The organism is Amycolatopsis suaedae (genome assembly GCF_004214935.1).
Lineage (GTDB): Bacteria > Actinomycetota > Actinomycetes > Mycobacteriales > Pseudonocardiaceae > Amycolatopsis > Amycolatopsis suaedae.
The window spans coordinates 1-55,817 of the sequence record NZ_SFCC01000025.1 but is presented as its reverse complement, the minus strand read 5'-3'; the positions used below and the strand labels follow the sequence as shown (position 1 = coordinate 55,817).

The following is a 55,817-nucleotide window of genomic DNA, read 5'->3' as shown; positions in this document are numbered from 1 at the left end:
GGACATGCTCGCGGTGGGCCAGGGTGCCCGCGCCGGTGTCGGCGAGGGCGGCGACCTGGCCGCGGTGGGCCGCGATCCAGTCCAGCCAGCCGCGTGGGGCGGCCGCGCGGGCGGCCGTGGGCACGAGCGTGGCGGCGCCCGCGGCCGCTGCGGCCCCGAGCACCTGTCGGCGGGTGAGCGCCATGAAGTCCTCCCTCTGTTATTCCGGAATTCCAGAATAACAGAGGTGGTTCAGCGGTGCCCTAAAACACGTGAAGGCCACCTTCACTACGTGAGACGCAATGAAGGTGGCCTTCACGTGCTGTGAGCTACAGGCCGAGCTCGTCCTCGAAGTTGCCCTCCTCGAGGCGCTGCTTGATCGTGGTGACGAACCGGCCGGCGTCGGCACCGTCGACCAGGCGGTGGTCGTAGGTCAGCGGCAGGTACGCCATCGACCGGATGGCGATGGTGTCGTTGCCGTCGGCGTCGCTGATCACCACCGGCCGCTTGACCACGGCGCCCGTGCCGAGCATGCCAGACTGCGGCTGGACGATGATCGGCGTGTCGAACAGCGCGCCGTTGCTGCCGATGTTGGTCACGGTGAACGTGCCACCGGTCAGCTCGTCCGGCTTGATCCTGTTGCTACGGGCCCGCGCGGCCAGGTCGGCGATCTTGTGCGCCAGCCCGGCCAGGTTCAGCTCACCCGCGTCGTGGATGACCACCGACAGCAGACCCTTGTCGGTGTCCACCGCGATACCCAGGTGCACGGCACCGTGGTAGGTGATCTCCTTCGTCTCCTCGTTGTAGGAGGCGTTGACGTTCGGGTGCTGCTTGAGCGCCTCCACCGTGGCCTTGGCGAAGAACGGCAGGAACGTGAGGTTGATGCCCTCCCGCTCGCGGAACGCCGCCTTCGCCCGCTGCCGCAGCTGGGCGATCTTGGTGACGTCGACCTCGTGCACCTGGGTCAGCTGCGCCGAGACCTGCAGCGACTCCTTGGTCTTCGTCGCCGTGATCTGCCGGATGCGGTTGGCCTTCTGGACGGTGCCGCGCAGCGCCGACTTGTCGGCCGCCGGAGCCGGCGCGCTCGGCGCGGAGGCAGCCGGGGCGGACGGTGCGGCGGGGGCCGGGGCCTGCTTCTGCTTCGCCTCGACCGCGGCCAGGACGTCCTGCTTGCGGATCCGCCCGCCGACGCCGCTGCCGTTCAGCGACGCCAGGTCGATGTCGTGCTCGGAAGCCAGCTTGCGCACCAGCGGCGTGACGTACGGCGTGCTGCCGGACGACTCCTGCTTCGGCTCGGGCTTCGGCTGCGGCGGCGCCTCCTGCCGGGGCGCGGGCTGCGGCGCGGGCTCGGGCTTCGGTTCCGGCTTCGGCTCGGGCTTGGGCTCCTCGCGCGGGGCCTCCTGCTTGGGCTCCGGCTGCGGGGCAGGCGCCTGCTGCTGGGCGGGCGCCGCACCGGCGGCGCCGATCACCGCGAGCTGGCCACCGACCTCGACGGTCTCGTCCTCGCCCGCGCTGATCTCCAGGACCGTGCCGGCGACCGGCGACGGGACCTCGGTGTCGACCTTGTCGGTGGAGATCTCCAGCAGCGGCTCGTCCACCTCGACGGTGTCGCCGACCTGCTTGAGCCAGCGGGTGACCGTGCCCTCGGTGACGCTCTCACCCAGCTCCGGCAGGGTCACCGGGGTGCCCTGCGCGGACCCGCCACCCGACGGGGCGCTGGGAGCGGGCTGCTCCGCACGCTGCTCGGGCTCGGGCTCGGGTTCCGGCTGCGGCTCGGGCTGCTGCTCGGCCTGCGCCGGCTGCTCGGGCGCGGCGGCCTGCTCGCCACCGCCCGACCCGTCGTCGATCACCGCGAGTTCGCCGCCGACCTCGACGGTCTCGTCCTCCTGGGCGACGATTCGCTGCACGGTGCCGGCAACCGGGGACGGGACCTCGGTGTCGACCTTGTCGGTGGAGATCTCCAGTAGCGGCTCGTCCACTTCGACACGGTCACCCTCCTGCTTCAACCACCGGGTGACGGTGCCCTCCGTGACGCTCTCGCCGAGCTCCGGCAATGTGACGGAGTACGCCATCGTTCGCTGACTCCCTTGAAAGTGTGCTGGTTTGTCTGTTGGTGCCGTGGACGTCAGCTGTGGACGTGCAGTGGCTTGCCGGCCAGGGCAAGGTGTGCTTCGCCGAGGGCTTCGGTCTGCGTCGGGTGCGCGTGGATGAGCGGGGCGACGTCCTCCGGGAACGCCTCCCAGTTGTAGATCAGCTGTGCCTCGCCGATCAGCTCACCGACGCGGTCGCCGACGAGATGCAGGCCGACGACCGGCCCGTCCGGCGCCTTCACGAGCTTGATCGCGCCGGAAGTCTTGAGAATCTGGCTCTTGCCGTTGCCGCCGAGGTCGTAGGTGAAGGTGACCACGTCCGAACCGTACTTGTCCTTGGCCTGCGCCTCGGTGAGGCCGACCGAGGCGACCTCGGGGTGCGAGTAGGTGACCCGGGGGATGCCTGCCTCGTCGATCGCGCGCGGGGCGAGCCCGGCGATCTCCTCGGCAACGAAGATGCCCTGGGCGAACCCGCGGTGCGCGAGCTGCAGGCCGGGGACGATGTCGCCGACGGCGTAGACGTTCGGCAGGTTGGTGCGCAGCCGGTCGTCGGTCAGCACGAACCCGCGGTCCATGGTGACGCCCGCCTCCTCGTAGCCGTGGCCCGCGGTGTTGGGACCGCGGCCGACGGCGACCAGGAGCAGGTCGGCCTCCAGCGTCTCGCCGGACTCCAGCGACACGCTCACGCCGTTGTCGTCCTGCTTGGCGCCGGTGAACTTCACGCCGGTCTTGAACGCGATCTTGCGGCGGCGGAAGGCCCGCTCCAGCTGCTTGGACGCGAACTCGTCCTCGGCGGGGACCAGCCGGGGCAGCGCCTCGACGATCGTCACCTCGGTGCCGAACGAGGCCCACACGCTGGCGAACTCGACGCCGATCACGCCGCCACCGAGCACGACGGCCTTCTTCGGCACGTAGTCCAGGGCCAGTGCCTGCTCGCTGGCGATGATGCGGCCACCGAGTTCCAGCCCGGGCAGCGTCCGCGAGTACGAGCCGGTCGCCAGGATGACGTTCTTGCCGGTGTAGCGGGTGCCCTCCACCTCGACGGTGGTGCCGCCGACGAACGTGCCGCTGCCCTCGACGAGGTTGACCTTGTGCGACTTCGCCAGCCCCTGCAGGCCCTTGTACAGGCGCGAGATGATCGCGTCCTTGTACTTGTTGACCCCGGCGATGTCCACGCCGTCGAACGTGGTCTTCACGCCGAACTGCTCGCCGTCGCGCGCCGTGTCGGCGACCTCCGCCGCGTGCAGGAGGGCCTTGGTGGGGATGCAGCCGCGGTGCAGGCAGGTCCCACCGAGCTTGTCCTTCTCGATCAGGGTGACGGAGAGGCCCAGCTCGGCCGCGCGGAACGCGGCGGCGTAGCCGCCCGAGCCGCCACCAAGGATCACGAGGTCGGCGGAGGTGTCGGTCACGTTCATAACTCCTCGGGAGCTCGGTGATAGTGCTCGCTTCGCTCGCGCGCGCGAGTGTGCACACGCGCGACTCCCGCCATCTTGTCACCTCGTCTCGAACCGACGCGACCGAGGCTTCCGGGTACTCACACCGGCGAGACCGGACAACCGGAATAATGAACCCGGAACGGGGAGTGGGAAGGAGGCAGTTCGACATGGGGCTCTTCGACTCGCTGCGCGGGCGGGGCAAGGGTGGCAAGGGCAGTAAGGGCTCGGGCAGGCCGGGCACGCTGCGTAAGGCCACCTCCTCCGACACCCAGCATCTGGACTCCTGGGCAGCCGAGCGCACCGGGGTGGAGGCCTACGTCGAGCCGCGGACGACCGTGACGGAGACCACCGTGGTGTTGATCGCACACGACGGGGAGTGGACCCGCCGCCGCATCGACAGCCTGGAGGCCGCCCAGCAGTTCGGCCGCAAGCGTTCCATCCCGGTCTACGAGGTCGCCAAGGTCGGCTACCCGAAGCGGATGCGGGAGTACACCGAGCGGCAGAAGCTGCTGAAAAAACGCCAGCAGCCGGACAACTAACGTTCGAGCAACGCCAGGTGCCGTTCGAGCAGCGCACGGAAGCCCGGATGTGTGGTCGTGCCGAGTACCGGGTCGACCTCGACGACCACCCACCGCTCACCCGCCAGCGCCAGCACCGTGCCGTTCACGCGCTCGGCGATCTCGATCACCCCGCCGGGGGACGGCCGCAGCTCGGCGGCGCTCAGCAGCCGGGGGAACACCTCGTCGCCGGGCAGGCCGTCGCAGGTCCGCAGGAACGTCAAGTAGTCGGCGGGCAGCGGCCTGCCGATCCGCGCCGACGCCTCCGCGAGCGCCCGCTCGGACGCGGGCTCCGGCAGGTCCAGCTCACGCAGCTCGGCGATCCGGTGGATCAGCTCCGGCCAGTCGACGGCCGGCGCCGGATACCTGCGGTGCAGCGCCGCCACGAGGTCGCCCGTGCAGCGGGCGGCCTCGTCGGCGGACAGGTCCAGCGGGTTGGCGCCGCCGGCCAGCAGCCCGGCCAGCGGACGGCAGCCCGCGGGCAGGGTGAAGTCCGGCCGGGACCGCACGGCGGCCCAGCGGCGCAGGCAGTCGACGGCCTGCTCGGTCCGTCCGGCCACCGCGAAGCGGTCGGCCTCGGCCACCGCGGCCCGCGCGGGATCGGGCCGGGACGGCCCGGACAGCAGCCGCGCGGCCGGTGTCTCGTCGGGCGGGCGAGCCAGGTGGGCGCGGTGCCGCTCCTGCTCGGCCCGCAGGTCCAGGGGCGGCAGCGGGTCGGCCCAGCCGGGACGCTGGCCCCTGGCGTCGAACAGCATCGCCCAGGCCCTCGCGCGCAGCGGGCCGTCGGCCAGCGCCGTGACGGACCGGCCGGTCGTCGTCAGCCACGCCCGGACCAGCCGGTCGCAGTCGGCGGCGTACCCGCTGCCCGCCAGCAGCAGCGCCCAGTGCGCGATCTCGCCGTCGACCTCGGCGGGGCCGGCCGTGAGCACTGTGCGCACGGCCGGCTCCACCCACTCCATCGTCAGCCGTTCTCGGCGATGTCGGCCAGCACCGCGGCGATCGTGCGGACCGGGACGCCGGTGCCGCCCTTGCCGGTGTAGCCCCACGGCGAGCCGGTGTTGAACGACGGCCCGGCGATGTCGATGTGCGCCCACGGCAGGTCGGCAGGCACGAACTCACGCAGGAACACGCCGGCCACGAGCATGCCGCCCCAGCGCTGGCCGGTGACGTTGGCCAGGTCGGCCAGCCGCGAGTCGAGCTCGCCACGCAGTTCCTCGGGCAGCGGCATCGCCCAGCCGCCCTCGCCGGTGGCCCTGGCCAGCGTCGCGACGCGGTCGCGGAACTCGTCCGAGCCCATGATCCCGGCGGTGCGGTTGCCCAGCGCCACGACCTGCGCGCCGGTCAGCGTCGAGGTCTCGATCAGGTAGTCCGGGTCGTCCTCGCCCGCGCGCACGATTGCGTCGGCCAGCACCAGCCTGCCCTCGGCGTCGGTGTTGAGCACCTCGACGGTCTTGCCGCCGTACATGGTCAGCACGTCACCGGGACGGTAGGCGGCGCCCGAGGGCAGGTTCTCCGCCAGCGGCAGGTAGGCGATGACCTCCAGCGGGTACTTCAGTTTCGCGGCCAGCACCACCGAGGCGAGCACGCCCGCGGCCCCGGACATGTCCGAGGTCATGTGGTCCATGTTCGCGGCGGGCTTGATCGAGATGCCGCCGGAGTCGAACGTGATGCCCTTGCCGACGAGCGCGACCTTCTTCACCGGCTTGCTGCCCTTGTAAGCCAGCCGCACCAGCCTCGGCTGCCGGGAGGACCCGCCGCCGACGCCGAGGATGCCGCCGAAACCCTTGCGCTTGAGCTGCTTCTCGTCGAGCACCTCGAAGTCGAGGCCGTTCGCCTCGGCCAGCTTGCGGGCACGCTCGGCGAACGAGGCCGGGTACAGGTCGTTGGGCGGGGTGTTGATGAAGTCCCGCGCGGTGGTCACCGCCTCGGCGATGGCGGTCGCCGCCTTCAGTGTGGCCCGGTGCTGCTTGGCCGTACCCTCGGCCGGGCTCGCGACGTCCACAGTGGACACCGGGGCGTCCCCGGCCTCGGACCGGTAGGCGGTGAACGTGTAGGCACCCATGACGGTGCCCTCGACCGCGGCCTGCAGGTCCACTTCGGACAGCGTGGTGAGCGCGCGGCCGGTACCGGCCAGCGCCCGGGCCGCCGCGCCGGAGGCCCGCCGGACCCGCTCGGGCTCGATCTCGCCGTCGGGGCCGGGCTTGCCGAGACCGACGGCGAGCACGACGGCGGCCGCGGTGCGGCCCAGCGTCGGCAGCTTCACGACCTCCTCGGCCTTGCCGGTGGCGCCGAGCGAGCCGAGGATCTCGGTGAGCTTGCCGTCGAACGCGGCGTCGACAGTCTGGGCGCCGGGGGCCAGTGCCAGGCCGTCCTCACCCTGCACGGTGCCGATCACCAGGGCCTCGGCCTTGGTCTTGGCCAATGCTGCATCGGAGTTCTCGGATAGGGCCAGCTTGGGCACGCCTCACCTCTCGCTTCGTCGCGGCTGCGCCGGGCTTCGTCACCCGGTCGGATTGTGAGCCATGCTAATGACATGCTGGTCCCCGTGACCGTCTGGGCCGGACTGCTCGTGACGCTGGCCCCGATGGCCGCCGCCGCGGGGTGGTGGCTGCTCGCCGCCGGCGTCCTCGCCTGCCTGCTCGTCGCGGTGGCTCCCGCACCCGATCACCCGGTGCGGCACGGGGTGTCGCTGGCCGCGCGCTGGGCCGTCGTCCCGCTGGTGTCGGCCGCCTTCGCCGCCTACCTGGTTCCCGGCCATCAGCCGCTGGCCGAGGCCGGGTTCGTCGTGGCGGCGAGCCTGCTCGCCGTGGCCGCCGGGCGGTTGCGGCACGGCGGGCTGGTGGCCGTCGGCGTGCTGACCGCGGCCACGCTGGCGCTGGTGGCCGTCGGGCTGGCGGTGGAGCCGGTCGACTCGGTCCCTGGGCCGGTCGCCGGCCCCGCCGGGGTGCCGCTCGCCGCCGCGCTGGCCGTCCCGTTGCTGGCCGGGGCGCGACGCTGGTGGCTTGCCGTGGGCGTGCTGCTGGCCGTCGGTGCCGTGGCGCTCTACCAGCTCGGCCCGGTGCGGCTGGGCCTGTCGGTGACCGCACCCGCCGACCTGCTCGGCGCCGCCGACGCCGCGGTGCTGCGTACCGGGTTCGGTGCCGTGATCGTGCTGGCGGTGGTGGCCGCCGCCGTCGCGGCACTGCGGTCCACCGGCACCGGCCCGTCGTGGTGGCCCGTGGCGGGTGGGGCCGCGGCAGTGCCGGCGGCGTTGCTGCTCGACCCGCTCGCGTCGGTCCAGGTGGCCGCCGTGGTGGTGCTGGCCGAGATCCTCGTCGGCGCGGTGGTCGAGTTGCGCTCGGGCCTCGCGGCACGTCCGGCCGTCGCGGCCGCCGGAGCGCTGGGGCTGCTGGCGACCCTGCCGCTCGCCGCCATGGTCATCGGTGCCGCCGTGGCCCTGCTCGGAGTGGCCGCGCACCGGTACCGTATTCGGTATGCCGACACCGGATGACTGGCCGGCCGGGCACACGGTCGTCGAACGATTCCTCCGTCCGGACTCCAGCGTCGGCAGGCTGCACCCGCTGCGGGTGATCTCCGACAACGGCGGCGTGCTGCTCGGCTGGATGCCCGCGGGAACGCCCATCACCAGCAGCAAGCTCGCCGACGGCCGTTCGCTGCGCGAGGCGCCGCTGGAGCAGCGGTTCCGGCTGCCGCGGTACTCGCGGCTGGACGTCTGGCGCGGCACGTCCACGCTGCGCCGGATCCCGGACGACGAGTGGTCGTCGGTGTGGTGGTTCTTCGCCGAGACCGGGGAGTTCACCGGCTGGTACGTCAACCTGGAGGTGCCGCTGGGCCGGACGGCCAGCGGTCCGGACCGGGTGGACGGCGTGCTCGACGTGGCGATCGCGCCCGACCGGACCTGGCGGTGGAAGGACGAGGACGAGGCGGAGGCCGCCGTCGCGGCGGGCAGGCTCACCGCCAAGTGGCTGGTCCGGCTGCGGCAGGAGGGGGAGCGGCTGATCGAGCTGGCCGAGGCTGGCCGGTTCCCGTTCGACGGCAGCTGGACCGACTTCCGGCCGGACCCGGCGTGGCCGGTGCCGGAGCTGCCCGAGTCAGCTGTAGATGAGCCAGGCCAGCAGGCTGAGGCCGACGGCGGCGGCCGTCGCGCTGACCATGGCGCCGGTTGACAGGTCGCGCGGGAACATCTTGCCGTTGGCGCTGCGCCACCAGATCAGGCCGAGCACGACGCCGACGACACCGAGGAAGCCGCCGAAGAACCCGATCAGCAGGGCGCCGACCAGGATCAGCATGCCCGAGGCGAACGTGAGCAGCAGCGCGGCGAAGAACGTCTTCACGTCCGAGCCGGTGCCTGCGGTCACGCTGTTGGACTTCACGTCGTGGGTCACGAGTTCACATCGTAGTCGGAGTGGTCAGGGGGCGCGGAATACTCTGACGTCCAACTAAGAGTTATCGTTCTACCCATGACGACCATCGCGCCCTTCACCCGTGTCACCCACAGCTCGCCCGCCAGCGACGAGCGGGTAGCGCAGGTACTGGCCGCGCCCGGGTTCGGCGTGAACTTCACCGACCACATGGTCACCATGAAGTGGGACACCGAGCGGGGCTGGCACGGCGGCGAGGTCGGACCGTACCAGCCGCTGTCGCTGGACCCGGCGACGTCGGTGCTGCACTACGCGCAGGCCATCTTCGAGGGGCTGAAGGCCTACCGTCAGCCGGACGGCACCATCGCCTCGTTCCGCGCCGACGCCAACGCAGCCCGCTTCCGTCGCTCGGCCGCCCGGATGGCCATGCCGGAGCTGCCCGACGAGTACTTCCTGGAGTCGCTGCGCGCGCTGCTGGAGGTCGACGCCCGCTGGGTGCCGACCAAGCAGGGCGAGTCGCTGTACCTGCGGCCGTTCATGATCTCCACCTCGGTGGGGCTGGGCGTGAACGCCCCGGCCACGGAGTACCTGTACAGCGTCATCGCCTCCCCGGCCGGTTCGTACTTCGCCGGCGGGGTCAAGCCGGTGAGCGTGTGGCTGTCCACCGAGTACGTGCGTGCCGCGCCGGGCGGGACGGGCTTCGCCAAGTGCGCCGGTAACTACGCCGCGTCGTTCGTGGCGCAGGCCCAGGCCGTCGAGAAGGGCTGTGACCAGGTGGTCTGGCTGGACGCCGTCGAGCGCCGCTGGGTCGAGGAGATGGGCGGGATGAACCTGTTCTTCGTCTTCGGCTCGGGCGACGACGCGAAGGTGGTGACGCCGGAGCTGACCGGGTCGCTGCTGCCGGGCGTCACCAGGGACTCGCTGCTGCGGCTGGCCGCCGACCTCGGGCACCGGGTCGAGGAACGGCGGATCTCCACCGACGAGTGGGAGAAGGCTGCCCGCTCGGGTGAACTGACCGAGGTGTTCGCCTGCGGCACCGCCGCGGTCATCACGCCGGTCGGTACGGTCCGGCACGAGGGCGGCGAGTTCACCATGTCCGGTGGCGAGCCCGGCCCGCTCACGATGAAGCTGCGGTCCGAGCTGGTCGGCATCCAGGAGGGCACCCGCCCTGACCCGCACGGCTGGATGCACCGCCTGATCTGACCCGGCGTCCTCGGCCCCGGCTCAAAGCACGTGAAGGCCACCTTCAGTACGTCTCACGTAATGAAGGTGGCCTTCACGTGCTCTGCCGCTCAGGTGACGTCGTCGAAGACCGGGGCCACCGCCGCGGTCTCGGCGGCCAGCCGCGCCGCCTGCAGCAGCAGCGGCAGCGCCGTCAGCGCACCGGTGCCCTCGCCGGCCTGGATGCCCAGCTCCAGCACCGGCTCCAGGTCGAGGTGCTCCAGCAGCAGTGCGTGAGCGGGCTCGGCGCCGCGGTGGGCGGCCTTCCACCAGCCGCGTGCGCCGGGCGCCAGCTCCTCGGCCACCAGGGCGGCCGCGCCGACCACCAGGCCGTCCAGCAGCACCGGCGTCCGTCGTTTGGCGGCCTGGGCGAGGAAGCCGGCCAGCGCCGCCAGGTCGGCTCCGCCGACGGTGGCCAGCAGGCCGAGCGGGTCGTTGACCGAACCCCTGGCGCGGCGCAGGCCGTCGCGGACGGCGGCGGCCTTGCGCATCCATGCCCGGTCGTCGATACCGGAGCCGCGGCCGACGACGGCCACCGGCTCCGCACCGGTCAGCGCGGCCACGAGCACGGAGGCCGGGGTGGTGGAGCCGACGCCGAACTCGGCGGGCACGAGCAGGTCGGCGCCGCTGTCGACCTCGGCGTCGGCGACGGCCATTCCGGCCCGGACGGCGGCGCTCGCCTCGTCGGCCGTGAGCGCGTCCTCGGTGTCGATGCTGCCCGAGCCGCGGCGCACCTTGAACTCGCCGTCCCCGTCGCTGTCCACCCCGACGTCGACGACGCGCACCGTCGCCCCCGCCCCGGCCGCCAGCGTCGCGGTCGGGCCGGTGCCGTCGAGGGCAGCCTCGACCAGCCGCGCCGTCGCCTCGGGGGAGCGGGCGGACACGCCGCGGGCGGCGATCCCGTGGTCGGCGGCGAACACCACCACCCGGGCCCGGGCGACCGGCCGCGGCGGGGCCTGCCCCTGGCAGGCCGCGAGCCAGGCGCCCAGCTCCGCGAGCCTGCCGAGCGAGCGGGAGTGCGGGCCGGTGGCCGCTGCCCTGGCGACCTCGTCGGGGAAGGGCAGGTCGGAGAAGTCGTCCACGCGGTCACGCTACACCGGCGGCCGTATGCTCTTTTGTTGTGGCAGAACGACAAACCGCCGCGGCCGTCGTGCTGGCGAGCGGTTCGGGAACCAGGGTGGGCGCCGAGCTGAACAAGGTGTACCTGCCGCTGGCCGGCCGGCCGGTGCTCGCCTGGTCGCTGGCGGCGTTCGCCGGCGCCCCGGGCATCGGCACGGTGGTCCTGGTGATCCGCCCGCGGGACGCCGGGCTGGCCGCCCCGCTGGCGGGGCCCGGCGTCGAGGTGGTGCACGGCGGGGCGACCCGGCAGGAGTCGGAACTGTGTGCCCTGCGGCAGCTGGCCGGGCGGATCGGCGCCGGTGAGATCGACACGGTCCTGATCCACGACGGCGCCCGCCCGCTGGTCAGCCGCACGCTGGTGGCCGACGTCCTCGCGGCGGCCCGGCACGGCGGTGCCGTACCGGGCGTCGAGGCACACGACCTGGCCACGGCGGAGGGCAGGCCGCTGACCGGGGCGGTCCGGGTGCAGACGCCGCAGGGTTTCCCGGCCGCGCCACTGCTGGCGGCCTACCTGGCCGCGGAACGCGACGGCTTCACCGGCACCGACACGGCCTCCTGCATGCAGCAGTACGCGGACGTGCCGGTCCGCCGCGTTCCCGGTGACGAGCGCAACATCAAGATCACCTACGCCCACGACCTGCCCATCGCCGAGCGCCTGCTGGCCCGAGGCACGTGAAGGCCACCTTCATTACGTCTCACGTCAGGGCTCCGGCAAAGTCGGGTGGTCGGGAGCGCGTCATTCGCGTTCCGGCCCGGCCCGGCAGGTTAGCGCGGGCGGCCCGTTCGGCCAGGCGAGGACGGGTTCGTCCCGCGATCTGGAACCGGCGTGCCAGTCAGCGGGACCGGGGCGGCGGGAACGTGCAACTCGCGGGTCCGCAACGGTCGACTCGCGGGTCGGGAACGGAGGACTCGCGCGAACGGGCCGTTCACACACGTCCGACCGGCACCGGGTGAGAACCCGATCCACATCATGAGTTCTGCACTCACGCACGCGAGTTCTGCATTCCGGCACGCGAGTTCTACCTTCCGGTACACGAGTTCCACGCTCGAAACCAGCCACCTCGGCTGACCGCCACCCGACTTGCCGGGGCCCTGACGTCTCACGTGATGAAGGTGGCCTTCACGAGCTTCTAGGGCGTCCGCGTCAGCGAGGGGTCACGCTCGATCACGCCGTCGAGCGCCTCGTCGATCTTGGCCAGCAGCTCCGGCTCCAGGCGGACACCGGCGGCCTTGACGTTCTCGTGCACCTGCTCGGGCCGCGACGCGCCGATGATCGCCGAGGCGACGTTCGGGTTCTGCAGCACCCACGCCACCGCGAGCTGGGCCATCGACAGGCCGGCCTCGGCGGCCAGCGGCTCCAGCTTCGCCACCCGCTCCAGCACCTCGTCGCGCAGGTGGTTCGTGATCATCCGCGCGCCACCCTTCTCGTCGGTGGCCCGCGAACCCTCCGGCAGCGGCTGGCCGGGCTTGTACTTGCCGGTCAGCACCCCCTGCGCGATCGGCGAGAAGACGATCTGGCTCAGCCCCTCCCGCTCCGACGCCGGGACGACCTGGGCCTCGATCACGCGCCACAGCGCGTTGTACTCCGGCTGGTTGGACACCAGCGGGATGTTCAGCTCACGGGCCAGCGCGGCACCCCTGGTGATCTGCTCGGCGGTCCACTCCGACACGCCCACGTAGAGGACCTTGCCCTGCCGGACCAGGTCGGCGAAGGCGACCATGGTCTCGTCCAGCGGCACCGTCTCGTCCCAGCGGTGCGCCTGGTAGAGGTCGACGTAGTCGGTCTTGAGCCGCCGCAGCGACGCGTGCGCCGACTCCATGATGTGCTTGCGGGACAGGCCCTTGTCGTTGGGCCCCTTGGGGCCGGTCGGCCAGTAGACCTTGGTGAGGATCTCCAGGCTCTCCCTGCGCTGGCCGGCCAGCCCGCGGCCGAGCACCGACTCGGCGGCGGTGTTCGCGTAGACGTCGGCGGTGTCGAACGTGGTGATGCCGGCGTCCAGCGCCGCCTTGATGCAGGCCTGGGCCTGCTCCTCCTCGACCTGCGAACCGTGCGTCAGCCAGTTGCCGTACGAGATCTCACTGATGGACAGGCCGCTACGGCCGAGACGACGAAACTCCATGTCAGCAGCCTAGCCGACATCGTTCGCCTTGCTAACGACCCGTCAGACGGCGTCGCCGGGGCTGACCCGCGGCTTGGGCACCCGCAGCTTGCGGATCTGGCTCGCGCGGATGAACGCGTACCAGCCGATGGACCGGCCCTTGACCAGCTCGTCCGGGAACTTCTCCCGCACCTGCCTGGCCACCCGGCGGCCGTTGAGCACGCCCTCCAGGATCATGCCCAGCAGCATCACGGTGCACAGGATCGTCGCGTACTGCTGGACGATCGGGTACGGCACCAGGAGTGCGACGAACACCACAATCGCCAGCGGCATGAACAGCCCGAGCAGGTTGCGCTTGGAGTCGACCAGGTCGCGCACGTACGCCTTGACCGGACCGCGGTCGCGCGGCATCAGGTACTTGTCGTCGCCGGCCATCATCCGCTCACGCCGCTCCCTGGCGGCCGCGCGGCGCTCTTCCTTGCTCACCGGGTTCTGTTTGCGCAGCTCACGGTTGCGCTTGATGGCCTCGCGGGTGGTGCGAGGGGGCGGCGCGACCGGGCCGCGACGCTTGTTCTCCGCCTCCCGGCGCTTGGGTGTGGCCCTGCCCTTGCCGGGGGTGTACGCCTTCGGCTGGGGCGTGACCTCCTCGGCGACCTCGACCGAGCCCTCGGCGTCGTTGTCGGTGGCTGTGTTGCTGTTGCGGCGCAGGAACCTCACCTGTCCAGGGTATTCCAGGTCACCTGAGCGGAATCGGGCGGTACCGGACACGGTGGCGGCGGCACGCGCCGGACGTATGTCACCATGGAAGGTGCGGAACAGATCGGGCCGCGCGAGTGTTGACACCGTTGTAGCCACAGGTGCACGACATTGAGGAGAGCCATGACGACCGCTGAGCAGACGGGCGCCGCCGAGGCCACACACGGCGTCACCCTGACCGAGGCCGCCGCGGCCAAGGCGAAGGCCCTGCTCGAGCAGGAGGGCCGCGACGACATGCACCTGCGCATCGCCGTCCAGCCCGGAGGCTGCGCGGGTCTGCGCTACCAGCTGTTCTTCGACGAGCGCACCCTCGACGGGGACCTGTTCCGCGACTTCGACGGCCTTCAGGTGGCCGTGGACCGGATGAGCGCGCCGTACGTCACCGACGCCGTCATCGACTTCGTCGACAGCATCGAGAAGCAGGGTTTCACCATCGACAACCCGAACGCCACCGGCTCCTGCGCCTGCGGTGATAGTTTCCACTGAGCCTCTGACGCACGAAAGGGGCGCTGGTCAGCCGACCGGCGCCCCTTTCGTCTGCGCGAACTACACGTACTCGTCGGCGTCGGCGACCTGGGCGTGGCAGGCGTCGTCGACGGTCCACGGCCGAGGGGCTCGTGGTGCGGGCAGCGCGGCGGTGGCATGCAGGCCACCGGGGATGTCGGCGCAGTCGGCGATCAGCTCGTCGAGGGTCTCGGCCTCCGGGAAAGTGCTCACCCGGTCAGACTGGCACCGTTCAGGCCATGGGGATACCGGTACCTGCCGGTAGTGTCGGCTGGGCGTGCCCGAACTACCCGGATGGGTAATTACCGCCAGGTAGCTCCGGGCTCGATCGGCCTGACCGAGCCAACTACAGCCTTCGAGGAGACCCGGTGACAGCCAACGCGCGGATAGCGGTATGCGGAAGCATCGCGACCGACCATCTGATGCACTTCCCAGGCAAATTCACTGAACAGCTCGTCGCGGACCAGCTCCACCGCGTCTCGCTGAGCTTCCTCGCCGACGACCTGGTCGTCCGCCGCGGCGGCGTCGGCGCGAACATCGCCTTCGGCCTCGGTCAGCTGGGTGCGAAGCCGGTGCTCGTGGGCGCGGTCGGCTCCGACTTCGACGACTACCGCTCCTGGCTGGAGCGCAACGGCGTCGACACCGCGGGCGTGCACGTCTCCGAGGTCGCCTACACCGCCCGGTTCGTCTGCACGACCGACCAGGACATCAACCAGATCGCCACCTTCTACGCCGGCGCCATGGCCGAGGCCCGCAACATCGAGCTGGGCCCGATCGCCGAGCGCGTCGGCGGCTTCGAGGTCGTGCTGATCAGCCCGGACGACCCGGACGCCATGCTCCGTCACGCCGCCGAGTGCCGTCAGCGCGGCTTCGACTTCGCCGTCGACCCCTCGCAGCAGATCGCCAGGATGGACGGCGCGCAGGCGCGTGACTTCGTCACCGGCGCGAAGTACCTGTTCAGCAACGACTACGAGTGGGAGCTGCTGCTGCAGAAGACCGGCTGGACCGAGGCGGACGTGCTGTCCCGCGTCGGCATGCGGGTCACCACGCTCGGTGCCAAGGGCGTCGAGATCGTGTCCGGCGACGGGCTGTCGCTGACGGTCGGCTCGGTAGCGGAGAACACCAAGGCCGACCCCACCGGCATCGGCGACGGCTTCCGCGCCGGGTTCTTCGCCGGGCTCGGCCACGGCCTGGCCATCGAGCGGGCAGCCCAGCTCGGGTCCATGATCGCCGTGCTCGTCCTGGAGACCGTCGGCGGTCAGGAGTGGACCTTCGACCGCGACGACGCCCTCAAGCGGCTGGGCGAGACGTTCGGCCCGGACGCCGCTGAGGAGATCGGCGCCGCGCTGCCGGTCTGATTCCTGCCGGCGGAGGGGGTGTCTCGCTGGCGTGACACCCCCTCTTTCCGTTCAGAGGCGGACCGGGTACTGCGGCTCGGGCACCTCGGGCTTGATGCGGTGCTCGACGAAGATCCCGTGCCAGATCATGAACACCAGCAGTGCCCAGATGCGCCTGCTGTGGTCCAGCGTGCCGGCCTTGTGCTCCTCCAGCAGCCGCAGCACGGCGGTCTTGTCGAGCAGGTCGTCGGTCTTGGAGTCGGACACGATCCCGCGCGCCCAGTCGTACATCTCGGTGCGCAGCCACAGCCGGATCGGCACCGGGAAGCCCAGCTTGCGGCGGTTGAGCACGTGCGCGGGCACGATGCCGTCCAGCGCCCTGCGCAGGGCGTACTTGGTGGTATCCCTGGTGATCTTCTGGTCGAGCGGGATGGTGGCCGCGACCTTGAACACCTCGGGGTCGAGGAACGGCACCCGCAGCTCCAGCGAGTTGGCCATGGTCATCTTGTCGGCCTTGACCAGGATGTCGCCGCGCAGCCAGGTGAACAGGTCGACGTGCTGCATCCGCGCCACCGGGTCCCAGCCCGCCGACTGCCGGTACCAGGGAGCGGTGACGTCCTGGTGCCCGACGCCGTCGGCGAAGTTCCGCAGCACACCGCGCAGCTGGTCCTCGCGGAAGATGCGGGCGTTGCCGTAGTAGCGCTCCTCCAGCGTCAGCGAGCCACGCCGCAGCAGGTCCTTGCCCCGCGTGCCCTCCGGGATCTTCGCCGACACCTTGCCCAGCAGGGAGCGGACCGCGCCGGGGATCTTCTCGAAGTTGGCCAGGGACAACGGCTCGCGGTAGATCGTGTAGCCGCCGAACAGCTCGTCCGACCCCTCGCCGGACAGCACCGCCTTGACGTGCTTGCGGGCCTCACGGGCGATGAACCACAGCGGCACCAGCGCCGGGTCGGCCACCGGGTCGTCGAGGTACCAGACGATGAGCGGCAGCGCCTCCATCATCTCGTCGGCCGACACCGTCCGCACGACGTGCCGGACGCCGATGGCCTCCGCCGACTCGGCCGCGACGTCGACCTCGGAGTATCCCTCCTGCTCGAAGCCGGTGGTGAACGCGATGAGGTTCGGGTTGTGCCGCTTGGCCAGCGCCGCGGTCGCGGTGGAGTCGATGCCGCCGGACAGGAACGCGCCGACGGTGATGTCCGGGTCGGCGATCATGTGCTTGGCCACCGAGTCCTGCATCACCTGTGAGATGCGTTCGTGCAGCTCGGCGGCCTCCCGCTCGCCGGAGACCGGCTTCGGGTTGAACGCGGGGAAGAAGTAGCGCTCGGTCTTCAGCTCGCCACCCGGGGTGACGGTGAAGCTGGTGCCGGACTCGATCCGCCTGATCCCGGTGTGCAGCGACTCCGGCTCGGGCACGTACTGCAGGGTCAGGTAGTGCTGGAGCGCGGTGCGGTCCAGCTCCTCGGCGACGCCGAGCACGCCGGACAGCTCCAGCAGGCTCTTCTTCTCGTTGGAGAACGCCGTGCCGCCCGGACCGGACGAGTAGAACAGCGGCTTGATCCCGAACGGGTCACGCGCGCCGAAGACGACCTTGCTCTCCGAGTCCCAGATGATGAAGGCGAACATGCCGCGCAGCTGGGACACCGACTCGCGGCCCAGGTAGTGGTAGGCGGCGACGATGGCCTCGCCGTCGCCCTCGGTGGCGAACTTGGCGCCGTGCTCGGCCGCCAGCCGCTCCCGCAGCTCCTGGTAGTTGTAGATCTCACCGTTGAAGTTCAGCGTGTACCGGCCGGGTGCCTCCGGCGGTCCCCAGGTCAGCGGCTGGTGCGAGTGGTCGACGTCGATGAACGCCAGCCGGTTGAAGCCGTAGACGACCTCGGCGTCGGCCCAGGTGTCGGACTCGTCGGGACCGCGGTGCCGCTGGCACCGCAACGCGGCCTGGACCGCGTCCCGCGCCTGCACGGCTTCTTCTTCGGTGGCACACACCAGTCCCAGCAGGCCGCACACGCGTCTTCACACCTCACGTCGGATTCGGGGCTTGAGTGGCCCAGTATGCCGCTCCCATTGGGTTACCCCTTGGTCGGGAGGGCCTCGCAACTGGGCTAGGCTCCGCGTGTCAGAGAGATCGGGCGAGGAGGCACTGCGCAGTGGGCGTTGCAGAGCGCACCCCGGCTAGCCGGCGGTCGAGGGTCGGCAGGGTCGCCAGGGTGGCGGCGCTGGCGGGGTTGGTGACCGTGGGGGTCAGCGGGTGCTCCGCCGACGAGGTGCTGCGGTTCGGCTGGCCGGAGGGCGTCACCCCGCAGGCCGAGAAGATGCGGGAACTGTGGACCTGGTCGGTCATCGCGGCCCTGGCGGTCGGCGTGATCGTCTGGGCGCTGATCTTCTGGACCGTCGCGTTCCACCGTCGCAAGAAGACCGCGGACGGCTCGCCGGAGGAGCTGCCCAGGCAGTTCCAGTACAACATGCCGCTGGAGCTGTTCTGCGTCGTCGTTCCGGTGATCATGGTCGTGGTGCTGTTCTTCTTCACCACCACCACCGAGCGGTCGGTGCTGGACAAGAAGGACAACCCGGATACCACGGTCGACGTGATCGCGTTCCAGTGGAACTGGGAGTTCCGCTACCCGGGCACCGACACGAACCCGGCCGTTCCCGGCGAGCAGCAGGTGAGCACCGTGGGCAGCTCCACGGAGATCCCGCTGCTGGTGCTGCCGACCGGTAAGACGATCCAGTACAACCTGGAGTCCACCGACGTCATCCACTCGTTCTGGGTGCCGGAGTTCCACTTCAAGCGCGACGTCATGCCGATGCCGAAGAAGAACAACCAGGACCCGTCGTTCCAGAACACGATCGACCGTGAGGGCTCGTTCGTCGGCCGCTGTGCCGAGCTGTGCGGTACCTACCACGCGGTGATGAACTTCGAGGTGCGGGCGCTGTCGCCGGACAAGTTCGACAACTACCTGCGGCTGCGCCAGCAGGTGAACCCGGCGACCGGCAAGCCGCACACCGCCGCCGAGGCGCTGCAGGCGATGAACTGTGGTGAGCTGTGCGCGCCGCAGGCCGTGACCACGCAGCCGTTCAACACCGACCGCACCGCGCGGACCGCGTCCTGAGCCCCACCGGCTCGCAGCATCGATCAGAACTTGGAATGAGGAAGGCGCCATGAAGGTCGAAGCCAGGATTTTCGACATCGTCACGGTCTTCGCCTTTGTCGTAGCGGTCATCTACGGCGTCATGACCCACTACATGAGTGGGTACGGGGTCGAGCCGATCGGGCTGGTCGCCCTGATCCTGACCGGCGGGCTGTCCCTGCTGGCGGGCAGCTACCTGCGGTTCGTGTCCCGGCGCATCGAGCCGCGGCCGGAGGACAGGGAGGACGCCGAGGTCAGCGACGGCGCTGGCGAGCTGGGCTTCTTCAGCCCGGGCAGCTACTGGCCCGTCGGCATGGCGGCCTCGGCCGCGCTCGGCGGTGTGGCGCTGGCGTTCATGGAGATCTGGCTGCTGATCACGGCCATCGTGGTCCTGCTGATCGCCATCGGCGGTCTGGTGTTCGAGTACCACACCGGCCCGGACCACTGACGACCCACTGACGGCACGAAGCACCGGAAGGCCACCTTCACCACGTCTCACGTGGTGAAGGTGGCCTTCACGTGCTTCAGGCGGACTTCTGTGCCGTGGAGAACTCGGCCCAGCGGGTGAGCAGCGATGCCGCCGCGCCGGAGTCGACGGCCTCGGCAGCGCGGGGCAGCCAGGTGGCGAGGTCCTCGGTCAGTGAGCCACCGAAACCGTTGAACGCGGCCAGCGCGCCCGCGGCGTTCAGCAGCACGGCGTCGCGCACCGGGCCGGGCTTGCCGGCGACCAGGTCACGCACCACCTCGGCGTTCACCCGCGGCTCGCCGCCGCGCAGGTCGGCCGCGGTGGCCGGGGCGATGCCCAGCGCGGCCGGATCGACCGTCTCCCTGCGCACCGAACCACCCGAGACCATCCAGGCCGTGCTCGTGGTGGTCGTGGTCAGCTCGTCCAGCCCGTCGTCCCCGCGCACCACCAGCACGCTGGCGCCGCGCCGGGCGAACACCTCGGCCAGCACCTCGATCTTGTCCGCGTACGCACAGCCGATCAGGCCCGCCGACGGCTGCGCCGGGTTGGTCAGCGGCCCGAGCAGGTTGAACGTCGTCGGCACCCCCAGCTCACGCCTGGGCCCGCCGGCGTAGCGGAAACCGGGGTGGAACACCGGCGCGAAGCAGAAGCCGATGCCCAGCTCCGTGACGCACCGCTGAACACCCTCCGGCGGCAGGTCGATGGCCACGCCGAGGGCCTCCAGCACGTCGGCCGTGCCTGCCTTGGACGACGCCGCCCGGTTGCCGTGCTTGACCACCGGCGCACCGGCGGCAGCGGCCACCAGCGACGCCATCGTGGAGATGTTCACCGATCCCGACCGGTCACCGCCGGTGCCGACGATGTCCACGGCGGTCACATCCACCTCGACCAGCCTGGCGTGCCGCAGCATCGCTGTCGCCAGCCCGGCGATCTCCGCGGGTGTCTCACCCTTGGCCCGCAGCGCGATGGCGAACCCGGCGATCTGGGCCGGCGTCGCCGCGCCGGACATGATCTGGTCCATCGCCCACGCGGTGTCCTGTTCGGACAGGTCGCCACGGTCGACGAGCGTGCCCAGCAGGCCCGCCCACGTCTGGGTCATCACGACCCCCTCAGCCGTTGACGACCGGGACCCGCTTCGCCCGCAACAGGTCGGCGACGGTCTCCGCCGCCGTGAGCGGGTCCAGCGGGTGCACGAGGACGGCGTCGGCCTGCGACCAGGTCGCCAGCCATCGGTCGTCCTTGCGCCGCACCGCGACCACGATCGGCGGGCAGTCGGTGATCTCGTTCTTCAGCTGCCGGGTCAGGCCGATGCCGCCGGTCGGCTGCGCCTCGCCGTCCAGGATGGCCAGGTCGAGTTCGCCCGCGTCCATCTCGGCGATCACGTCGGCCACGGTGCTCGCCTCGACGTAGTCGACGCGCTCCAGGTCGGTGGCCGGCCGTCGGCCGACCGCCGTGACGATCGACTCACGCACGTCCGCACGGTGGCTGAACACCAGGATCCTCATCGGCAGCCCTAACTCGTGGTGGTAAGTGCCCAGAATCCTAGTCCAGCGCGGCGCTGTCATGTTCGTCACCCGGCGACGGCTGCAGTGCGTCCCCTGTCTAGCCGCTGCGCCAGGCCCGCCATCCGGGACCGCTCCTGTGCGCAGTGCAGTGCGTCGAGCACCTGGACCCGGGTGGCGTGCAGGCGGGCCTCATCGCCGGTTCGGGTGACTTCTCGCAGGTCCCAGCCGTCCTGGGCGAGGATCGCGGCGGCCTCCTCGACCCGTCCAGCGGGCAGCACGAGGTGGTGCCGCAGCACGGCCGGACGGTCCGCGACCCACCGTGGGGACCGCGCCAGCACCGCCGAGTCGGCCTCGACCGGGTCGAACGCCTCGGCGACCACGACCAGACCCGGCGTGTCGGCGGTCAGTTCCGGCTCGGCGGGCCGTCCCAGCAGGTCACGCAGCTTCGACAGCAAACTCATCGGTAGCTTTCACCCTCCGTACCCGGCAATGAGATCAAGTTCTCCGCGACCCGCCGTGGACCCGATCGGACGCACTCAGGGTGAGGGAGACATAATGCGACCCGTGACAACGGCAGCTCCCACCATCAGCCAGCGGGTGCACTCGCTGAACAGGCCCAACATGGTCAGTGTGGGCACCATCGTCTGGCTGTCCAGCGAGCTCATGTTCTTCGCTGGGCTGTTCGCGATGTTCTTCACTGTCAAGGCCCAGAACGACAGTGGACATTGGCCACCGATCCTCGAGTCGACCGGTGAGCCGATCCACCTGAACATCCCGTACGCGTTGCCCTTCACGATCATCCTCGTGTTGTCGTCGTTCACCTGCCAGTTCGGCGTGTTCGCGGCCGAGCGCGGTGACGTCTACGGGCTGCGCCGGTGGTACATCATCACGTTGATCATGGGCGCGGTCTTCGTCGGCGGCCAGGGCTACGAGTACCTGCAGCTGATCGAGGAGGGCGTGACCATCCCGTCCGGCGCCTACGGCACGGTGTTCTACCTGACCACCGGGTTCCACGGGCTGCACGTGATCGGCGGGCTCATCGCGTTCGTGTACCTGCTCATCCGCACCAGGCTGAGCAAGTTCACCCCGGCACAGGCCACCTCGGCGATCGTCGTGTCGTACTACTGGCACTTCGTCGACATCGTGTGGATCGGCCTGTTCGCGGTGATCTACCTCGTTCCCTGACGCCCGCCCCCCGAACTGACAGCAAGGGTTGCCGCAGAGATGACCACCAGCAAGAAACCCGCCAGGCGCCGTACGAAGTTCCAGCGCCGGGTCGCAGGCCTGCTCGCGCTCTTCGTCGCGCTGGTCGGCGCGGGCGGGCTCTACGCGATCTTCGCACCGGAGCCGCAGACCGCGCAGGCGCAGACCGAGTCCGCACTCGTGCGCGCGGGCGAGCAGGTCTACAACAACAACTGCAGCACCTGCCACGGCGTGAACCTGGAAGGCATCCAGGACCGCGGCCCGAGCCTGATCGGCATCGGTGACGCGGCGGTGTACTTCCAGACCTCGTCCGGCCGCATGCCCGCGATCCGCCAGGAGGCCCAGGCCCAGCGCAAGCCGCCGCGGCTGAGCCCGGAGGAGATCGACCAGGTCGGCGCCTACATCCAGGCCAACGGTGGCGGCGTGCAGCGTCCCGCGGAGAAGGGTGAGCAGCTGCGTGGTGACAGCCCCGCCCGCGGTGCCGAGCTGTTCCGCCTGAACTGCGCCTCCTGCCACAACTTCACCGGCCAGGGCGGTGCCCTGTCCGAAGGCAAGTTCGCGCCCAACCTCGGGCCGGCGACCGAGGAGCAGATCTACACGGCGATGCAGACCGGCCCGCAGAACATGCCGAAGTTCTCCGACCGGCAGCTCACGCCGGAGGAGAAGAAGGACATCGTCGCGTACGTCAAGTCGGTGTCGGACGGCAACAACAACGTCGGTGGCAACGGCCTCGGCGGGTTCGGCCCGGCTTCCGAAGGCGTCATCGCGTGGATTGTGGGGATCGCCGCACTGATCGGCGTGACCCTGTGGATTGGATCGAGGGCATAGCGCATGAGCAGCGGCGACGAGCAAGCCAAGCCGCCCACAGAGGCGGAACTGGCCGACATGGACCGCGACCAGCTGGTCAAGCTGGGTACCAAACTGGACGGCGTCGAGATCGTCCACTACCCCGAGCCGTGGCCGGTCAAGGGAACCAAGGCCGAGAAGCGCGCCGAGCGCACGATCGCGCTGTGGTTCGCCCTGTCCGCCATCGCGGGTCTCGGGTTCGTGGTCTCGCTGATCTGGTGGCCGTGGCAGTACGAGCCGCCGAACCACGAGGACAGCCACTTCTGGTACAGCCTGTACACGCCGATGCTGGGCATCACGCTCGGCGTCTCCGTGCTGGCGCTGGCCATCGGGGTGCTGCTGTACACGAAGAAGTTCGTCCCGAACGAGGTCGCCGTGCAGGAGCGCGGCGACGGCGGCTCCAAGGAGATCGACAAGGCGACCATCGTCGCCCAGCTCGCCGACTCGGGTAACCGCAGCACGATCGCCCGGCGGTCGATGATCAAGCGCACCGCCGGCCTCGGCGCCGGCGCGCTCGGCCTGGCCACGGTGGCCCTGCCGGTGGCGTCGTTCATCAAGAACCCGTGGAAGGACAGCGAGACCAAGGACTCGCTGTGGCACACCGGCTGGCAGCCGCAGTACCCGGGCGAGGTCGTCTACCTGCGCCGCAACACCGGTCACCTCGGGCACGAGCCGGAGGAGCCCTCGCTGGTGCGTCCGGAGGACCTCGACGCGGGCGCCATGGAGACGGTGTTCCCGTTCCGCGAGTCGGAGCGTGGTGACCACGAGGCGCTGGCCAAGGCGCTGAAGCGGTCCGACAACCCGGTCATGCTCATCCGGCTGCGTCCGGCCGACGCGGCGCGGGTGGTCAAGCGCAAGGGCCAGGAGGACTTCAACTTCGGCGACTACTACGCGTACACGAAGATCTGCAGTCACGTCGGCTGCCCGACCTCGCTGTACGAGCAGCGGACCAACCGGATCCTCTGCCCGTGCCACCAGTCGCAGTTCGACGCCCTGCACTACGCCAAGCCGGTGTTCGGGCCCGCGACTCGCGCTCTTGCCCAGTTGCCGATTACCGTGAACGAAGAAGGGTACTTCGTGGCGCGGTCTGACTTCATCGAGCCGATCGGTCCAGGGTTCTGGGAGCGCAAGTCATGAGTTCACTGACCACCCCGACCAAGGGGACCAACCCGGCCGAGAAGGCCGCGGGCGCAGCCGCGAAATGGGCCGACGACCGCTACCACATGGCCAAGGGCCTGCGGCACCAGTTCAACAAGGTGTTCCCGACCCACTGGTCGTTCCTGCTCGGCGAGATCGCGCTGTACAGCTTCATCGTCGTGATCCTCACCGGCGTGTACCTGACGTTGTTCTTCGACCCGTCGATGTCGGAGGTCATCTACAACGGCAGCTACCAGAACCTGCAGGGCATCGAGATGACCAGGGCGTTCGCCAGCACCCTGCACATCTCGTTCGACGTGCGGGGCGGGCTGTTCGTCCGGCAGCTGCACCACTGGGGCGCGCTGATCTTCGTCGCGGCGATGATGGTGCACATGTTCCGGGTGTTCTTCACCGGAGCGTTCCGCCGGCCGCGTGAGGCCAACTGGATCCTCGGCGCGCTGCTGCTGGTCCTGGGCATGTTCGAGGGCTTCTTCGGTTACTCGCTGCCGGACGACCTGCTGTCCGGTACCGGTATCCGCGCGACCCTGTCGGGCATCGTGCTCTCGGTGCCGGTGATGGGCACCTGGATCCACTGGGCGCTGTTCGGCGGGGAGTTCCCCGGCACGGAGATCATCCCGCGGCTGTACACGCTGCACATCCTGCTGATCCCGGGCATCATGCTGGCGCTGGTCGGCGCGCACCTGGCGCTGGTCTGGTACCAGAAGCACACCCAGTTCCCCGGTGTGCGGCGCAAGGAGACCAACGTCGTCGGCGTGCGCATCATGCCGGTGTTCGCCCTCAAGGCCGGCGCGTTCTTCGCGGTCGTCACCGGTGTCATCGCGGCCATGTCGGGCCTGTTCCAGATCAACCCGATCTGGAACATCGGGCCGTACAACCCGTCACAGGTGTCGGCGGGTTCGCAACCCGACTGGTACATGGCCTGGGCCGACGGCATGCTCCGAATCTGGCCGGCGTGGGAGCTCTACCTGGGCGACTACACGATCCCGCCGGTGTTCTTCGTCGGTGCGCTGGGCATGCCGATCCTGATCGGCCTGCTGCTGGCGTACCCGTGGATCGAGCGGAAGCTGTCCGGCGACACGGCGCATCACAACCTGCTGCAGCGGCCGAGGGACAACCCGGTCAGGACCAGCATCGGCATCATGGCGCTGACGTTCTTCATGGTGCTGATGATGTCCGGGTTCAACGACATCATCGCCTACGTGTTCGACATCTCGCTGAACGTCACCACGTGGGCGGGCCGGATCGGCATCCTGCTGCTGCCGCCGCTGGCGTACTTCATCACCTACCGGATCTGCATCGGGCTGCAGCGCGGTGACCGTGAGGTGCTGGAGCACGGCGTCGAGACCGGCATCATCAAGCGGCTGCCGCACGGCGAGTTCATCGAGATCCACCAGCCGCTCGGCCCGGTGGACGACCACGGTCACCCTGTGCCGCTGGAGTACCAGGGCGCGGCCGTGCCGAAGAAGATGAACAAGCTGGGCTCGGCCGGGCACGCGGTGCCCGGTGGCTGGGTGATCCCGGACCCGGCCGAGGAGACGGCCGCCCTGGAGCGGGCCCGTGGCAATGGTCATGCGGGCCATGCGGGCAACGGCCAGGCCGGTCAGGACGAGTCCGGCCACACCGCCATCGGCGAGGGCGACGTGGCCAGGTCCGAGCGCTAGTACCCCGCGTCACGTAAGGGGCCGTCTCCCACCTGGGAGGCGGCCCCTTACGCATGCCCGCGAGTCCACCACTCCGCCCCCGCGAGTCCACCGCCCGCGGCCCCCGAGTTGACCATTCCCTGACGACCTCCGGCGCGGGAGCGGTCAACTCGGGAGGCGGGAATGGAGGACTCGCGGGGCGGGAGCGGTGGACTCGCGGGGTGACCTGGGGAAACGGGGTATTCTGCGGGGGTATACACCGGAGGTATACGTCCCGTGTATAGTCGGCGCGTACCTGACGGAAGGAGGGGCGCGTGTCGGTATCCCGCACACTGCTGGCCCTGTTGGAGGCCGGGCCGCGACACGGCTACGACCTCAAGCGGTCCTACGACGAACAGTTCGCCCAGGGCAAGCCGCTGGCCTACGGCCAGGTCTACTCGACGCTGTCCCGGCTGCTGCGCAACGGCCTGGTCGAGGAGGCCGGCGTCGAGCACGGCGACGGTCCGGACCGCAAGCGCTACACGATCACCGACGCCGGTGTGACCGACATCGAGACCTGGCTCGCCACGGCGGAGAGCCCAGAGCCGTACCTGCAGAACACGCTGTACACGAAAGTGGTGCTCGCGCTGCTGTCCGGGCGTAGCGCCCAGGACGTGCTGGACACTCAGCGGGCAGCGCACCTGACGGTCATGCGGGAGCTGACCCGGCGCAAGACGTCGGGCGACCTCGCCGACCAGCTCATCTGCGACCACGCCCTGTTCCATCTGGAGGCCGACCTGAGGTGGCTGGAGCTCACCGCGGCCCGACTCGACGCACTCGCGGAGGTGGTGCGCTCATGACCGAACCGCTACTGGTGGCCAATGACCTGCACAAGGCGTTCGGCCCCACCCAGGCCCTGCGGGGCGCAGGCGTCGCCGTGCACTCCGGCGAGGTGCTGGCCATCATGGGCCCGTCCGGGTCCGGCAAGTCCACGCTGCTGCACTGCCTCGCCGGCATCGTCCGGCCGGACTCCGGCTCGATCACCTACCAGGGCAAGGACCTGGTGGCGATGGGCGACGGCGAACGCAGCGCGCTGCGCCGGACCGACTTCGGGTTCGTCTTCCAGTTCGGCCAGCTCGTGCCGGAGCTGACCTGCCTGGAGAACGTCGCCCTGCCGCTGCGGCTGAACGGCGCCAAGCGCAAGGTCGCCGAGGCCAAGGCGCAGCAGTGGCTGGACCGCCTGGAGGTCGGCGACCTCGGCGGCAGGCGGCCCGGTGACGTGTCCGGCGGCCAGGGCCAGCGCGTCGCCGTCGCCAGGGCACTGGTGACCGGCCCGAAGGTGGTCTTCGCCGACGAGCCGACCGGTGCACTCGACTCGCTCAACGGCGAGAAGGTCATGCGCCTGCTCACCGACGCGGCCCGCGGCACGCACGCCGCCGTCGTCCTGGTCACTCACGAGCCGAGGGTGGCTGCCTACTCCGACCGGGAGATCGTCGTCCGCGACGGCCACGCGCACGACCGGGAGCTGGTGGCATGATCCGCGATCTCCTGCTGGGGCTCCGGCTGGCCGTCGGGGGCGGCCGGATCTCCGGGCAGGCGCTGCTGCGGCTGGTGATGACCACGTTCGGGGTCGCGCTGGTCGTGGCGGTCCTGCTGCCAGCCGCGTCGGTGAACAACCTCGCCGCCGCGCAGGACGCGCGTGAGGCGGGGCAACGGGAACTGACCGAACCGCGCCCGGGCGTGGACCCGCTGTACCAGACGTCCTGGTTGATCGAGACCGGCGAGGACTACCTGATGGCGACCGTCGTGGCCGCCAGCGGCCCGACCTCGCCGGTGCCGCCCGGCCTCGACCGCATCCCGGGGCCGGGGGAGGTCGTCGTCTCGCCCGCGGCGGCGGAGTTCTTCGCCACGCCCGAGGGTGCGCCGGTCCGGGCCCGTATCGGCGGAACCACCGTCGGTGAGATCGCCAAGCCCGGACTCGACACCGCGGGTGACCTCGAGGTGTTCCTCGGTGCGCCGCCGGAGAAGATCCGCGGCTCCGGCTACCACGAGGCGGTCTACGGGTTCGGTGTCGAACCGGACGGTTTCGCGCTCGGCGCCGTGACGGCACTGCTGGTCGCGCCCATCGCGGTGGTCCTGTTGCTGCCGCTGCTGATCTTCGTGACGACGGCGTCCCGGATGGGCGCCGCGGAACGCGAACGCAGGCTGGCGGCACTGCGCCTGCTGGGGGTCAGCGGCAAGCAGGTCCGGCGCGTCGCGGCCGCCGAGTCGCTGCTCGGCGCCGTCGCCGGGCTGGTGCTCGGCTCGGGGCTGTTCCTGGCGCTGCGTCCGCTGATCGGGAAACTGGACCTGTTCGGCATGCGGTTCTTCCCGGAGGACTTCGTGCCCTCGCTGCCGCTCACGGTGCTGATCGCCGTCCTGGTCCCCGGTCTGGCCGTCGGCGCCGCCATCTTCGGCCTGCGCCGCACGATCGTCGAGCCACTCGGCGTGGTGCGGCAGAGCAAGCCGCTGCGCAGGCGGATGTGGTGGCGCTGGACCGTCGCCGCCGCGGGCGCGGCGCTGATGGGTGCCACGCTGTTCGCCAAGGAGCGGTCCAACGGCGACCTGATCGGGCTCGTGCTGGCCGTGGGATCGGGACTGCTGCTCATCGGCGTCGCCGCCCTGCTGCCGTGGGCGGTGGAGAAGCTGGTGGCCAGGCTGCGTGGCGGCTCGCCGTCCTGGCAGTTCGCGGTGCGCAGGCTGCAGCTGGAGAGCGGGACGGCCAGCCGGGTCGTCTCCGGGCTGGTGGTGGTGCTGGCGGGCACGATCCTCATCCAGACCCTGCTGGGCGCCATCGGCTCAAGGGAGCAGAACGGCAGCGACTGGCAGCCCGGGCAGGCGATCGCCGCGGAGATCCGTACCGACGGCGCGTACGCCGACGAGGCAGCCAGGCTGCTCGCCGGCACGCCGAACCTCCAGGTCCACCGGCTGACGTCGTCCAACCTCCGCCAGGCGGGAGGCACGGGCGGCCGGGACTGGCAGGTCAAGATCGGGGACTGCGCGGCGCTGGCCACCCAGGCAGCCATCGGCAACTGCACCGACGGTGACGCCTTCCTGATCGGCTCCGGTACCGGCGGGCAGGCGCAGGTGCCGACCGGTCAGCTGCAGTTCTTCTCCTACAACCGGGGCGACGAGATTCCCGGACCACAGTGGACGGCGCCCGGCAACATCCGTCAGATCCCGGCGGATCAGGCGGCGCAGAGGGCGACGTACAGCGTGCTGCTCACACCGGCTGCGCTCGGCGGGGTCACGTTGCGGGACGAGCAGGCCGTCTTCTACGTCGGCGGGCCTGGGGACAGCGTCGCGGTGTACAACGCCGCCGCGCTGGCCGTCGGTCCGCTGGCCTGGGAAGCCGACGTGCGGCAGACCTCGATGGCGTCGTCGAACGCCCGCGCCGAGGACACGGTGAAGACGATGCGCGCGATCCTGCTGACCGCGTCGCTGTTCGTGCTCGCGGTGGCCGCGCTGTCGCTGCTGCTGCTGTCGATCGAGCAGGTCGTGGAACGGCGGCGGCCGATCGCCGCGCTGTCGGCGGCGGGCGTCCCGCTGTCGGTGCTGGCCCGAGGTTCGCTGTGGCAGAACGCCATTCCGGTGGCGGTCGGCATCGTCCTGGCGATTGGCGCGGGACTGGGCATCACCCTGCCGACGCTGCGTTACGTCGGGCTGGACTTCAGCCTCGACATCGGGCTGGTGGGAATCGTCAGCGGTGCCGCGGTGCTCGCGGTGCTGGTGGCGACCGCGCTGACCATGCCGCTGCTGCGGCAGGCCACCAGGCTGGACGGCCTGCGCGCGGAGTAAGAGGCCACGCGGACCGAGGACATGGGCGGGCGGCGCCCAGGCGGGCGACCTCCGGCGTTGTCGGACAGGGCGAGTACGACCCGGTACGAGCCCTGTCCTCCGCCTTGGATCTCGCACACCTGGCCGCCGCCCGCTGGCCCATGTCCCCGGTCCGCGAGGCCTCGGACCAGGGAGTGCGCCGGAGGTCGGGGCCGGCGCACCCCCGTTCAGTCCGCGTCGGGAACGCCGATGGCGAAGGCGCCCTCGGTGTCGGCGCTGGAGAACGACCGGAACGCGATGTGCGTGTCGGTGTCGAGCACGCCCGGCACCTTGCTGATCTTGGGCGGGATGATCCTGGCGAGATCCTCGTGGGCGGGTACCCGCAGGATGGCGATCAGGTCGACGTCGCCCGCACACGAGTAGACCTCGGCGACCCCCTCGATGTCCGCGATCTCCTGCGCGGCTTCGGGAATCCGGTCCGCGGCGGTGTGGATCAGCACGATCGCGGTGATCACGGGCGCTCCTCTCGGTCTCAGCCGCAGCCTACTGCGCGACGCGTTCCAGCGCCGTCGCGGTGCCCGCCTGATCCAGCCACGGCCGCCACGGACCCGCGGCGTGCGCGGGCTCGGCCCACGGCGCGGTGGTGCGCACCAGCCGCACCCCCGGCTGGGTGAGCCAGCGCCACAGCAGGCCCGTCTCCTCCGGGTTGGCACCGAGTAGCGGCCCGTCGCCGGGCAGCACCGTCTCGCCGGACGCCACCATGGCCTCGACCACCGGCATCGGCGGCACACCGCGGCGCGCCACCCCGGCCGAGGCCAGCCTGCCGTGCCGGAGCACGGCCAGTTCCCAGCCGCCCGCGCCGTCGGGCGCCGCCGCGATCAGCTCCGCGATCCTCGCCAGCGACGCCAGGCGGTGTGCCCGGTCGACCGAGCGCACCAGCCCGGCCAGCTCGTCGCGCCGCCGGGCGGCCTGCTCGAAGTGCTGTGCCGCGGCCAGCTTCTCCAGCCGGGCGGCCGCGGTGTGCAGCGCGCCGCCGTCGCGGCCGGTGATGAGGTCGGCCACGGCGGTGACGGCGGGCGCGTACTCGTCCGGCGTCTGCCGTCCGGCACACGGCGCGCCGCAGCGGCCGAGTTCCGCCAGTACACAGGGGGTGCCCTGCGGTGCGGTGGCCGAGATCCGCTGGGTGCAGGTCCGCAGGCCGGTCGCGCCTGCCAGGGTGTCGGCGGCGGCCTTGGCCAGTGCCTGGTTGCGGAACGGGCCGAGTGCGCCGTCACGGGCCGTGCGGACCACCGACAGCCGGGGGAACGCCTCGTCGGTCAGCGTGAGCCACCAGTTGTGGCCGGGGTTCTTCGACTTGCGGTTGTACGGCGGCTTGTGTGCCGCCAGCAGTCGCAGCTCCCTGACCTGGGCCTCCAGCGAGTGGGAGCACTCGATGCCGTCGACCCGCGTCGCCAGGGCGACCATCTCGCGGATGCGGCCGCGGCTCTCCGATCCGGTGAAGTAACTGCGTACCCTGCGGCGCAGGTTGCGGGCGGTGCCGACGTAGAGGACCTCGTCGTTCGGGCCGCGGAACAGGTAGACGCCGGGACGTTCCGGCAGGTCGGCGGCCATCCCGCGTTTGCGGCGCTGCTGCGGGGTGACCTCGGGCAGGTAGTCGAGCAGTTCCTCCAGCGACTGGACACCGACCGAGCCGACGCGTTCCAGCAGGGCGTGCAGGACGTCGACGGTGGCCTTGGCGTCCTCCAGGGCACGGTGGGTCGGCCGGGTGCGGCTGCCCAGCAGCATCGACAGCGCCGACAGCCGGTAGCTGGGTGTCTCCTGCCTGCTCACCACCCTCCTGGCCAGCCGGACCGTGCACACCACGGCGGCCTTGGGCCAGGTGTAGCCGTGTGCCTGGCAGGCCGTCCGCATGAAGCCGGTGTCGAACGGCGCGTTGTGCGCCACCAGCACCGCCCCGGAGATGAACTCCAGGAACGCGGGCAGGACGCGTTCGATCCGCGGCGCGTCGTACACCATGGCCGTGGTGATGCCGGTCAGCGAGACGATCTGCGGCGGGATCGGCTCGGCGGGGTTGACCAGCGTGGCGAACTCGCCGAGTACCTCGCCGCCCCGTACCTTCACGGCACCGATCTCGGTGATCCCGTGCGGACCCGGCTTACCGCCGGTGGTCTCGAGGTCGAACACGACGAAGGTGGTGTCCCGCAGGGGAGTGCCCAGCTCGTCGAAGGCGAGCTGCGCACCGGCGGGCCGCGTGCGGCCGGTCATGCCCGGCACAGTAGGCAGTACCACCGACACAACGGTCGTGCGTCGGCGCGTCCCACGCCCAGCAAGATCAGCGTGCTGGGGACTACGCTGGACGAATGTCCGCCGCACATCCGGAACGCTCAGAGGACGTGGAGTCACCCTCCACGGACTCCGGCGTGCCCGAGGCCGTGGACTGGGCGAACCTGCCGCAGCCGGTCCGCGAGCGGATCACCGAGCTGGCCGCGGAGGCGCTGGGCAAGCTGCCCGTCGTCGACATTCCCCGCCAGCTGCGGCCGGTGGCGCGTTTCGCGCCGGCCAAGCGGGCGAAGCTGGGCGGACCCGCGTTGCTGGCCACGATGACCGAGTCGACCCGGTTCCGGACGGCGGTCATCGAGTGGCTGCGGGAACACCGGTACGACGTGCTCGACGCCAACGCCGAGGACTCCGTCGCGGCGGCCACGGCGGCCGTGTTGCTCGGCGAGTCCAGCGCGAGCACCCGGTTACGGCTGGTGGCCCGTAACGCCGAGGAGACCACCCTGCGTGCCGAGCGCGACGCCGCCGTCGCGAGGGCGCAGCGGCTGGAGGCCGAGGTCGAGCGGCTGCGTGAGGAGCTGGCCCACGCACAGGAGGCCGTCGGGCTCGCCCGCGAGGAGCGGCAGGCCGAGGTGGACAAGCTGCGGGGCAGGCTGCGCGAGCAGGGCGTGACCCTGCGGCAGGCGAAGGACGCGCTGGAGCAGGCCCGTGCCGACGCCGACCGGGCAGGCGGTGAGCAGGCCGAGGAACTCGCGTCGCTGCGGGCGCAGCTGGAACGGGAACGGCAGCGGGTCGCCACCGAACGGGCCAGGGCGCGGCGTGCCGAGGACGACGCCGAGGTCGCCAGGCAGTCGGCGCGGGAGGCCAGGGAGGCCGACGAGGTGCGGCTGGCGCTGCTGGTCGACACCATCGAAGGCGCCACGGCCGGGCTGCGCCGCGAGCTGTCGCTCGGCCGGTCGGGGCCGCGCCCGGCCGACACCGTGCGTGGCGCACACGCCACGCCCGACACCGGCGGCAGGGTGACCGACCCGGCCGCGCTGGAGCGGCTGCTGTCGCTGCCGACCGTGCACCTGATCGTCGACGGCTACAACGTCAGCAAGACCGGCTACCCCGAGCTGGCGCTGGCCGACCAGCGGGACCGCCTGGTCGGGCAGCTCGGCGCGCTCGCGGCGCGGACGAGTACCGAGGTGACCGTGGTGTTCGACGGTGCCGGGGTGATCTCCGTGCCGACCGCCGCGTCGCGGGGTGTGCGGGTGCTGTTCTCCGACAAGGGCGTGCAGGCCGACGACGTCATCCGCTCGCTGGTCGCGGCCGAGCCCGGCGGCCGCCCGGTGGTGGTGGCCACCTCGGACAAGGCCGTCGTCGACTCCGTGCGCCGCAAGGGTGCGCACCCGGTGCCGTCGGCGGTGTTGCTGAGCCGGCTGGGCCGGGTCTGACGCCGGGCGTACCCACCGGCTTGTTGGCACGTTGACATCAATGTGCGGATTCTGAACGCGGTACTGGCACTGGCCATGGTGCCCTCGCCTGCCGTGCCCGACACGGCCTTCGCCGTCCCGGCGTTCGCGCGGCTGCAGGAGACCGCCACCCAGGTACAGCGGGAGCTGACGGAGCTGGCCGGGCAGGTCGAGACCGCGGAACGGGCCGTCGGGGAGGCGGCGGGACGGGTGCGGGCGGCGTCGGCGGAGCGGGAGGCGGCCGCCCGGGTCGTCGCGGCGCAGCAGGCCGAGGTGGACGCGTTCACCAGGTCGGTGTTCACCGCCCGCGGGCGGCCCGGAACGTTCCAGCTGCTGCTCACCGCGACCGGCCGCAAGGACCTGCTGGGTGGCAACACGCTGCTCGGCAACCTGCGTGCCGACCAGGACGCCCGGCTGGCGCAGGCGCTGCGCAGGCACCGGGCCGCCGTGGCCGCGGAGCAGGAGGCGACCCGGCTCGAACAGGAGGCGGCGCGGCGCCGGGGCGAGTTGGAACGGCGTACCGCCGATGCCGTCAACCGGGCCGACGCCGTGGCCGCCGAGCTGCGCGGACCGGTCGCGGAGGCGAACGCGGCGGTCGTCGCGCAACAGCAGGCGCAGCGTGACCGCAACGGGCGCACGTCGGTCAACTGGCAGTCCTACCTGGACCGGCTGGCGGCGGCCGGGATCACCCCGCCGCCGGCGTCGGCACTGCGAGATCCGGCGCGGTTGCCGGCCGGCCTGGCGCCGCTGCCCGGCACGGGTGGCGCGCAGCGCGGGGTCGCCCAGGCCACTGTGGACGGACAGCGGATCCTGGTGCTGCCCAAGGAAACCGTCGAGGCGGTGGGTAGGGGACTGGGTGCGCTGGGCAAGCCGTACGTGCCGCGCGACGGCGGCGCGGGGCCGGTGGCGTACTCCTGCGACGGGCTGATGAAGTCGCTGTACGCCGGCCTGCCCGACTCGGCCGGCGAGCAGATGGCGACGGCCGCGCCGGTGCCGGTCGCCGACGTCCAGCCGGGCGACCTGGTGTTCCTGGGGCCCGCGCGGTACGGCGTGCAGTCGGTGGGGATGGTGCTGGACGGGCGCACGATGCTGGCCGCGGACGGCAGGCTCGCGGGCGTGGTCGTGACCGACCTGCCCGCCGGCGACACCCTGCTGGGTGCCGCCCGGCCCACGCTGGGCACCCGGGAGGCCGCCGAGGTGCCGCGCAGGGCCGACGGCGAGCTGGTCTGGCGGTGCGGCGGGATCGAGCTGCCCGCGCCGGAGGGTGGCCCGTCGGGTCCGTGGGGTGGCTTCCCGAACGGGCTGATCCCGGCGTCGGCGCTGTGCTCGCTGGGTTTCGGCTCGCACGCGTTGCGCTGTGACGCGGCGCAGGCGTTCCTGGCGATGTCGGAGGCGTTCGCGGCGTCGTTCGGCCGTCCACTGTGCCTGACCGACTCGTACCGCACGTTCGCCTCGCAGGTGGACCTGTACCGCCGCAAACCCACGCTGGCCGCCGTCCCGGGCACCAGTAACCACGGCTGGGGCCTGGCTGTCGACCTGTGTGGTGGGGCGGAGTCGTTCGGCACGCCGGAGTACGCCTGGCTGGCCGCCAACGCGGGCCGCTTCGGCTGGACCAACCCGCCCTGGGCCCGCCCCGGCGGCGGCCGGGAGGAACCCTGGCACTGGGAGTTCTGAGTTGTTGGTCCTCGCTTCGCTCGGACGCGGCCGGGCCCCCTGAGTCAGCGTCTTCCCTCCTCGCCGTCGGCCGCGGAGCGGCCTTGGGGCTCGTCAGTCCAGACGCCGGCGGGCCCGGCCGTGTGCCGTCCCCGGCTTGATCCGGCACCGAAGCACGTGAAGGCCACCTTCATTACGTCTGACGTCAGGGTCCCGGCAAAAGTCCGGTGACCGCGGCCGCGGCGCTGCTGCGAAGGGCACCTTGGTGGCGAGATTCGCCAGGATGGTGCCGTTGGCTGCGAGTGTGGGGTCTCGTTCGTGTGACCGGCGGTGCCGTTGTGGTGGCCGGGTCAGCTGGGTTGGTGTGAAGGCCACCTTCACCACATGAGACGTAATGAAGGTGGCCTTCACGAGCTTTGGGCGCGCCCGGACCGTGCGTGAAAATGCCCGGCCTTGACGGCCGAGCGGTGAACGGTCGGATTCCTCGGTGAACGGTAAGTGACCGAGGTCAGGGCCATTGTTGTCTGCGTCACACCCTTTGCGTCATCCCTGGTCCGAATGGTGAGTCATCTCGCTACGCAGAGTTTTTATGCCGCCCCTGGTGGACGGCGAGGCCCGCCTTTCGTAACCTGGCCGAGATCTCGCGGCAGGCAGTCGCCGAAACCAGGGGCGGCACCGCGAGATTGCCGCCGAGACAGCTTTGTCGGGGAGCTGTACCGGAACTACTGCGCTCTCGGGCTCCGCTGTTGCGGTGGATCCTGGTCCGAGCGCGGAGGGAACCGGCGCCGGCCGGCTGGGTGCAGTGTCCGCCCAGTTGGCGGACGCAGCGGAGGGCCCCCGACCTCCGCCGCGAATGGGCGCCCGGTAGGCGGCCGACCGTGAAGGAGACACGCGCGGCGTGAAGTCGCATCCTGTCAGGCGTGTGGTGTCCGGAGCTCTCGCAGCCTCAGCCGTGATCGCGGCGGTGGGCATGAGCCAGGCACCGGCCATCGCCTCCCCCATCCCCGCCCCCCAGCAACCCGCCGACGGCACCTCCGACGAACTCGCGCGGTACCGCGAGCTGTCCGCGCAGGCCGAGCGGCTCAACGAGGAATACCTCAACGCCAAGGAAGACCTCACCGCCAAGCAGGGCGAGGTCGACAAGGCGACCGGTGACCTCGAGAACGCCAAGCGCGCCGAGACGGTCGCGCAGGGCGAGATCGAGAAGCACCGCGTCGAGGCCGACAAGTTCGGCAAGGCGTCGTTCACCAGCGGTGCGCAGATGAACAAGATGTCCGCGCTGCTGTCCGGGTCGTCCGCGGAGGACTTCCTCGACCGCTCCAGCGCACTGGACGTCCTGGCGACCGAGCGCAACCGGGTGCTGCAGAACTACTCCGGCGCGGTGCGTCAGGCCACCGCGGCCCGCACGCAGGCGGCCGAGGCCCAGACCAGGGCGACCGCTGCCCGCGACGCCGCGCAGCAGCTGGCGACCAACCTCGAGACGCAGAAGAACGCGCTCGACGAGCAGATTCGCCAGATCGAGGCCGCCGGCGGCAACCTCAGTGCCGCCGACCGCGCCAAGCAGAACGACACCGGCGCCGACGTCGGCCCGATCAAGGCGCCCGGCGCCGCCGCTCAGACGGCCGTCGACGCCGCGATGGGCAAGCGCGGCAGGCCCTACTCGTGGGGTGCCACCGGCCCGAACAGCTTCGACTGCTCCGGCCTGACCGGGTGGGCCTACAAGCAGGCGGGCATCAGCCTGCCGCGCACCAGCCGGGCCCAGTCGGTGTACGGCCAGTCCGTCCCGCGCAGCGCGCTGCAGCCCGGTGACCTGGTGTTCTTCAACCAGCCGGTGTCCCACGTGGGCATCTACATCGGCAACGGCATGATGGTGCACGCGCCGACCACCGGTGACGTCGTCAAGGTGTCGCCGCTGCAGAAGAACTTCAGCGGCGCCCGCCGCGTCGCCTGAGACCCGGCCCGGGTACACAGACGAACGGCCCGTTCCCCGCGCGAAACGCGGGGGACGGGCCGTTCGGCATATACCGCCATCCGGGGGATACTCTGACGCCGTGCGCAGAACGCTGCTGGTGACGAACGACTTCCCGCCGAGGCCCGGCGGGATCCAGGCGTACCTGCAGGCGCTGGCCGCCCGGCTGCCCGCCGACGACCTGGTGGTCTACGCCCCGTCCTGGGAGTCGCCGTCCGGTTCGCACGGCGAGTTCGACGCCGGCGTGCCCTACGAGGTCGTCCGGCATCCGACCTCGCTCATGCTGCCGACGCCCGACGTCCTGCGCCGCGCGAAGCAGCTGATGCGCTCGCGGGACTGCGAGGCCGTCTGGTTCGGCGCCGCCGCGCCGCTGGCGCTGCTCGGCCAGTCGCTGCGTTCCTACGGCGCCCAGCGGGTTCTCGCCTGCACCCACGGGCACGAGGTCGGCTGGTCGATGCTGCCGGCCGCGCGGCAGGCACTGCGCCGCATCGGTGACACCGCCGACGTCGTCACCTACGTCAGCGAGTACACCCGGCGCCGCTTCTCCGCCGCCTTCGGCCCGTTCGCGGGCCTGGAGCACCTGCCGTCCGGCGTGGACACCGAGACCTTCCGGCCGGACCCGGCCGCGCGGGAGGAACTGCGCTGCCGGTACGGCCTCGGCGACCGGCCGACCGTCGTCTGCGTGTCCCGGCTGGTCCCCCGCAAGGGACAGGACATGCTGGTCCGCGCGCTGCCCGCGCTGCGGGAACGGGTGCCGGACGCCGCGTTGCTGCTGGTCGGCGGTGGGCCGTACCGCAAGCGGCTCGCCGACCTGGTCGCCAGTGCCGGCCTGGAGCAGCACGTGGTGTTCACCGGGTCCGTGCCGTGGTCGGAACTGCCCGCGCACTACGCCGCGGGTGACGTGTTCGCCATGCCGGCCCGTACCCGGGGCAAGGGCCTGGACGTCGAGGGCCTCGGCATCGTCTACCTGGAGGCCTCGGCGACGGGCCTGCCGGTCGTGGCGGGCCGGTCCGGCGGTGCGCCGGAGACCGTGCTCGACGAGGTGACCGGGCATGTCGTCGACGGCAGGGACGTCGACCAGCTGGTCGACGCGCTGGCGCCGCTGCTGCTCGATCCGGCGAGGGCCCGCAGCATGGGGCAGGCCGGCCGGGAGTGGGTCAGCGCGAACTGGCGCTGGGACGTCATGGCACGCCGGCTGGTCGGCATGCTCGGCGGCGACCCGGTGGCCGCCGTCCGCTAGTCCAGCTTCAGCGCCGGATGTCGCGGATCGTCCATCCGCACCACCACGTCGGCGACGGCCGCCGGGTCCACTTCGGACTCGTAACGGGCGTAGGCGGGCAGCGCCCAGTGCTCGTCCTCGGGCAGCCTGCGTGCCAATGCGGCGGGGGACAGCGAAAGGTGCACGCTCAGGTCTGCGGGCAATCCGTTGCCCAGCAACAGCTCCCCGTGAACCACCGCGACGCCGCCGGGCACCAGCGGCACCCTGGGCTGCCGGGTCGCCCGGTCCCGCACGGGGTCCCACAACGTCGGCAGGACCTCGCCGGTGCCGCCGGGTTCGAGCGGTCCGAGCACTTCCCTGCGCAGCGCGCCGACGTCGAGCCAGTCGGTGTAGCGGGCGTCCGGATCGGTCCTTCCCCGCTCGAACCGCAGCGACGCGGGCCGCAGGAAGTCCCGGGTGGACACCACGTGGACCGGGTGGCCGTGCAGCCGCAACAGAATGGCCAGCGGGTTGACGACGGCTTCGGTGTCCACCGCGCCGTCGACGAGCACCCGTGGCCACCTCGCCTTCACCGCCAGGATGCGCTCGACCAGCTGCTCGACCAGCGACTCCACGGAGATGGGCCGGTAGCGCGTCACGACGTGCACCCGCGCAGCACCAGGTCGACGGTCTCCCGCACGTACGCGGGCCGCGGCGGCTGACCACGCAGCAGGGCACGGACCCAGACCGCGCCGGCCAGCAGGTCCATCACCGTGGCCGGGTCGACGCCGTCCCGCAGTTCGCCGCGGCGAACGGCCCGTTCGAACATCGGGAGTTCACGACCCAGCCGGTCAGCGAAGAACCGCCGCACCACCTCGCCCAGCTCCGGCCGGTGGGTCGCGGCGCCGAGCAGTGCGGTGACGACGGGGCTGGTGTCCGGACCGGTGAGCAGCGCGGCGATCTGCCGCAGCAGCGATTCCAGGTCGCCGCGCAGCGAGCCGGTGTCCGGGAGGCGGATCGCCAGCACGTCGGCCTCCACCATGGCCGAGCCGAGCAGGGCGTCCTTGGACGGCCACCAGCGGTAGATCGTCGTCTTGTTGACGCCCGAGCGGGCGGCCACGCCTTCGATGGTGAGCCCGTCGTAGCCCACCTCGGTCAGCAGCTCGAGCGTCGCCGCGTGGATGTCCCGTTCCCGTCGCGCGCCAGCCATACCGGCTACGATAGCAACGCAACGGTGCGTTGCGTTTGGAGGATGCGATGAACGATCGGGTGCCGAGGGCGGCAACCCTCGGTTTGTTCGTGGCCTGGCTGGTACACGACGCCGAGGAACTGGTGACGATGCCTGGCTGGGCCGCGCGTAACCGCTCCCGGCTGCGGAAACGATTTCCGTCCGTGCCGGAGAGAGTGTGGGACCGGCTGGACGTATCGCGCCCGAGGGCGACGCTGGCCATCGGTTTCATGGGCTGCCTCGTCGCCGCCGCGGCTGTCTCCGGCGACCGCGCCGGCGGGCGAGGCGCCCTCTACGGCAGCGTGCTGGCCGGCTTCGGCTGGCACGGGCTGGTGCATCTCGCGCAGGCCGCCGCGGTCGGCCGGTACACCCCGGGCGTGGCGACGGCGCCCGCGGTCGTGGCGTACTCGGCGTGGGCGTGGCGGCGGCTGCGCCGCGCGGGGGTCCAGCAGGCGGCGACACCGTCCTGGTCGTCCCTGGCCTGGTTTCCGGTGGCGGTCGTGGCTGCCCACGGTGCGGCGAGTGCCGTCGAGCGGGCACTCCCACGGTGGCGCCGACGTTGATCCGTTGACGGCGACCGACGAAGGGGATCCACATGACGGTGGAAGCGGTACGGCTGGACGAGACCTTCACCGACGATCCGCAGCAGGCCGTGCGGCTGTTGCGGGAGCAGGGGCCGGTGCGCCCGGTGCTGACCGCGTGGAACGTACGCGGCTGGCTGGTCACCGGATACGCCGACGCGCGGGCGCTGCTGGCAGACGACCGGATCAGCAAGGACAACGCCACGGCACGCACCCTGCTCGCCGGGCAGCTCGGCGAGGACGAGGAGGACACCGGTTTCCTCGCCCAGTCGCTGGGTGATCACATGCTCAACTCCGACCCGCCGCAGCACACCCGGTTGCGCAAGCTGGTCAACACGGCGTTCACCGGCAGGCGGGTGGCCGCGCTGCGGCCCCGTGTCGAGCAGATCACCGAGGAACTGCTCGACGCCATGGCGGGCAGGGACGAGGTCGACCTCCTTGAGGCGTTCGCGCTGCCGTTGCCGATCACCGTGATCTGCGAACTGCTCGGCGTGCCGGACATGGACAGGGACCGGTTCCGGACCTGGTCGAACACGATGCTGTCCAGCGGGCCGCGGGACGAGGTCCAGCAGAGTTCCGTGTTGCTGGCCGGCTATCTCGCCGAGCTGATCGAGCACAAGCGCAGGACCCCCGGCGACGATCTGATGACCAGCCTGATCGAGGCCTCCGACGACGGCGACCGCCTGTCCGAGGGCGAGCTGATCTCGATGGCGTTCCTGTTGCTGGTGGCCGGGCACGACACCACGGTGAACCTGATCGGCAACGGCGTCCTCGCCCTGCTGCGCCACCCTGACCAGCTCGCCGCCCTGCGGGCGGATCCCGGGTTGCTTCCCGGTGCGGTGGAGGAATTCCTGCGGTACGACGGCCCGGTGAACATCGCGACCCTGCGGTTCACCAAGGAGTCGATCGAGGTCGGTGGCGTCGCTATCCCCGAGGGGGAGTTCGTGCTGATCTCGCTGCTGGGCGCGAACCGCGATGCCGAGCGGTTCGCCGATCCGCACAGCCTCGACGTCACCCGGCAGGCGGGCGGGCACCTCGCGTTCGGTCACGGCATCCACTACTGCCTCGGCGCTCCGCTGGCCCGGCTGGAGGGCGAGATCGCCTTCGGCGGACTGGTGCGGCGCTTCCCGGGGCTGGCGCTCGCCGCAGCGCCCGGCGAGCGCCTGCACTGGCGGCGCAGCACGCTCATGCACGGACTGGAACGGCTGCCGGTGCGCCTGCGCTGACCCAGCAAAAAGGACAGTTGAGTGAAACTTCACTCGATCTAGTTAGGAGAGTGGAATCCGAGGGGCTTTCGGGTCTTTTCCTTACACACGGCGACAAAAGAGGAGGATCGGACTGGCGATCGGGTGAGACCCAGCACACGTCTCGCGGGTTACGTTCACGTTGCGATGCCGATTCCGTGACGGTCGACAGGTGAACGTTGCGTGAGAACTTCTTCACGCGGGGGACTTTTTCCGGTTTCTCCGGTTTGCTGGTGATCATGAACGCCGCAGCTGTCCTTCGCCACGACGTTCCCGCCTCTCTCGTCGTGTTCCTCGTAGCAGTCCCGCTGTCCCTCGGAATCGCGCTCGCCTCCGGGGCGCCGATCGTCGCCGGGCTGATAGCCGCCGTGGTCGGCGGCATCGTCGCCGGCGCGCTCGGTGGCTCGGCATTACAGGTCAGTGGCCCGGCCGCCGGCCTGACCGTGATCATGGCCGAGACCATCAACCAGTTCGGCTGGGCGGTCACCTGTGCCATCACGGTCGCGGCCGGCGCGCTGCAGGTACTGCTCGGGTTCAGCCGGATCGCGCGGGCCGCGCTGGCGATCTCGCCCGCGATCGTGCACGGCATGCTCGCCGGTATCGGCGTGACGATCGTCCTCGGCCAGTTGCACATCGTCCTCGGTGGCAGCCCGCAGAGTTCGGCCATCGACAACGTGCTCGCCCTGCCCGGTCAGCTCGTCGGCCACCACGACGCCGCGGCGTTCATCGGTGTGCTGACCATCGCGATTCTCCTGCTGTGGTCCCGGCTTCCGGCCGTGGTGCGCAAGGTTCCCGGTCCGCTCGCGGCGATCGCCGCGGTGACCGTGCTGGCCACCGTCACCGGGATGTCGCTGGACCGCGTCGAGCTGCCCGGTGACCTGCTCCAGGTCAACCTGGTGCCCGAGCTGCCGTCCGACGGCATGCTGGAGTTCGGGATCGCGGTGGTGTCGATCGCGTTGATCGCCAGCGTCGAGAGCCTGCTCTCCGCTGTCGCCGTCGACCGCATGCACACCGGTCCCCGGGTCAACCTCAACCGTGAGCTGGTCGGCCAGGGTGTGGCCAACATGGCTTCCGGTGCGATCGGCGGCCTGCCGGTGACCGGCGTGATCGTGCGTAGTTCCACCAACGTCGCCGCCGGAGCCAAGACCCGCGTCTCGGCCGTGCTGCACGGCGTGTGGGTGTTCGTGTTCGCCGTCGCGCTGGCCGGGGTGATGGAGAGCATCCCGCTGGCGGCGCTGGCCGGTCTGCTGGTGCACGTCGGCGCGAAGCTGGTCAACATCGAGCACATCCGCACCGTGCTGCGGCACGGTGATCTGCCGGTCTATCTGGTGACGCTGGCCGGCGTCGTGGTGCTGGATCTGCTGACCGGTGTGCTGATCGGCATCGCCGCGTCGCTGGTGTTCATGCTGCTGCGGACCCGGTCGAAGATCAGGGTCGAGGGTGAGGGCGACGAGCGGCGGGTCGTCATCGAGGGCCTGCTGACCTTCCTCTCGATCCCGACGCTGGCCAGCAGGCTGGCGGAGATCCCCCGTGGGGCGACGGTGACGCTGGAGCTGGTCGTCGACTACCTCGACCACGCCGCCTTCGACAGCCTGCACGGCTGGCAGCGGGACTACGAACGGTCCGGTGGCACGGTGATCGTCGACGAGATCGGCCATCCGTGGTTCGGCAGGGGCAAGTCCGGCGAGCCGACGGTGAGCAAGAAGGCCGCTCCGCCGGTCGTGCCCAGGTGGCTGGCGCCCTGGTCGGAGTGGCAGGCCGGGGTGAACGGCAACGGTCAGGTGAAACTGCCCGAACAGCGCGATGCCTCGCTGCCGATCCGCCGCGGTACCTCGGAGTTCCAGCGCCGCACCGCGCCGCTGGTGCTGCCGACGCTGAGCAGGCTGGCGTCCGGGCAGTCGCCGCACACCCTGTTCGTCACGTGTGCCGACGCCCGGATCGTGCCGAACCTGATCACCACCAGCGGCCCGGGGGACCTGTTCACGGTGCGCAACATCGGCAACCTGGTGCCGACCCCGGACGGTGATCACCGGGACGACTCGGTCGGCGCCGCGATCGAGTACGCCGTCGCCGTGCTCGGCGTGCGGGAAGTGGTGGTGTGCGGGCATTCGTCGTGTGGTGCGATGAACGCCGTGCTCGACGGCGCGCCGGCCGAGCTGTCGTCGCTGGGCAGCTGGCTGCGCTTCGCCGAGCCCAGCCTGAACCGCAGGCAGGGCAGTCCCGCGATCCGGCTCGGCGGTGGTCCGCCCGCCGCCGAGGGGGACCATCTCGCCCTGCACAACGTGCTCCAGCAGCTGGATCACCTGCGCCGGTATCCGGTCGTCGCGGCGGCCGAGGCGGCGGGGAAACTGCAGCTCACCGGCATGTACTTCGCGGTGGGGACGGCGAGCGTCTACCTGTACGACCCCGAGGAGAACGGCTTTCTACCCGCCGGTGCCGGTCAGGTGAAGGCGGTCGAAGCCGAGGTCTAGGCTGTGTGGCCGTGACTGTGCTGGTGATCTCGGGAACGGATACCGGCGTCGGTAAGACGGTGGTCACGGCGGCGATCGCGGCCCTGGCAGTCGGCCAGGGCCGGCGGGTGGCGGTGCTCAAGCCCGCGCAGACCGGCGTCGGCCCCGGCGACGCCGGTGATGTCGACCAGGTGCGTGCGCTCGCGCCCGGGGTGACGACCAGGGAGCTGCGCCGCTACCCCGATCCACTGTCGCCGGAGGCGGCGGCCCGGCGCGCGGCGCTGCCGCCGGTGCGCCCTGCCGACGCCGCCGCGGCGGCGGGGGAGCTGGCCGAATCCCACGACCTGGTCCTGGTCGAGGGTGCGGGCGGGCTGCTGGTCCGGTTCGACCCGGACGGCGGCACCCTGGCCGACGTCGCCTGGGCGCTGGCCGCGCCGCTGGTGGTCGTCGCGCGCTCCGGGCTGGGGACGCTGAACGCCACGGCGCTGACCGCCGAGGTGGCGACCCGGCGCGGGCTGGACGTCGTCGGCGCGGTCATCGGTTCCTGGCCGGACGCGCCTGACCTGGCCGACCGCAGCAACGTCGGCGACCTGCCGGTCGCGGCCGGGGCGCCGCTGCTGGGCGCGCTCGACGCCGGTCTCGGCGACCTCGGGCCGGACGAGTTCCGCGAGCGTGCCGCTCGCGGGTTGTCGCCGTGGTTCGGCGGCACGTTCGACCCGGAGTCGTTCCACGGGACGACGCGCAGCGACTCCACGCAGAAGTGACCGGAGGCAGGGGCTAGAGTCTGCGGTGCTGGAGACGTCGTGGACGAAAGGACCCCCGCGTGGCTGACTCGCCGGTCGGGACCGCGCCCGAGGCGCGGCTGCTGACGGCCATCCGGCGCGAGCGGCCCCGCGTCGTCATCAAGGCCGACCTGCTGCTGGCGATCACCGTGATCAGCACCGTGGCGATGGTCGGTATCCCGCTGGGCTGGCTGTGGTCGCGGCTGGCGCCGCCGCAGCGGATGCGGGTGCTGCCGGACCTCCCGCAGCCGGTCCCGCTGGAACTGGAGTCCTGGCACCGCTTCGACGACCTGGTGATCTTCCTGCTGCTGGGGTTCGGGTTCGGCGTCGTCACCGGCGTCGTGTTGTGGCTGCTGCGGGAGCGACGCGGGCCGATGATCATGGGTGCCGGTGTCGCCGGGTCGGTCCTGTCCGGGCTGCTGGCGATCCTGCTGGGCACCGGGATGTTCAGCGGCTGGCTGTACGCCGTGGACGCCCCGCCGCAGATCGGTGACGTCGTGTCGGTCGCGCCGCAGATCGAGTCCTGGTGGGTGCTGATCGGGCAGCCGCTCGGGGTCGCGCTGGCCTACGGCGTGCTGGCGGCCTGGAACGGCCGCGACGACCTGGGCCGCCGCCTGGGCTGAGCCGTCTGGTCTGGTCCGGAGAGCACGTGAAGGCCACCTTCATTACGTGTGACGTAATGAAGGTGGCCTTCACGAGTTTTGAACTCAGGTGAGCATGCAGAACTCGTTGCCCTCGGGGTCGGCGAGCACGACGTGGCCGGGCTCGGGCCGGGACAGCACCGTCGCCCCCAGGGCGACCAGCCGGGCCAGGTCGGTCTCGACGTCGGCGGTCTCCACGTCGATGTGCACCCGGTTCTTGACCACCTTGCCCTCGGGCACCAGGTTGAAGAACAGCCTCGGACCGGAACCCGACGGCTCGACGAGCACGGTCGGGTCGTCCTCCGGGCCGTCGATTCCCATCTCGCGCAACCGTGCGAGTTCTTCGTCGTCGTAGGGAGCGACGGCGTAGCCGTCCAGTGCGGCTGCCCAGAAACGGGCCAGGCTCGCGGGATGGGCACAGTCGAACACCACGTCACGCAGGCGGACCATCCGGCAATCGTGGGGCAACTTCGCCCGGGCCGCATCCGGTTTTGCGTAGGCTGGGCCGCACATCGAGGGAAGGACACTGGGGGATGACCGACAACGTCGTGACCACACCCGGCAACCGGGTCAGGTTTCCGGGCATCAGCCCGCGTGCCTACGAGCACCCCGTCGACCGGGGCGCGCTGGCCACGCTGCGCACGGTGCCGGGCTTCGCGCAGGTGCTCAAGGCCATCGCGGGGTTCTACGCCGAACGCGGCGAGCGGCTGATGGCGCTGGCCTCGGCGATCCGGGTGGGCCCGACGCAGTACCCGCAGATAGACGCCCTGCGCAACGAGTGCGCCGAGATCCTCGACGTCGTCCCGGTTCCCAACGTCTTCGTCGCGCGCGATCCGCAGGCGACGGCCTACACGATCGGCATGGACGAGCCGTTCATCGTCCTCAACACCGGGCTGGTGGAACTGCTCGACCGCGACGCGCTGCGCGCGGTGATCGGGCACGAGATGGGCCACGTACTGTCCGGGCACGCCGTGTACCGCACGATGCTGGTCCGCCTGCTCAGCCTGCGGACCACGCTGTCCTGGACGCCGGTCAGCGCACTCGGCCTGCGGGCGGTGATCGCCGCGCTCACCGAGTGGTTCCGCAAGTCGGAGCTGTCCTGCGACCGCGCCGCCCTGCTGTGCAGCCAGGACGCGGCCGCCGTACTGCGCGGGCACATCGTCGCCGCTGGCGGTGATCCGTCCACTGTGGACATCACGGCGTTCCTGCGGCAGGCGGAGGAGTACGAGGCGGTCGAGGACATCCGGGACAGCCTGCTGAAGCTGCGCAACGTCGAGCACATGAGTCACCCGTTCGCCGTCGTCCGCGCGGCGCAGCTGCAGAAGTGGGCGGCGTCGGAGGAGTACCGGGCCATCCTCACCGGGGACTACCCGCGCCGCGACGGCGAGTCGCCGGCACAGAACTGGTCGGAGGACCTGAAGGCCGCGGCGCGCTCGTACAAGGAATCCTTCACCAACTCGGCCGATCCGCTGATGCGCGCGTTCTCCGACGCGGGCGAGGCGGTGTCCGGCGCCGCGGGCAAGGTGTGGGACAAGTTCACCGGCAACAACGACGGCTAGTTCATCGATGCCCTGCCCGAGGGCAGGGTGAGCTGGCCAGGCTGGACCGGCACCGCCCGCAGCTCGGCCAGGAACCCGGCTTCCCGGCTGAGCAGCTCACACGCCTCACGCAGCCGGCGCAGCGGCTGCCGCTGCTCCAGCAGCGCCTGCCGGTCCTCCAGCGGCAGCAGGCCGTCGGCGGCCAGCAGGTAGGCCAGCTCCCGCACCGGCGTTTCCGGCGCGGGCGGTGACCAGTCCTCGCTGGCCCAGGCCGCGGCGCAGTAGCGGCGGTGCGCGGTCCTGGCCATGGCGGCCAGCTTCTCGGCCGCCTCGGCGCAGCCGGGCGGGATCGGATCGTCGTCGCACCACTCGATGGTTCCCATCAGGTAGGGCGCTGCGGTCGTGTCCACGTCCAGCAGCCGGAACCGCCGCTGGCCGGCGGCGATGACGTCGAACCGCCCGTCGGGCAGCCGGGAGACGTCACGCAGCCGGGCGGTACAGCCGACGTCGAACACCTGCTCGACGGTGTCGACCTCGCCGAGCAGGCCCCCGCGCAACGCGACCACGCCGAACTGCCGCTGCGGCACGGCGCCGGTCACCAGATCCATGGTCAGCTGGCGGTAACGCGGCTCGAAGATGTGCAACGGCAGGTGCGCACCCGGCAACAGGACGGTCTGCAGTGGGAAAAGCGGCAGGAACTGGGTTCCCGCTTCTTTCTCTCCCGCCGCTGGATCCGTCACGCATCCCACGGTAAGGGCAACGTTGCCGGTGCGCAGGGTTCACCGGCCCGATCCCGGCGGACGCAGTACGGCGAACGGGTCCGTGACCTGCATTCCGTTTCCGGTGAACGAGAACAGCGCGGCGGGACGGCCACCGCTGCGGCCGGGTGGCGCGGTCGCCCCGGTGGGGGCGAGCAGCCCGCGGCGGGACAGCACCCGCTGCAGGTTGGTCGCCGACACCCGGTAGCCCAGCGCCGCCGAGTACAGGGTCCGCAGCGCGGACACGGTGAACTCGCGTGGTGCCAGCGCGAAGCCGAGGTTGGTGTAGCTGAGCTTCGACCGCAGCCGGTCCCGGGCCCGCAGCACGATCTCCCGGTGGTCGAACGCCGTTCGCGGCAGTTCGTCGACGTCGTGCCACTCGGTGTCCTCCGGCACCTCGGGGTCGACGTCGGAGGGGACCAGCCCGAGGAAGGCCGTGGCCACCACCCTGGGCCCGGGCACCCGGTCCGGCGCGCTGAACACGGCGAGCTGCTCGACGTGGGACAGCTGGCGGACGTCCACCTTCTCGGCCAGTTGCCTGCGAATCGAGGTCTCCACGTCCTCGTCGGGACGCAGCCTGCCGCCCGGCAGCGACCAGCGCCCGATGTGCGGATCGAGCGCGCGCCGCCACAGCAGGACCCGGAGTGTGTCCGATCGCACTTGCAGTACTGCCGCCAGAACCTCGTGTGCCAGGGGGGCGCTGCTGTTAATATGGCTTCGCACGGTTTTCGATTGTAAGGCGAAAACCGATGCGAGTCGAGGAGGTCCGAGATGAGCACCCTGTACGCCAACGATCTCACCCCGTATTCGGGCGTGGAGGCGAACGCCGAGTGGGCCGAAGAGGTGCGTGAGCTCGCCCGTGCGCGCGACGCCGTACTGCTCGCCCACAACTACCAGGTGCCGGAGATCCAGGACATCGCCGACCACACCGGTGACTCGCTCGCGCTGAGCCGCATCGCGGCCGCCAGCGACGCGTCGACCATCGTGTTCTGCGGTGTGCACTTCATGGCGGAGACGGCGAAGATCCTCGCCCCGGACAAGACGGTGCTGATCCCGGACGCCCGCGCGGGCTGCTCGCTGGCCGACTCCATCACCGGCGCCCAGCTGCGGGAATGGAAGGCGCAGCACCCCGGCGCGGTCGTCGTGTCCTATGTCAACACCACCGCCGAGGTGAAGGCGGAGACCGACATCTGCTGCACCTCGTCGAACGCGGTCGACGTCGTGGCGTCCATCCCGGCCGACAAGGAGGTGCTGTTCTGCCCGGACCAGTTCCTCGGCGCGCACGTCAAGCGCGAGACCGGCCGGGAGAACCTGCACATCTGGGCGGGGGAGTGCCACGTCCACGCCGGCATCAACGGCCCCGAACTCGCGCAGCGCGCGGCCGCCTCGCCGGACGCCGACCTGTTCATCCACCCGGAGTGCGGCTGCGCCACCTCGGCGCTCTACCTGGCCGGTGAGGGCGCCGTCGCGCCGGAGAAGGTGCACATCCTGTCCACCGGCGACATGGTCCACGCCGCCCGGCGGACCAGCGCGAAGTCCGTGCTGGTGGCGACCGAGGTCGGCATGCTGCACCAGCTGCGCAAGGCGGCGCCGGAGATCGACTTCCGCGCGGTCAACGACCGGGCGTCCTGCCGTTACATGAAGATGATCACTCCCGCGGCCCTGTTGCGCTGCCTGCGCGAGGGGGCCGACGAGGTGGACGTCGACCCGGCCACGGCCGAGCGGGCGCGGGCCTCGGTGCGGCGGATGATCGAGATCGGCAAGCCTGGCGGTGGCGAGTGACCAGCCCGGTTTGCGATCTAGAGGCGAAAACCGGACCTCGCTGGGAGGCCTCGGCGGACCTGGTCGTGGTCGGCAGCGGCGTCGCCGGGCTGACCGCCGCGCTGCGTGCCACCGAGCTCGGGCTGCGGGTCCTGGTGGTCACCAAGGCCGGCGTGGCCGACGGCAACACCCGCTGGGCACAGGGCGGGGTGGCGGTCGTGCTCCCCGGCGAGCACGATGAAGGGGACTCGGTCGACCGGCACGTGGCCGACACCCTCACCGCCGGTGCGGGGCTGTGTGATCCGGCCGCGGTCGCCGAGATCCTGGCCGGTGGTCCCGCCGCCGTCACCGGCCTGCGAGCCGCCGGCGCCAGGTTCGACCCCGGCGCCGGCGGCCTGCTGGCCAGGACCAGGGAGGGCGGCCACTCGGCGTTCCGGGTCATCCACGCCGGTGGGGACGCCACCGGCGCCGAGGTCCAGCGAGCACTGGTCGCCACCGCGCGCGACGGGCGGCTGCCTGTGCTGGAGCGGCACGTCGCGGTCGACGCCCTGCGCACCCCGGCCGGCGCCGTCACCGGGCTGACCGTGCTGGACCCGGACGGCGTGCTCGGCGTGGTGCGTGCCGGTGCGGTGCTGCTGGCAACCGGCGGGCTGGGCCAGCTCTACCAGGCCACGTCCAACCCGGAGATCGCCACCGGCGACGGGCTGGCGCTCGCGTTGCGGGCGGGTGCCGCGGTCGCGGACATGGAGTTCGTCCAGTTCCACCCGACGGTGCTGTTCCAGCCGGGGGCGACCGGCCGCAGGCCGCTGGTGACCGAGGCGGTGCGGGGCGAGGGCGCCACGCTGGTCGACACCACCGGCGCGCCCGTCATGCGGGGCGTGCACCCGCTCGGCGACCTCGCGCCGCGCGACGTCGTGTCCGCGGCCGTGACCCGGCGGATGACCCAGGCGCCCGGCGGGGTCGACGACCACGTCTTCCTCGACGCGACCGGGATCGCCGGGTTCGCCACCCGGTTCCCGACGGTGCACGCGGCCTGCCTGGCAGCGGGGATCGACCCGCTGCGCGAGCCGATCCCGGTGACACCCGCCGCGCACTTCGCCTGCGGCGGCGTCGTCACCGACACCAGCGGGCGTACCGGTGTCGCGGGCCTGTACGCGGCCGGCGAGGTGGCCCGCACCGGGCTGCACGGGGCGAACCGGCTGGCGTCCAACAGCCTGCTGGAAGGCCTGGTGGTCGGCGCACGGGTGGCCGAAGCGGTCGCCGCCGACCGGCCCGCCGACACCGAACGGGGACGGCTGCCGGAGTTCCCGCCGGTCATGGTGGCCGACCGGGACCCGCTGCAGCGCGCGATGAGCCGGTACGCGGGCATCGGCAGGGACGCCGAGGGGCTGGCCGTGCTCGGCTCGGTGCTGGACCTGGCGACACGGCCGAGCGGGCTGGGCAGCCAGCGCGCGGTGGAGGACGCCGCGCTGACGCTGGCGGCGCAGGCACTGCTGGTGGCGGCAGCGCGGCGGACCGAGTCGCGGGGCTGTCACGTGCGCGTCGACTTCCCGGGGCGCGACGACGTCCGGTGGGCGCGTAGTCAGCTGGTGCGGTTGAGCCCGTCCGGCCAGCCGGTGCTGGCCGACCCGGTCGAGGCGGTGGCGGCGTGATCTCCGAGCAGGTCGTCGCGGCACTGGAGGCGGCGGGGCTGGATCCCGCCGACGTCACGCGGGTCGTGGAGACGGCGCTGGCCGAGGACCTGCGCTACGGCAGGGACGTCACCACCGAGGCCACCGTGCCGGCGACCGCCGTCGCGACGGCGGAGCTGACCCCGCGGACCGCGGGCACCGTCGCCGGCATCCCGGTCGCGCTCGCGGTGTTCGACGCCGTGCTGGGCCGGGACTACGAGGTGCTGCGCCGTGACGTCGACGGCGCGTGGCTGGCGGCGGGGGAACCGGCGCTGGTGCTGTGCGGGCCGGTGCGCGGGCTGCTCGGCGCCGAGCGGACGGCACTGAACCTGCTGTGTCACCTGTCCGGGATCGCCACCCGCACCGCGGCCTGGGTGTCCGAAGTGGACGGAACGGGGTGCGCGATCCGGGACTCCCGCAAGACGTTGCCCGGCCTGCGGCTACTGGAGAAGTACGCGGTGCGCTGCGGTGGCGGGGTCAACCACCGGTTCGGGCTCGGTGACGCCGTGCTGATCAAGGACAACCACGTGGTGGCGGCGGGATCGGTCACGGCGGCACTGCGCGCGGCGCGGGAGCTGGCAGGCGAGCTGCCGTGCGAGGTGGAGGTCGACGACCTCGGCCAGCTCGACGAGGCGCTGACCGCGCAGGCCGACGAGGTGCTGCTGGACAACTTCACCCCCGCGGACTGCGCCGAGGCGGTGCGCCGCCGCGACGCGGTGTCGCCGAAGACGCGGCTGGAGGCGTCGGGCGGGCTGCGCCTGGAGGTGGCCAGGGAGTACGCGGTGACCGGCGTCGACTACCTGGCCGTCGGTGCCCTGACCCATTCGGCTCCCGCACTCGACCTCGGGATGGACCTGCGGCCCTGACGTGCGTTGCAAGGTTTCTGCCAGGATGTCCGGTTAGCGTCGCGCGTCCCAGAACCCTTTCCCGACGAGGAGCGACGCTTCGTGAAGAAACTGGTCAAGATCGTGGCGGCCATGGCCGTCGCGCTTGCCGCCGTGGTCGGTCTGCCGCAGGCAGCGAGCGCCGAGATGCGCAACGTCGAGTACAGCTGCAAGGTCGTGGCGCCGTCCGGCCCGTTCACCCTCGACCACAAGTACGTCATCGACTCGACCGCTCCGGCGACCGTGGACGGCGGCAGCGACTTCCTGGTCGGCCTCGACCACCAGCTGATCAAGACCGAGCCGCGGTTCCTCCACGTGACCAACCTGGTGGTCAAGATCGCCGTCGGTGGCGCGCGGATCAACGACATCACCCTGACCGGCGGCGTCGGCCTCGGTGAGCTGCCGCCGCGGATCGAGTGGTCCGGCGGAATCGCCACGCTCACCATCCCCGGGCCGGTGATCAAGGGCGGCGCCGACTTCCGTATGCCCAAGCTGACCCTGAACCTGTCGTCCGACGGCCGGGGCCTGGTCACCACCGACCTCGCCGGCACCAGCTACGAGCAGCCGGGCATGACCGGCCGGGTGACCGTGCCGACCAGCGGCGGGGGCACCGCCGAGCTGGAGAAGTACTGCTACCCGACCTCCGGCAAGCGGCTCACCACGACGCTGGTTCGCTGACGCGGCTCTGCCGCCGGAGTCTCACGGCTCCGGCGGCAGCTCCAGGTGGGCGTTGGCCTCGCGGACCAGCGGCGCCAGCTCGGGCAGCTCCACGACCTCGCGCCCGGCGGCGGCCAGCGTCTCCGCGCCGACGCAGTCGACGAACAGCGGCGGCTCCCGCCAGGCGAACACGATCCGGGGAATCCCGGCGTCCAGGATCAGCCGGGTGCAGCTGGCCGGGCGGGACGAGCGGCTGCTGCACGGCTCCAGCGAGCTGTAGACGGTCGCGCCGGCCAGCCGCGGGTCGCCCGCCAGCTTCGCCAGCGCGACCTCCTCGGCGTGGTCGTGCGGATCGGTCTCGCCGGAGTACCCGGTCGCCAGCACCGTGCCGTCGGCACCGGTGATCACGCAGCCCACCCGGAACGTCACCGACGGCGGGCACTCGTGCGCCAGGTCGACGGCCTGCCGCAGGCGGGACAGGTCGGACACGTCAGCCTCCCACCGTGTAGCGCATCAGCACCAGGTCGCCGATCGGCTCGACGCCTGCCAGCCGCATCGGCCGCCGCGGTGACTGCGGGAACTCCGCCGGGCCGGTGAACCGCGCGCCGCCTGCCGAACCGAGCAGGAACGGCGCCACGACCAGGTGCAGCTCGTCGGCGAGATCGGCGGCGAGGAACTGGGTGTGCACCGTTCCGCCGCCCTCCACCATGAGCCTGCGTACGCCGCGCGCGGCCAGGTCGGCCAGCACGCCGGTCAGGTCCTCGCCTTCGACGACCGTGGCCACCTCGCCCAGCCGGTCCCGCGCCCGGTCCACCGCGGACGCGGGGGCGTAGACCAGCCGCTGCGCGTCACCGGCGGTGAAGAACTGGCCGGCCGGGTCCAGGTCGCCGGTCGCCGTCAGCGTCACCTTCACCGGGTCGGGCGGCAGGCCGCGTTCGGTCCGTTCCCGGCGCCGTGCGGCGGAGCGCACCCGCAGGCGCGGGTTGTCCGAACGGATCGTGGCCGCGCCGACCAGGATGGCGTCGCAGCCGGCCCGGACCTCGTCGACCCGGTCCCAGTCCTCGTCGGACGACAGCACGAGCCGGGGTCCCTCGGCGGTGTCGAGGTGACCGTCCAGCGACATGGCCGCGGAGAGCAGGACGTACGGGCGGGGACTCACGTCGTCCACAGTACGAGAACCATCCACTGTGGACGCGGCCACGGTGGGTATTTTTGCCGTCCGGCGTCGCATTCGCCCGCTTCTACGCTGTGCGCGACGGGAGGAGGTCGATGGGTTCCAACGCGTCCTCCGACATGCGTGCCGGGGCGGGCAACCTGGGCGGGATCATCCTGCGTGGTGCCAACGCACTCAGCGAACTGGAGCGGACGCCGCCGGTCGCCGGCCTCGGCCCGATCGGCAGGCCGGCCGCCGTCTCCGCCGAACTCCTGCACCAGCGCCTCGTCGGGGCACTGGCGATCCTGCTCACCACGCTGCGCCAGCTCAACGGCGTGGTCAGCAGCTGCGCCGAGGACAACCAGGCCGCGAACGGCTCCACGATGTGGGACACGGTCGCGCCCGGCGTGCTGGCGTCCCGGGCGGCCGCCGACGGAAGCGGTGCCAGCGACGATCCCGGCGCGGTCGTGTCCGTGCTCACCCACCTGGCGACCGCGGGGTTCGGCGAGCCCGGCGCGGCCGGCATCGGCGACGCCGCGCAACTCGACGACTGGCTGTCCGGCCAGCCCGACAACCAGGCCCGGCTGTCGCTGGTCGAGGTGCACGCGGGCACGTCGCACCACCTCGACGAGGTGCCCGGCGGGGTCCGTCCCGGTGACGTGGTGGTGCTGCGGCCGCCTGCCGCACCGGCGAGCGTCGGCATCGTCGGTACCGACGGCCGGATCTACAACCGCGGCCTCGTCGGGCAGCCCGCCGGCGCGGCGCGGGTGAGCGTCTACCGGCCGGCGGGACACTGACCATGCGGGCCGTCCCCGATTCGGGTGCGATGGACGCCGCCGCCCCTGGCGCCGGTCCGGTGACCGTGTTGCCGCTGCTGGCAGGCGGATGCCCGGAGACCATCGCCGAGCAGGCCGGCCGGCTGCGCCGCCACGCCGACGAGTTCGCCGCATTGCACGCCGACCTGGCCGCCGCTGCCGCCCAGCTCGCCGTGGCGTGCCACGGCCGCGAGTGCGCCGACAGCCTGTCCGAACTCGACGGCTCCCTCGACGCGCTGGGCGAGATCGTCGACGTGCTGCGGACCGGTGCGGACCTGCTCGCCGAGTCGGGCGAGCTGGTCGCGCGGGCGCAGCAGGCCTACCGGATGCTGGTGACCGAGGTGAATCCGGCGGTCGCCGCCCTGCTGGCCGACCCGGTCACCCGCCCGGCCGCCGCCGTGCTCGCCAGGAGCGCGGGGACGGCGTTGCGGGCCTACGTCGACGACATCTCGGAACGGATCACCAGGCTCGGCGTGGCCGACCTCGCCGGCGTGACCAGCAGGGTCACCGCGGTGATCGTGGAACTGGCCGGGGCGAGCAGGCGGCTGGCCTCGGCACCCGCGTGGGAGGAACGATGACCGTGGTCGAGCACTCCGGCGACGCCGAGCCCATCGCGGTGCCACTCGAGTTCGACCTCCCCGCGGGCTGGACGGAGGTTCCCGTCGGCAGCGGTGTGGTGTTCGCGGCGCGGCGTGGTAGCGGTCCCGCCGCCATCACCATGCGGGCCGAGCACCGGCCCGATCCAGCGCCCCTGCCCGACATCGCCGGCCACGCCGCGGGCGAGCACGGATCGGTCGAGGTCGTCGAACACCCCGTGCTCGGGCAGGTCGTGTGGACGACCACCCCGGAGGTGACGTTCGTCCACCTGGCCGTCGCGGGCGGGCCGGACAGGGTGATCGTCGAGGTCGCGTGCGCGTCACCCGGCCGGTCCAGCGAGGTGGCCGCCGAGTTCGAGCGTTTCGTCGCGTCACTGCGTACCGGGGAGGACTGACCCACGGGTGTCGGAAGAAATGCCTACAACCTATGCACTAGGTAGGCGGGGGTTCAGGCACTAGTGTTCGTGGAGTCGTGTTCGGCAGGGGCCGGTGAGGGGTGGAGCATGACCCAGGCGCGGATCAGGGTCGGGGTGGTCGAGGACCATCCGCTGTACCGCAGCGCGGTGGCGCGTTTGCTCGACGAGGCCGAGGACATCGAACTCGGTCCGGTGGCCGACTCGGTCGCCCGGTTCGCGGCGAGCCGGGAGGCGCCCGGCTGCGTCGTGGTGCTCGATCTCAAGCTGCGGGGCGTCGCCGACGCCGCGGCCGTGCTCGAGGTGGTCGGCATGGGGCACCGGGTGCTCGTGGTGTCGGCGCACGCCGGGCAGTCGGAGGTGCTGGGCGCCATCGCGGCCGGGGCCCGCGGGTACCTGTCCAAGGACGCCGACGGCGACGAGATCCTGCGTGCGGTCAGGGAGATCGCGGCTGGCAACTCCTACGTCTCGCCGACGCTGGCCTCGTTCGTGCTGGACTCCGCGCGGGACAAGGCCGCGGGGCCGAAGCTGGTGCTGTCCGAGCGGGAACGGCAGGTCCTGTCGCTGGTGGCGGCGGGGGAGCGGGACCAGGACATCGCCGAGGCGATGTCCATCAGCGTGCGCACCGTGCGTTCCTACCTGGACCGGATCCGTGACAAGACCGGCAGGCGCCGCCGTCCCGAGCTGACCAGGCTGGCGATCGAGGAGGGCCTGGCCCACGATCTGGGCCGCTAGGCCGTCCATCGCTGTGTGCCCCCAATGTGGCATTGGGGGAGTTCAAGTTCCCCAATGCCACATTGGGGATTTTTCATCCTGTTTTGGCTGGTCAGTGGGTGTGGGTGGTGCTGGTGGGGTGGTGTTGTTCGTGGTGGGTGAGGACGAGTAGGGCGCGGAG

The 55,817-nt window shown here is 71.5% G+C and carries 57 protein-coding genes (1 of these 57 running past the window's edge); 34 read left to right on the top strand and 23 right to left on the bottom strand.

Annotated features, from left to right (window positions below):
- The 3 genes from EWH70_RS34535 to lpdA all read right to left on the bottom strand — a co-directional run.
- Window positions 1–184 carry the 5' portion of a serine hydrolase gene (locus EWH70_RS34535; RefSeq protein WP_130479807.1) on the bottom strand. It extends 905 nt beyond the left edge of the window, so the window shows 184 of its 1,089 coding nt (coding positions 1–184); the start codon lies at window positions 182–184; its stop codon lies off the left edge, out of view.
- A gap of 124 nt (window positions 185–308) precedes the next feature.
- Window positions 309–2,051 carry a 2-oxoglutarate dehydrogenase, E2 component, dihydrolipoamide succinyltransferase gene (sucB, locus tag EWH70_RS34530; protein ID WP_130479806.1) on the bottom strand — a complete coding sequence of 581 codons (1,743 nt, stop codon included), beginning with the start codon at window positions 2,049–2,051 and terminating at the stop codon, window positions 309–311.
- A gap of 53 nt (window positions 2,052–2,104) precedes the next feature.
- Window positions 2,105–3,478: a dihydrolipoyl dehydrogenase gene (gene lpdA, locus EWH70_RS34525; protein WP_130479805.1), complete on the bottom strand. Its 1,374-nt coding sequence runs from the start codon at window positions 3,476–3,478 to the stop codon at window positions 2,105–2,107.
- A gap of 194 nt (window positions 3,479–3,672) precedes the next feature.
- Between lpdA and EWH70_RS34520 the strand changes: the two genes are divergently transcribed.
- The gene (locus EWH70_RS34520; RefSeq protein ID WP_130479804.1) at window positions 3,673–4,044 is read left to right on the top strand and encodes an oxidoreductase; all 372 of its coding nucleotides are present in this window, start codon (window positions 3,673–3,675) and stop codon (window positions 4,042–4,044) included.
- Here EWH70_RS34520 and EWH70_RS34515 read toward each other — a convergent pair.
- Window positions 4,041–5,000, bottom strand: a complete 960-nt coding sequence (locus tag EWH70_RS34515; RefSeq protein WP_338078629.1) for an SMI1/KNR4 family protein — start codon at window positions 4,998–5,000, stop codon at window positions 4,041–4,043. The two genes, EWH70_RS34520 and EWH70_RS34515, sit on opposite strands and share 4 nt — an antisense overlap.
- A gap of 23 nt (window positions 5,001–5,023) precedes the next feature.
- Entirely contained in the window at window positions 5,024–6,523 is a 1,500-nt protein-coding gene (locus tag EWH70_RS34510; RefSeq protein WP_130479802.1) for a leucyl aminopeptidase, read from the bottom strand.
- Window positions 6,524–6,595: 72 nt separating this feature from the next.
- On the opposite strand from EWH70_RS34510, the gene EWH70_RS34505 reads away from it, so the two are divergent.
- Both EWH70_RS34505 and EWH70_RS34500 read left to right on the top strand, forming a co-directional pair.
- Window positions 6,596–7,552: a hypothetical protein gene (locus tag EWH70_RS34505; protein ID WP_130479801.1), complete on the top strand. Its 957-nt coding sequence runs from the start codon at window positions 6,596–6,598 to the stop codon at window positions 7,550–7,552.
- Window positions 7,536–8,228 (top strand): ribonuclease FAU-1 family protein, encoded by a 693-nt coding sequence (locus EWH70_RS34500; RefSeq protein ID WP_130479800.1) that lies wholly within the window; start codon window positions 7,536–7,538, stop codon window positions 8,226–8,228. Before EWH70_RS34505 ends, EWH70_RS34500 begins: the two co-directional genes overlap by 17 nt.
- Here the strand turns inward: EWH70_RS34500 and EWH70_RS34495 are convergent.
- On the bottom strand, window positions 8,154–8,447 hold the full coding sequence (locus EWH70_RS34495; RefSeq protein ID WP_130479799.1) for a hypothetical protein: 294 nt from the start codon (window positions 8,445–8,447) through the stop codon (window positions 8,154–8,156). The genes EWH70_RS34500 and EWH70_RS34495 overlap by 75 nt on opposite strands.
- A gap of 75 nt (window positions 8,448–8,522) precedes the next feature.
- Between EWH70_RS34495 and EWH70_RS34490 the strand changes: the two genes are divergently transcribed.
- On the top strand, window positions 8,523–9,626 hold the full coding sequence (locus EWH70_RS34490; protein WP_130479798.1) for a branched-chain amino acid aminotransferase: 1,104 nt from the start codon (window positions 8,523–8,525) through the stop codon (window positions 9,624–9,626).
- An 89-nt stretch (window positions 9,627–9,715) separates the two neighbouring features.
- Here EWH70_RS34490 and EWH70_RS34485 read toward each other — a convergent pair whose 3' ends face one another.
- Window positions 9,716–10,726, bottom strand: coding sequence for a nicotinate-nucleotide--dimethylbenzimidazole phosphoribosyltransferase (locus tag EWH70_RS34485; protein ID WP_130479797.1), 1,011 nt, complete (start codon window positions 10,724–10,726; stop codon window positions 9,716–9,718).
- Between the two features lie 38 nt (window positions 10,727–10,764).
- On the opposite strand from EWH70_RS34485, the gene EWH70_RS34480 reads away from it, so the two are divergent.
- Window positions 10,765–11,439, top strand: coding sequence for an IspD/TarI family cytidylyltransferase (locus tag EWH70_RS34480; RefSeq protein ID WP_240687385.1), 675 nt, complete (start codon window positions 10,765–10,767; stop codon window positions 11,437–11,439).
- A 454-nt stretch (window positions 11,440–11,893) separates the two neighbouring features.
- Here EWH70_RS34480 and EWH70_RS34475 read toward each other — a convergent pair whose 3' ends face one another.
- Together EWH70_RS34475 and EWH70_RS34470 are read right to left on the bottom strand one after the other, a co-directional pair.
- On the bottom strand, window positions 11,894–12,883 hold the full coding sequence (locus tag EWH70_RS34475; protein WP_130479796.1) for an aldo/keto reductase family protein: 990 nt from the start codon (window positions 12,881–12,883) through the stop codon (window positions 11,894–11,896).
- A 42-nt stretch (window positions 12,884–12,925) separates the two neighbouring features.
- A complete protein-coding gene (locus tag EWH70_RS34470) occupies window positions 12,926–13,579 on the bottom strand; it encodes a DUF3043 domain-containing protein (protein WP_130479795.1) in 654 nt (217 codons plus the stop codon).
- A 162-nt stretch (window positions 13,580–13,741) separates the two neighbouring features.
- Between EWH70_RS34470 and EWH70_RS34465 the strand changes: the two genes are divergently transcribed.
- Complete coding sequence (locus EWH70_RS34465) at window positions 13,742–14,104, top strand: HesB/IscA family protein (RefSeq protein ID WP_130479794.1); 363 nt, start codon at window positions 13,742–13,744, stop codon at window positions 14,102–14,104.
- Window positions 14,105–14,164: 60 nt separating this feature from the next.
- On the opposite strand, the gene EWH70_RS35730 is transcribed toward EWH70_RS34465, so the two are convergent.
- Window positions 14,165–14,335 carry a hypothetical protein gene (locus EWH70_RS35730; RefSeq protein WP_165436543.1) on the bottom strand — a complete coding sequence of 57 codons (171 nt, stop codon included), beginning with the start codon at window positions 14,333–14,335 and terminating at the stop codon, window positions 14,165–14,167.
- 155 nt (window positions 14,336–14,490) lie between these two features.
- On the opposite strand from EWH70_RS35730, the gene EWH70_RS34460 reads away from it, so the two are divergent.
- Window positions 14,491–15,480: a carbohydrate kinase family protein gene (locus tag EWH70_RS34460; protein WP_130479793.1), complete on the top strand. Its 990-nt coding sequence runs from the start codon at window positions 14,491–14,493 to the stop codon at window positions 15,478–15,480.
- Between the two features lie 51 nt (window positions 15,481–15,531).
- Here the strand turns inward: EWH70_RS34460 and asnB are convergent, their stop codons facing one another.
- Window positions 15,532–17,466, bottom strand: a complete 1,935-nt coding sequence (asnB, locus tag EWH70_RS34455) for an asparagine synthase (glutamine-hydrolyzing) (protein WP_130479792.1) — start codon at window positions 17,464–17,466, stop codon at window positions 15,532–15,534.
- A gap of 140 nt (window positions 17,467–17,606) precedes the next feature.
- Between asnB and ctaC the strand changes: the two genes are divergently transcribed.
- Entirely contained in the window at window positions 17,607–18,569 is a 963-nt protein-coding gene (ctaC, locus tag EWH70_RS34450; RefSeq protein WP_165436542.1) for an aa3-type cytochrome oxidase subunit II, read from the top strand.
- 49 nt (window positions 18,570–18,618) lie between these two features.
- Window positions 18,619–19,035, top strand: coding sequence for a cytochrome c oxidase subunit 4 (locus EWH70_RS34445; protein WP_130479791.1), 417 nt, complete (start codon window positions 18,619–18,621; stop codon window positions 19,033–19,035).
- A gap of 76 nt (window positions 19,036–19,111) precedes the next feature.
- Here EWH70_RS34445 and trpD read toward each other — a convergent pair whose 3' ends face one another.
- The 3 genes from trpD to EWH70_RS34430 all read right to left on the bottom strand — a co-directional run bounded on the left by trpD (window position 19,112) and on the right by EWH70_RS34430 (window position 21,019).
- Window positions 19,112–20,152: an anthranilate phosphoribosyltransferase gene (gene trpD / locus EWH70_RS34440; RefSeq protein ID WP_205669385.1), complete on the bottom strand. Its 1,041-nt coding sequence runs from the start codon at window positions 20,150–20,152 to the stop codon at window positions 19,112–19,114.
- Between the two features lie 10 nt (window positions 20,153–20,162).
- Window positions 20,163–20,558: a hypothetical protein gene (locus EWH70_RS34435; protein WP_130479789.1), complete on the bottom strand. Its 396-nt coding sequence runs from the start codon at window positions 20,556–20,558 to the stop codon at window positions 20,163–20,165.
- A gap of 65 nt (window positions 20,559–20,623) precedes the next feature.
- Window positions 20,624–21,019 carry a hypothetical protein gene (locus EWH70_RS34430; RefSeq protein WP_130479788.1) on the bottom strand — a complete coding sequence of 132 codons (396 nt, stop codon included), beginning with the start codon at window positions 21,017–21,019 and terminating at the stop codon, window positions 20,624–20,626.
- Between the two features lie 94 nt (window positions 21,020–21,113).
- Here EWH70_RS34430 and ctaE point away from each other — a divergent pair, with 94 nt between their 5' ends.
- From ctaE to EWH70_RS34395, 7 genes are all read left to right on the top strand, one after another.
- The gene (gene ctaE / locus EWH70_RS34425) at window positions 21,114–21,743 is read left to right on the top strand and encodes an aa3-type cytochrome oxidase subunit III (protein ID WP_130479787.1); all 630 of its coding nucleotides are present in this window, start codon (window positions 21,114–21,116) and stop codon (window positions 21,741–21,743) included.
- Window positions 21,744–21,782: 39 nt separating this feature from the next.
- On the top strand, window positions 21,783–22,589 hold the full coding sequence (qcrC, locus tag EWH70_RS34420; protein ID WP_130479786.1) for a cytochrome bc1 complex diheme cytochrome c subunit: 807 nt from the start codon (window positions 21,783–21,785) through the stop codon (window positions 22,587–22,589).
- A gap of 3 nt (window positions 22,590–22,592) precedes the next feature.
- Entirely contained in the window at window positions 22,593–23,744 is a 1,152-nt protein-coding gene (gene qcrA / locus EWH70_RS34415) for a cytochrome bc1 complex Rieske iron-sulfur subunit (RefSeq protein WP_130479785.1), read from the top strand.
- Complete coding sequence (gene qcrB, locus EWH70_RS34410; protein WP_130479784.1) at window positions 23,741–25,426, top strand: cytochrome bc1 complex cytochrome b subunit; 1,686 nt, start codon at window positions 23,741–23,743, stop codon at window positions 25,424–25,426. Before qcrA ends, qcrB begins: the two co-directional genes overlap by 4 nt.
- A 293-nt stretch (window positions 25,427–25,719) precedes the next feature.
- Window positions 25,720–26,244, top strand: a complete 525-nt coding sequence (locus EWH70_RS34405) for a PadR family transcriptional regulator (RefSeq protein ID WP_130479783.1) — start codon at window positions 25,720–25,722, stop codon at window positions 26,242–26,244.
- Window positions 26,241–26,921, top strand: coding sequence for an ABC transporter ATP-binding protein (locus EWH70_RS34400; RefSeq protein WP_130479782.1), 681 nt, complete (start codon window positions 26,241–26,243; stop codon window positions 26,919–26,921). Before EWH70_RS34405 ends, EWH70_RS34400 begins: the two co-directional genes overlap by 4 nt.
- Window positions 26,918–29,221 carry an FtsX-like permease family protein gene (locus EWH70_RS34395; RefSeq protein ID WP_130479781.1) on the top strand — a complete coding sequence of 768 codons (2,304 nt, stop codon included), beginning with the start codon at window positions 26,918–26,920 and terminating at the stop codon, window positions 29,219–29,221. The genes EWH70_RS34400 and EWH70_RS34395 overlap by 4 nt, the downstream gene beginning before the upstream one ends.
- Before the next feature lie 206 nt (window positions 29,222–29,427).
- Here the strand turns inward: EWH70_RS34395 and EWH70_RS34390 are convergent, their stop codons facing one another.
- Both EWH70_RS34390 and EWH70_RS34385 read right to left on the bottom strand, forming a co-directional pair.
- The gene (locus EWH70_RS34390; RefSeq protein ID WP_130479780.1) at window positions 29,428–29,715 is read right to left on the bottom strand and encodes an Lrp/AsnC family transcriptional regulator; all 288 of its coding nucleotides are present in this window, start codon (window positions 29,713–29,715) and stop codon (window positions 29,428–29,430) included.
- 28 nt (window positions 29,716–29,743) lie between these two features.
- Window positions 29,744–31,465 (bottom strand): DEDD exonuclease domain-containing protein, encoded by a 1,722-nt coding sequence (locus EWH70_RS34385; RefSeq protein WP_130479779.1) that lies wholly within the window; start codon window positions 31,463–31,465, stop codon window positions 29,744–29,746.
- A gap of 95 nt (window positions 31,466–31,560) precedes the next feature.
- Here EWH70_RS34385 and EWH70_RS34380 point away from each other — a divergent pair, with 95 nt between their 5' ends.
- From EWH70_RS34380 to EWH70_RS34365, 4 genes are all read left to right on the top strand, one after another.
- Window positions 31,561–32,913: an NYN domain-containing protein gene (locus EWH70_RS34380; RefSeq protein ID WP_130479778.1), complete on the top strand. Its 1,353-nt coding sequence runs from the start codon at window positions 31,561–31,563 to the stop codon at window positions 32,911–32,913.
- Between the two features lie 42 nt (window positions 32,914–32,955).
- Window positions 32,956–34,605, top strand: coding sequence for a D-alanyl-D-alanine carboxypeptidase family protein (locus EWH70_RS36560; protein WP_276320598.1), 1,650 nt, complete (start codon window positions 32,956–32,958; stop codon window positions 34,603–34,605).
- 877 nt (window positions 34,606–35,482) lie between these two features.
- Window positions 35,483–36,535, top strand: a complete 1,053-nt coding sequence (locus tag EWH70_RS34370) for an NlpC/P60 family protein (RefSeq protein ID WP_130479777.1) — start codon at window positions 35,483–35,485, stop codon at window positions 36,533–36,535.
- Between the two features lie 100 nt (window positions 36,536–36,635).
- On the top strand, window positions 36,636–37,793 hold the full coding sequence (locus tag EWH70_RS34365; protein WP_205669383.1) for a glycosyltransferase family 4 protein: 1,158 nt from the start codon (window positions 36,636–36,638) through the stop codon (window positions 37,791–37,793).
- Here the strand turns inward: EWH70_RS34365 and EWH70_RS34360 are convergent.
- Entirely contained in the window at window positions 37,790–38,410 is a 621-nt protein-coding gene (locus tag EWH70_RS34360) for a nucleoside/nucleotide kinase family protein (RefSeq protein WP_240687384.1), read from the bottom strand. The two genes, EWH70_RS34365 and EWH70_RS34360, sit on opposite strands and share 4 nt — an antisense overlap.
- The gene (locus tag EWH70_RS34355) at window positions 38,407–38,961 is read right to left on the bottom strand and encodes a TetR/AcrR family transcriptional regulator (RefSeq protein ID WP_130479775.1); all 555 of its coding nucleotides are present in this window, start codon (window positions 38,959–38,961) and stop codon (window positions 38,407–38,409) included. The genes EWH70_RS34360 and EWH70_RS34355 overlap by 4 nt, the downstream gene beginning before the upstream one ends.
- A gap of 47 nt (window positions 38,962–39,008) precedes the next feature.
- On the opposite strand from EWH70_RS34355, the gene EWH70_RS34350 reads away from it, so the two are divergent.
- The 5 genes from EWH70_RS34350 (at window position 39,009) to EWH70_RS34330 (ending at window position 44,659) form a co-directional block, all read left to right on the top strand.
- Window positions 39,009–39,542 carry an HXXEE domain-containing protein gene (locus tag EWH70_RS34350; protein ID WP_130479774.1) on the top strand — a complete coding sequence of 178 codons (534 nt, stop codon included), beginning with the start codon at window positions 39,009–39,011 and terminating at the stop codon, window positions 39,540–39,542.
- Between the two features lie 32 nt (window positions 39,543–39,574).
- Window positions 39,575–40,786, top strand: a complete 1,212-nt coding sequence (locus tag EWH70_RS34345; RefSeq protein ID WP_130479773.1) for a cytochrome P450 family protein — start codon at window positions 39,575–39,577, stop codon at window positions 40,784–40,786.
- A gap of 257 nt (window positions 40,787–41,043) precedes the next feature.
- The gene (locus EWH70_RS34340; RefSeq protein ID WP_130479772.1) at window positions 41,044–43,275 is read left to right on the top strand and encodes a bifunctional SulP family inorganic anion transporter/carbonic anhydrase; all 2,232 of its coding nucleotides are present in this window, start codon (window positions 41,044–41,046) and stop codon (window positions 43,273–43,275) included.
- Between the two features lie 11 nt (window positions 43,276–43,286).
- Window positions 43,287–44,018, top strand: a complete 732-nt coding sequence (gene bioD / locus EWH70_RS34335) for a dethiobiotin synthase (RefSeq protein WP_130479771.1) — start codon at window positions 43,287–43,289, stop codon at window positions 44,016–44,018.
- A 59-nt stretch (window positions 44,019–44,077) separates the two neighbouring features.
- Entirely contained in the window at window positions 44,078–44,659 is a 582-nt protein-coding gene (locus EWH70_RS34330) for a DUF2567 domain-containing protein (protein WP_240687383.1), read from the top strand.
- Between the two features lie 84 nt (window positions 44,660–44,743).
- On the opposite strand, the gene EWH70_RS34325 is transcribed toward EWH70_RS34330, so the two are convergent.
- Window positions 44,744–45,127 carry a VOC family protein gene (locus EWH70_RS34325; protein ID WP_130479770.1) on the bottom strand — a complete coding sequence of 128 codons (384 nt, stop codon included), beginning with the start codon at window positions 45,125–45,127 and terminating at the stop codon, window positions 44,744–44,746.
- Between the two features lie 83 nt (window positions 45,128–45,210).
- Here EWH70_RS34325 and EWH70_RS34320 point away from each other — a divergent pair, with 83 nt between their 5' ends.
- A complete protein-coding gene (locus EWH70_RS34320) occupies window positions 45,211–46,236 on the top strand; it encodes a M48 family metallopeptidase (RefSeq protein WP_130479769.1) in 1,026 nt (341 codons plus the stop codon).
- On the opposite strand, the gene EWH70_RS34315 is transcribed toward EWH70_RS34320, so the two are convergent.
- Window positions 46,233–46,955: an LON peptidase substrate-binding domain-containing protein gene (locus EWH70_RS34315; protein ID WP_165436541.1), complete on the bottom strand. Its 723-nt coding sequence runs from the start codon at window positions 46,953–46,955 to the stop codon at window positions 46,233–46,235. The two genes, EWH70_RS34320 and EWH70_RS34315, sit on opposite strands and share 4 nt — an antisense overlap.
- A 39-nt stretch (window positions 46,956–46,994) precedes the next feature.
- Window positions 46,995–47,639 (bottom strand): NUDIX hydrolase, encoded by a 645-nt coding sequence (locus EWH70_RS34310; RefSeq protein ID WP_276320599.1) that lies wholly within the window; start codon window positions 47,637–47,639, stop codon window positions 46,995–46,997.
- 105 nt (window positions 47,640–47,744) lie between these two features.
- Here EWH70_RS34310 and nadA point away from each other — a divergent pair, with 105 nt between their 5' ends.
- The 4 genes from nadA to EWH70_RS34290 all read left to right on the top strand — a co-directional run bounded on the left by nadA (window position 47,745) and on the right by EWH70_RS34290 (window position 51,966).
- Entirely contained in the window at window positions 47,745–48,755 is a 1,011-nt protein-coding gene (gene nadA / locus EWH70_RS34305) for a quinolinate synthase NadA (RefSeq protein ID WP_130479766.1), read from the top strand.
- Window positions 48,752–50,386 (top strand): L-aspartate oxidase, encoded by a 1,635-nt coding sequence (locus EWH70_RS34300; protein WP_130479765.1) that lies wholly within the window; start codon window positions 48,752–48,754, stop codon window positions 50,384–50,386. Before nadA ends, EWH70_RS34300 begins: the two co-directional genes overlap by 4 nt.
- Complete coding sequence (gene nadC / locus EWH70_RS34295) at window positions 50,383–51,270, top strand: carboxylating nicotinate-nucleotide diphosphorylase (RefSeq protein WP_130479764.1); 888 nt, start codon at window positions 50,383–50,385, stop codon at window positions 51,268–51,270. The genes EWH70_RS34300 and nadC overlap by 4 nt, the downstream gene beginning before the upstream one ends.
- 81 nt (window positions 51,271–51,351) lie before the next feature.
- Window positions 51,352–51,966, top strand: a complete 615-nt coding sequence (locus tag EWH70_RS34290) for a hypothetical protein (protein ID WP_130479763.1) — start codon at window positions 51,352–51,354, stop codon at window positions 51,964–51,966.
- A 21-nt stretch (window positions 51,967–51,987) separates the two neighbouring features.
- Here the strand turns inward: EWH70_RS34290 and EWH70_RS36660 are convergent, their stop codons facing one another.
- A complete protein-coding gene (locus tag EWH70_RS36660) occupies window positions 51,988–52,434 on the bottom strand; it encodes a cytidine/deoxycytidylate deaminase family protein (RefSeq protein ID WP_130479762.1) in 447 nt (148 codons plus the stop codon).
- 1 nt (window position 52,435) lies between these two features.
- Window positions 52,436–53,104 carry a RibD family protein gene (locus EWH70_RS36655; protein ID WP_130479761.1) on the bottom strand — a complete coding sequence of 223 codons (669 nt, stop codon included), beginning with the start codon at window positions 53,102–53,104 and terminating at the stop codon, window positions 52,436–52,438.
- 110 nt (window positions 53,105–53,214) lie between these two features.
- Between EWH70_RS36655 and EWH70_RS34275 the strand changes: the two genes are divergently transcribed.
- The 4 genes from EWH70_RS34275 (at window position 53,215) to EWH70_RS34260 (ending at window position 55,657) form a co-directional block, all read left to right on the top strand.
- A complete protein-coding gene (locus tag EWH70_RS34275) occupies window positions 53,215–53,895 on the top strand; it encodes a WXG100 family type VII secretion target (protein WP_130479760.1) in 681 nt (226 codons plus the stop codon).
- Window positions 53,896–53,897: 2 nt separating this feature from the next.
- Entirely contained in the window at window positions 53,898–54,491 is a 594-nt protein-coding gene (locus tag EWH70_RS34270) for a hypothetical protein (RefSeq protein WP_130479759.1), read from the top strand.
- The gene (locus tag EWH70_RS34265) at window positions 54,488–54,904 is read left to right on the top strand and encodes a hypothetical protein (protein ID WP_130479758.1); all 417 of its coding nucleotides are present in this window, start codon (window positions 54,488–54,490) and stop codon (window positions 54,902–54,904) included. Before EWH70_RS34270 ends, EWH70_RS34265 begins: the two co-directional genes overlap by 4 nt.
- Window positions 54,905–55,012: 108 nt before the next feature.
- The gene (locus EWH70_RS34260; protein ID WP_130479757.1) at window positions 55,013–55,657 is read left to right on the top strand and encodes a LuxR C-terminal-related transcriptional regulator; all 645 of its coding nucleotides are present in this window, start codon (window positions 55,013–55,015) and stop codon (window positions 55,655–55,657) included.
- The last annotated feature ends 160 nt before the right edge of the window (window positions 55,658–55,817 follow it).

Coding starts and splice junctions, on each gene's coding strand:
- sucB (WP_130479806.1), bottom strand. CDS start 2,051: ATGGCGTACTCCGTCACATTGCCGGAGCTCGGCGAGAGCGTCACGGAG.
- EWH70_RS34520 (WP_130479804.1), top strand. CDS start 3,673: ATGGGGCTCTTCGACTCGCTGCGCGGGCGGGGCAAGGGTGGCAAGGGC.
- EWH70_RS34505 (WP_130479801.1), top strand. CDS start 6,596: ATGCTGGTCCCCGTGACCGTCTGGGCCGGACTGCTCGTGACGCTGGCC.
- EWH70_RS34500 (WP_130479800.1), top strand. CDS start 7,536: ATGCCGACACCGGATGACTGGCCGGCCGGGCACACGGTCGTCGAACGA.
- EWH70_RS34490 (WP_130479798.1), top strand. CDS start 8,523: ATGACGACCATCGCGCCCTTCACCCGTGTCACCCACAGCTCGCCCGCC.
- EWH70_RS34475 (WP_130479796.1), bottom strand. CDS start 12,883: ATGGAGTTTCGTCGTCTCGGCCGTAGCGGCCTGTCCATCAGTGAGATC.
- EWH70_RS34465 (WP_130479794.1), top strand. CDS start 13,742: ATGACGACCGCTGAGCAGACGGGCGCCGCCGAGGCCACACACGGCGTC.
- EWH70_RS34445 (WP_130479791.1), top strand. CDS start 18,619: ATGAAGGTCGAAGCCAGGATTTTCGACATCGTCACGGTCTTCGCCTTT.
- trpD (WP_205669385.1), bottom strand. CDS start 20,152: ATGACCCAGACGTGGGCGGGCCTGCTGGGCACGCTCGTCGACCGTGGC.
- EWH70_RS34435 (WP_130479789.1), bottom strand. CDS start 20,558: ATGAGGATCCTGGTGTTCAGCCACCGTGCGGACGTGCGTGAGTCGATC.
- EWH70_RS34430 (WP_130479788.1), bottom strand. CDS start 21,019: ATGAGTTTGCTGTCGAAGCTGCGTGACCTGCTGGGACGGCCCGCCGAG.
- ctaE (WP_130479787.1), top strand. CDS start 21,114: ATGCGACCCGTGACAACGGCAGCTCCCACCATCAGCCAGCGGGTGCAC.
- qcrC (WP_130479786.1), top strand. CDS start 21,783: ATGACCACCAGCAAGAAACCCGCCAGGCGCCGTACGAAGTTCCAGCGC.
- qcrA (WP_130479785.1), top strand. CDS start 22,593: ATGAGCAGCGGCGACGAGCAAGCCAAGCCGCCCACAGAGGCGGAACTG.
- qcrB (WP_130479784.1), top strand. CDS start 23,741: ATGAGTTCACTGACCACCCCGACCAAGGGGACCAACCCGGCCGAGAAG.
- EWH70_RS34400 (WP_130479782.1), top strand. CDS start 26,241: ATGACCGAACCGCTACTGGTGGCCAATGACCTGCACAAGGCGTTCGGC.
- EWH70_RS34395 (WP_130479781.1), top strand. CDS start 26,918: ATGATCCGCGATCTCCTGCTGGGGCTCCGGCTGGCCGTCGGGGGCGGC.
- EWH70_RS34385 (WP_130479779.1), bottom strand. CDS start 31,465: ATGACCGGCCGCACGCGGCCCGCCGGTGCGCAGCTCGCCTTCGACGAG.
- EWH70_RS34380 (WP_130479778.1), top strand. CDS start 31,561: ATGTCCGCCGCACATCCGGAACGCTCAGAGGACGTGGAGTCACCCTCC.
- EWH70_RS34355 (WP_130479775.1), bottom strand. CDS start 38,961: ATGGCTGGCGCGCGACGGGAACGGGACATCCACGCGGCGACGCTCGAG.
- EWH70_RS34350 (WP_130479774.1), top strand. CDS start 39,009: ATGAACGATCGGGTGCCGAGGGCGGCAACCCTCGGTTTGTTCGTGGCC.
- EWH70_RS34345 (WP_130479773.1), top strand. CDS start 39,575: ATGACGGTGGAAGCGGTACGGCTGGACGAGACCTTCACCGACGATCCG.
- EWH70_RS34340 (WP_130479772.1), top strand. CDS start 41,044: ATGAACGCCGCAGCTGTCCTTCGCCACGACGTTCCCGCCTCTCTCGTC.
- EWH70_RS34325 (WP_130479770.1), bottom strand. CDS start 45,127: ATGGTCCGCCTGCGTGACGTGGTGTTCGACTGTGCCCATCCCGCGAGC.
- EWH70_RS34320 (WP_130479769.1), top strand. CDS start 45,211: ATGACCGACAACGTCGTGACCACACCCGGCAACCGGGTCAGGTTTCCG.
- nadA (WP_130479766.1), top strand. CDS start 47,745: ATGAGCACCCTGTACGCCAACGATCTCACCCCGTATTCGGGCGTGGAG.
- EWH70_RS34275 (WP_130479760.1), top strand. CDS start 53,215: ATGGGTTCCAACGCGTCCTCCGACATGCGTGCCGGGGCGGGCAACCTG.
- EWH70_RS34270 (WP_130479759.1), top strand. CDS start 53,898: ATGCGGGCCGTCCCCGATTCGGGTGCGATGGACGCCGCCGCCCCTGGC.
- EWH70_RS34265 (WP_130479758.1), top strand. CDS start 54,488: ATGACCGTGGTCGAGCACTCCGGCGACGCCGAGCCCATCGCGGTGCCA.
- EWH70_RS34260 (WP_130479757.1), top strand. CDS start 55,013: ATGACCCAGGCGCGGATCAGGGTCGGGGTGGTCGAGGACCATCCGCTG.